Source organism: Membranihabitans maritimus, assembly GCF_021729145.1.
In the GTDB taxonomy this organism is placed as follows: Bacteria; Bacteroidota; Bacteroidia; order Chitinophagales; family Saprospiraceae; genus Membranihabitans; species Membranihabitans maritimus.
In genome coordinates this window covers 1-57,671 of the sequence record NZ_JAJSLW010000006.1, presented here as the reverse complement: position 1 = coordinate 57,671, position 57,671 = coordinate 1, and the positions used below count along the sequence as shown (strand labels likewise).

General features: G+C 38.7%; 42 protein-coding genes (1 of these 42 running past the window's edge). 29 read left to right on the top strand and 13 right to left on the bottom strand.

Annotation, left to right across the window (positions count from 1 at the left end):
* Positions 1–1,855 carry the 5' portion of an AAA domain-containing protein gene (locus LVD47_RS08455; protein ID WP_236975253.1) on the bottom strand. Its footprint begins 1,475 nt before the window's first position, so the window shows 1,855 of its 3,330 coding nt (coding positions 1–1,855); the start codon lies at positions 1,853–1,855; its stop codon lies off the left edge, out of view.
* Positions 1,856–1,973: 118 nt separating this feature from the next.
* On the opposite strand from LVD47_RS08455, the gene LVD47_RS08450 reads away from it, so the two are divergent.
* The 4 genes from LVD47_RS08450 (at position 1,974) to LVD47_RS08435 (ending at position 7,138) form a co-directional block, all read left to right on the top strand.
* On the top strand, positions 1,974–2,948 hold the full coding sequence (locus LVD47_RS08450) for a bile acid:sodium symporter family protein (protein WP_236975252.1): 975 nt from the start codon (positions 1,974–1,976) through the stop codon (positions 2,946–2,948).
* A 21-nt stretch (positions 2,949–2,969) separates the two neighbouring features.
* The gene (locus tag LVD47_RS08445; RefSeq protein WP_236975250.1) at positions 2,970–4,325 is read left to right on the top strand and encodes a DUF937 domain-containing protein; all 1,356 of its coding nucleotides are present in this window, start codon (positions 2,970–2,972) and stop codon (positions 4,323–4,325) included.
* A 71-nt stretch (positions 4,326–4,396) separates the two neighbouring features.
* Positions 4,397–5,665 (top strand): PDZ domain-containing protein, encoded by a 1,269-nt coding sequence (locus LVD47_RS08440; RefSeq protein WP_236975248.1) that lies wholly within the window; start codon positions 4,397–4,399, stop codon positions 5,663–5,665.
* Between the two features lie 93 nt (positions 5,666–5,758).
* The gene (locus tag LVD47_RS08435) at positions 5,759–7,138 is read left to right on the top strand and encodes a Na+/H+ antiporter NhaC family protein (protein ID WP_236975246.1); all 1,380 of its coding nucleotides are present in this window, start codon (positions 5,759–5,761) and stop codon (positions 7,136–7,138) included.
* 243 nt (positions 7,139–7,381) lie between these two features.
* On the opposite strand, the gene LVD47_RS08430 is transcribed toward LVD47_RS08435, so the two are convergent.
* The 5 genes from LVD47_RS08430 to LVD47_RS08410 all read right to left on the bottom strand — a co-directional run bounded on the left by LVD47_RS08430 (position 7,382) and on the right by LVD47_RS08410 (position 11,928).
* The gene (locus tag LVD47_RS08430) at positions 7,382–8,062 is read right to left on the bottom strand and encodes a sulfotransferase family 2 domain-containing protein (RefSeq protein WP_236975244.1); all 681 of its coding nucleotides are present in this window, start codon (positions 8,060–8,062) and stop codon (positions 7,382–7,384) included.
* Between the two features lie 100 nt (positions 8,063–8,162).
* Positions 8,163–8,795, bottom strand: a complete 633-nt coding sequence (locus LVD47_RS08425) for an O-methyltransferase (RefSeq protein ID WP_236975242.1) — start codon at positions 8,793–8,795, stop codon at positions 8,163–8,165.
* A 190-nt stretch (positions 8,796–8,985) separates the two neighbouring features.
* Positions 8,986–10,245 (bottom strand): glycosyltransferase, encoded by a 1,260-nt coding sequence (locus LVD47_RS08420; protein ID WP_236975240.1) that lies wholly within the window; start codon positions 10,243–10,245, stop codon positions 8,986–8,988.
* Positions 10,246–10,410: 165 nt separating this feature from the next.
* Complete coding sequence (locus LVD47_RS08415; protein ID WP_236975239.1) at positions 10,411–11,574, bottom strand: DUF4934 domain-containing protein; 1,164 nt, start codon at positions 11,572–11,574, stop codon at positions 10,411–10,413.
* A 60-nt stretch (positions 11,575–11,634) separates the two neighbouring features.
* The gene (locus LVD47_RS08410; RefSeq protein ID WP_236975238.1) at positions 11,635–11,928 is read right to left on the bottom strand and encodes a hypothetical protein; all 294 of its coding nucleotides are present in this window, start codon (positions 11,926–11,928) and stop codon (positions 11,635–11,637) included.
* A gap of 264 nt (positions 11,929–12,192) precedes the next feature.
* Here LVD47_RS08410 and LVD47_RS08405 point away from each other — a divergent pair, with 264 nt between their 5' ends.
* From LVD47_RS08405 to LVD47_RS08395, 3 genes are all read left to right on the top strand, one after another.
* Entirely contained in the window at positions 12,193–15,750 is a 3,558-nt protein-coding gene (locus LVD47_RS08405; RefSeq protein WP_236975237.1) for a reprolysin-like metallopeptidase, read from the top strand.
* On the top strand, positions 15,747–17,693 hold the full coding sequence (locus LVD47_RS08400) for a DUF294 nucleotidyltransferase-like domain-containing protein (RefSeq protein ID WP_236975236.1): 1,947 nt from the start codon (positions 15,747–15,749) through the stop codon (positions 17,691–17,693). The genes LVD47_RS08405 and LVD47_RS08400 overlap by 4 nt, the downstream gene beginning before the upstream one ends.
* A 193-nt stretch (positions 17,694–17,886) precedes the next feature.
* Positions 17,887–18,576 (top strand): 3'-5' exonuclease, encoded by a 690-nt coding sequence (locus LVD47_RS08395; RefSeq protein ID WP_236975235.1) that lies wholly within the window; start codon positions 17,887–17,889, stop codon positions 18,574–18,576.
* 293 nt (positions 18,577–18,869) lie between these two features.
* Here the strand turns inward: LVD47_RS08395 and LVD47_RS08390 are convergent, their stop codons facing one another.
* The 5 genes from LVD47_RS08390 to LVD47_RS08370 all read right to left on the bottom strand — a co-directional run bounded on the left by LVD47_RS08390 (position 18,870) and on the right by LVD47_RS08370 (position 23,603).
* Entirely contained in the window at positions 18,870–20,027 is a 1,158-nt protein-coding gene (locus LVD47_RS08390; RefSeq protein ID WP_236975234.1) for a cytochrome-c peroxidase, read from the bottom strand.
* Between the two features lie 93 nt (positions 20,028–20,120).
* Positions 20,121–20,915: a hypothetical protein gene (locus tag LVD47_RS08385; protein ID WP_236975232.1), complete on the bottom strand. Its 795-nt coding sequence runs from the start codon at positions 20,913–20,915 to the stop codon at positions 20,121–20,123.
* Complete coding sequence (locus LVD47_RS08380; protein WP_236975230.1) at positions 20,887–21,711, bottom strand: 3'-5' exonuclease; 825 nt, start codon at positions 21,709–21,711, stop codon at positions 20,887–20,889. The genes LVD47_RS08385 and LVD47_RS08380 overlap by 29 nt, the downstream gene beginning before the upstream one ends.
* Before the next feature lie 9 nt (positions 21,712–21,720).
* Positions 21,721–22,749: an FAD:protein FMN transferase gene (locus tag LVD47_RS08375; RefSeq protein WP_236975228.1), complete on the bottom strand. Its 1,029-nt coding sequence runs from the start codon at positions 22,747–22,749 to the stop codon at positions 21,721–21,723.
* A gap of 8 nt (positions 22,750–22,757) precedes the next feature.
* Positions 22,758–23,603, bottom strand: a complete 846-nt coding sequence (locus LVD47_RS08370) for a TerC family protein (RefSeq protein ID WP_236975226.1) — start codon at positions 23,601–23,603, stop codon at positions 22,758–22,760.
* A 105-nt stretch (positions 23,604–23,708) separates the two neighbouring features.
* Here LVD47_RS08370 and LVD47_RS08365 point away from each other — a divergent pair, with 105 nt between their 5' ends.
* From LVD47_RS08365 to LVD47_RS08325, 9 genes are all read left to right on the top strand, one after another.
* Positions 23,709–24,194 (top strand): DUF6495 family protein, encoded by a 486-nt coding sequence (locus tag LVD47_RS08365; protein WP_236975225.1) that lies wholly within the window; start codon positions 23,709–23,711, stop codon positions 24,192–24,194.
* Between the two features lies 1 nt (position 24,195).
* A complete protein-coding gene (locus tag LVD47_RS08360; protein ID WP_236975224.1) occupies positions 24,196–25,212 on the top strand; it encodes a T9SS type A sorting domain-containing protein in 1,017 nt (338 codons plus the stop codon).
* Positions 25,213–25,313: 101 nt separating this feature from the next.
* A complete protein-coding gene (locus LVD47_RS08355) occupies positions 25,314–25,922 on the top strand; it encodes a NifU family protein (RefSeq protein WP_236975222.1) in 609 nt (202 codons plus the stop codon).
* A 536-nt stretch (positions 25,923–26,458) separates the two neighbouring features.
* Positions 26,459–27,388, top strand: coding sequence for an AraC family transcriptional regulator (locus LVD47_RS08350; RefSeq protein ID WP_236975220.1), 930 nt, complete (start codon positions 26,459–26,461; stop codon positions 27,386–27,388).
* A 69-nt stretch (positions 27,389–27,457) separates the two neighbouring features.
* Complete coding sequence (locus tag LVD47_RS08345) at positions 27,458–28,834, top strand: glycoside hydrolase family 88 protein (RefSeq protein WP_236975219.1); 1,377 nt, start codon at positions 27,458–27,460, stop codon at positions 28,832–28,834.
* A 7-nt stretch (positions 28,835–28,841) separates the two neighbouring features.
* Positions 28,842–29,672 carry a sugar phosphate isomerase/epimerase family protein gene (locus tag LVD47_RS08340; RefSeq protein ID WP_236975216.1) on the top strand — a complete coding sequence of 277 codons (831 nt, stop codon included), beginning with the start codon at positions 28,842–28,844 and terminating at the stop codon, positions 29,670–29,672.
* Between the two features lie 18 nt (positions 29,673–29,690).
* A complete protein-coding gene (locus LVD47_RS08335; protein WP_236975214.1) occupies positions 29,691–30,854 on the top strand; it encodes a Gfo/Idh/MocA family protein in 1,164 nt (387 codons plus the stop codon).
* Positions 30,855–31,056: 202 nt separating this feature from the next.
* The gene (locus LVD47_RS08330) at positions 31,057–31,827 is read left to right on the top strand and encodes a 3-ketoacyl-ACP reductase (protein ID WP_236975212.1); all 771 of its coding nucleotides are present in this window, start codon (positions 31,057–31,059) and stop codon (positions 31,825–31,827) included.
* A 75-nt stretch (positions 31,828–31,902) separates the two neighbouring features.
* A complete protein-coding gene (locus LVD47_RS08325; protein WP_369427765.1) occupies positions 31,903–33,141 on the top strand; it encodes an MFS transporter in 1,239 nt (412 codons plus the stop codon).
* Between the two features lie 65 nt (positions 33,142–33,206).
* Here the strand turns inward: LVD47_RS08325 and scpC are convergent, their stop codons facing one another.
* On the bottom strand, positions 33,207–34,724 hold the full coding sequence (scpC, locus tag LVD47_RS08320; RefSeq protein ID WP_236975209.1) for a succinyl-CoA:acetate CoA-transferase ScpC: 1,518 nt from the start codon (positions 34,722–34,724) through the stop codon (positions 33,207–33,209).
* A 499-nt stretch (positions 34,725–35,223) separates the two neighbouring features.
* On the opposite strand from scpC, the gene LVD47_RS08315 reads away from it, so the two are divergent.
* From LVD47_RS08315 to LVD47_RS08305, 3 genes are all read left to right on the top strand, one after another.
* Positions 35,224–36,081 (top strand): sugar phosphate isomerase/epimerase family protein, encoded by an 858-nt coding sequence (locus tag LVD47_RS08315; RefSeq protein WP_236975208.1) that lies wholly within the window; start codon positions 35,224–35,226, stop codon positions 36,079–36,081.
* Positions 36,082–36,467: 386 nt separating this feature from the next.
* Positions 36,468–37,340 (top strand): PIG-L deacetylase family protein, encoded by an 873-nt coding sequence (locus tag LVD47_RS08310; protein ID WP_236975207.1) that lies wholly within the window; start codon positions 36,468–36,470, stop codon positions 37,338–37,340.
* A gap of 13 nt (positions 37,341–37,353) precedes the next feature.
* A complete protein-coding gene (locus LVD47_RS08305; RefSeq protein ID WP_236975206.1) occupies positions 37,354–38,403 on the top strand; it encodes a quinone-dependent dihydroorotate dehydrogenase in 1,050 nt (349 codons plus the stop codon).
* An 82-nt stretch (positions 38,404–38,485) separates the two neighbouring features.
* Here LVD47_RS08305 and LVD47_RS08300 read toward each other — a convergent pair whose 3' ends face one another.
* Positions 38,486–39,028 (bottom strand): hypothetical protein, encoded by a 543-nt coding sequence (locus LVD47_RS08300; protein WP_236975205.1) that lies wholly within the window; start codon positions 39,026–39,028, stop codon positions 38,486–38,488.
* 709 nt (positions 39,029–39,737) lie between these two features.
* On the opposite strand from LVD47_RS08300, the gene LVD47_RS08295 reads away from it, so the two are divergent.
* From LVD47_RS08295 to LVD47_RS08250, 10 genes are all read left to right on the top strand, one after another.
* Positions 39,738–40,943: a tetratricopeptide repeat protein gene (locus LVD47_RS08295; RefSeq protein WP_236975204.1), complete on the top strand. Its 1,206-nt coding sequence runs from the start codon at positions 39,738–39,740 to the stop codon at positions 40,941–40,943.
* Positions 40,944–41,010: 67 nt separating this feature from the next.
* Complete coding sequence (locus tag LVD47_RS08290; protein ID WP_236975203.1) at positions 41,011–41,373, top strand: BlaI/MecI/CopY family transcriptional regulator; 363 nt, start codon at positions 41,011–41,013, stop codon at positions 41,371–41,373.
* Positions 41,370–44,654 (top strand): TonB family protein, encoded by a 3,285-nt coding sequence (locus tag LVD47_RS08285; RefSeq protein WP_236975202.1) that lies wholly within the window; start codon positions 41,370–41,372, stop codon positions 44,652–44,654. Before LVD47_RS08290 ends, LVD47_RS08285 begins: the two co-directional genes overlap by 4 nt.
* Positions 44,655–45,160: 506 nt before the next feature.
* Positions 45,161–45,757 (top strand): RNA polymerase sigma factor, encoded by a 597-nt coding sequence (locus LVD47_RS08280; protein WP_236975201.1) that lies wholly within the window; start codon positions 45,161–45,163, stop codon positions 45,755–45,757.
* A 244-nt stretch (positions 45,758–46,001) separates the two neighbouring features.
* On the top strand, positions 46,002–47,213 hold the full coding sequence (locus LVD47_RS08275) for a FecR family protein (protein WP_236975200.1): 1,212 nt from the start codon (positions 46,002–46,004) through the stop codon (positions 47,211–47,213).
* Between the two features lie 244 nt (positions 47,214–47,457).
* Positions 47,458–50,688: a TonB-dependent receptor gene (locus LVD47_RS08270; RefSeq protein WP_236975199.1), complete on the top strand. Its 3,231-nt coding sequence runs from the start codon at positions 47,458–47,460 to the stop codon at positions 50,686–50,688.
* A 13-nt stretch (positions 50,689–50,701) separates the two neighbouring features.
* Positions 50,702–52,162: a RagB/SusD family nutrient uptake outer membrane protein gene (locus tag LVD47_RS08265; protein WP_236975197.1), complete on the top strand. Its 1,461-nt coding sequence runs from the start codon at positions 50,702–50,704 to the stop codon at positions 52,160–52,162.
* Between the two features lie 59 nt (positions 52,163–52,221).
* Entirely contained in the window at positions 52,222–55,362 is a 3,141-nt protein-coding gene (locus tag LVD47_RS08260) for a PVC-type heme-binding CxxCH protein (protein ID WP_236975195.1), read from the top strand.
* Positions 55,363–55,511: 149 nt separating this feature from the next.
* The gene (locus tag LVD47_RS08255; RefSeq protein ID WP_236975193.1) at positions 55,512–56,042 is read left to right on the top strand and encodes a hypothetical protein; all 531 of its coding nucleotides are present in this window, start codon (positions 55,512–55,514) and stop codon (positions 56,040–56,042) included.
* A gap of 369 nt (positions 56,043–56,411) precedes the next feature.
* On the top strand, positions 56,412–57,650 hold the full coding sequence (locus tag LVD47_RS08250; protein WP_236975192.1) for an amidohydrolase: 1,239 nt from the start codon (positions 56,412–56,414) through the stop codon (positions 57,648–57,650).
* The last annotated feature ends 21 nt before the right edge of the window (positions 57,651–57,671 follow it).

Below are 57,671 nucleotides of genomic sequence, written 5' to 3'. Positions count from 1 at the left end.
ATTGGTATTGTTTGGCCCTTAACCGTATAACCACTTTTTCAGCAGAATTTTCAACCAGAGTACACCTGTATACCCTTCCATGGAGAGGATGGTCTTTCCTGATTTCAGGATAGGTTAAAATTATATCGCCTTTTCGGAAATTAGCCAGAGGATTGGTGTGATCAGTTTTAATAAAGTGGACCAATGGGTTTTCGTCACCACTATAATCATGTATGACTTCCAGTCCATCCAGAAGATTGTAGTTTATATTCTTTGCCATCCATGAGGTATTCCATAGGCTTGACTGTCCACTTCGTTCACTTGATATTTTTCCCAGTTTGGATAGAAACTGTTCTCTGGTAATAAATTGAATGAATGCATCAAAATATTCTTTTTTGAGAGAAGAGCTGTTTTCATAATCTTTATAGAAATCATTTCTATCCCTTTCTGCAAAACCCACTAGATGTTCCTTTAAATCGGATAGTATTTGATATAAATTTTTATGGTTTTTTGTCCAATTTGCCATTTGCCATTCAAGACATAAGATAAGATTCCTTACACCCAGGGCTTCGTATTTCCACTCTTTAATAGCAGGAGCATGGCGTAAATTTTTACTGGGTTCGGCTGAATATAAAATATAATTGACTGGAGCTCCGCCATGCGGGTAAGATGATTGTATAAGGAGGTCGTAGAGGAGGGTTTGTATATAATGTGAATGGTTAAGTCCATAAGAATTTGGCCGGAATGTTTTACCGCTCTTTAATTCTATAATTATTTTTTGATCAGGGGCATTCCGATTTTCATACAATAAATCTAGTCTACCCTGAATACCATATAAAGGAGAAAAGAAGCTCGGTTCTACTATACAGTCTTCATGTGAAATACCGTACTGGGGGAATTCTTCATTGACGGTTCTTTTCAAATTATTGAAATGTGTTTCTATTGTTTTTAAATGTTCCCTTGCTTCTTGATTATTGTAACAAGTCCAGGATAATTCATTTACATTGAATATTTTACTGGTTATGTCCTGTAATGAAAGGGATGGATTGAAAATTAATTCATCAAGAATCATATTGACGGAATTTCCAATGAGTAAATGGGAGCTGAGTTCATACTTTTGAATTTTCCCCAATAGGTACATGGATAGTTGTACGCCGAAAGGTGTAAAACATTTAGCTATGGAAGTAATATCGATTAAGTAATCAGGGGAAAGTACGATAGCTCCGGGATATAGCTCATTTCCTGAAATTTCAATGTCAATAAGTTGCAAAAAAACAGGAAGATAGATTTCCTGTTCTATGGTTTGTAATGCTTTTATCTGTAGGTCTGAATTCATTAATTTACCCGGCCTGATAATAACTTCTTTACCATATTGTTCAACCCAATACCCATGAAAGCTAAGATCAGAGCCCCTTTTCCTTTTTGTTATAATAATTTTGGCATCGGGAACTTTTGATGAATAGGAGGGAGAAGACCAGAAATGATCTGACGGAAATACATTGTTTAGACCTATTTCCTGAGGTAATTCATCATCGTCAAGATGCTTAAAAATTTCAGTAGAAGTCCAAAAGGCATTGAGGAATCGCTCTTCCATTTGTTCTTTATTCAAAAGATGGATGGATGTATTCAAACCCAGGATTTTAAACCAGGCAAATCGCAGGTGGTCAGGAATATTTTTAGTCTGGCAAAGAATGCTAAACTGAGAGAATTCGTTGAATTTACTGTCAATAGAAGGATGGTCCAACTCCTCTATTATTTGACTATGCAGCAGCACTGACGCATCGTAAAGGTGAAAATATTTTTCACTGTAATTGGTGTTTGTTTTTAGAATGGAATGTATCGAATCAATGTATATATTCTTGATGTAAGACTTCATAATTTCCCAAAGTTAACATATATAATACTATTTAAATATAATTAGTGAATTACCAGTTTGTAAGTAGGATTAATTATGCTCAGTAATCGCCTGTTCTATAAATGATTTTACTCTTTTGATGTTTAACTTTGCTGTCGTTGGTATATTTGCTGTAAATCTTAATGAGCGTTTTGATATGGATGTAGATAATATGGTTATTCACTTTGATGAAGGGCAATTGCGGATGTTAAATTATTGCCTGGGTTTTATGATGTTTGGGGTGGCATTAGAATTAAAAGTCAAAGATTTTATTCGTGTATTTTTGAATCCAAAGTCAACTTTGATTGGCCTTACATCACAATTGGTCTTACTTCCTTTGTTTACTTTTTTGTTGGTAATACTATGGGATGCTCCGGATAGCATGAAGTTAGGTTTGTTGATGGTGGCGGCATGTCCTGGGGGTAATGTTTCTAATTATTTGGTCCACAGGTCCGGGGGGAATACTGCACTGAGCATCACCCTGACATCTGTAGTTACTATGACCTCAATAGTACTTACTCCTTTATTGTTTTATATATACTCCACTTATTTTTTTAAAATTGATGCCGGAAAGGATTTGGCTGTAGACCCCGGGAAAATGATTTGGATTTTGGTGCAATTGATATTAATACCATTAATATTAGGAATGACTTTGAACCACTATCTACCCAATTTGGTTAAGAAGGTAAAAAGCATTATAAAGTCACTTTCTATTTTTTTGTTGTTGACGATTATTGCTGTAGCGCTTTATAAAAATATATCCAATCTTGAAGAATATTTATTTTTAGTATTCTGGTTGGTGTTGATTCACAACGGGGTGTCTTATGTCATTGGATATTATTGGAGTAAATGGTGTAAAGAACCAGAAGAAAATGCGAGAGCGGTTTGTTTTGAAACAGGAATTCAAAATGCAGGATTAGGATTAATCCTCATTTTTAATTTTTTTGACGGTTTGGGAGGCATGGCTCTAGTAGCCGGATGGTGGGGTGTATGGGACCTTGTTTCCGGGTTTTTACTATCTGAGTATTGGTCCAAAGGTCTGGTCAAACGCGTTTTAAATACTAAGAAATTATAAAACTATTTTATTTTTGAAGATATGGAGAATAATTTATTGGAAATCTTTCGGAATGAGGTAGTAGAAAAACTGGCAAAACGACTAGTGGATTGTGAATTTGTCACCTTAACAGATACTTTAAAAAAAGATCTAAATAATGTATGTGAGTTATTGCATGCATCAGCTATTGGCGGATTGATAAAAAAATCAGAAAAGGAGAATGGAACAAGTGCAATAAGAAACCTTTTAATAAAAGGAAATCACAACGGTAGTAAGATCCATGAAATGGAGACAATCTTTTCTTCGGAAGAAACTATCGAAGATCATCGGAAATTGGGAAATAGCTTGCTAGCCTTTATTTATGATGATGAAGAAGGAAAAGGATTTGAAAAAATTCAGCACTTTTTAGCTGGCAAATATGCCTTAAAAGAAGAACCTTTAATTAATTTAAATCGGTTTGTTATTCCTTTTTCTATGGGTATTATCGGTAGGGACGTGATGGATGAAGATATGGAAGAAAATGAAGTGAAGGCGTTGCTAAAGTCACAAGCCGGTTACATTTATTCCCAATTTCCAGGATTGAGCAAAGTGATGAACCTTCCTTACTCATCAGATGAAGAATTAGAGAGAAATGAAAAAGAAGAGAGTACATCGGATGTCGTAAATGACAAAGAGACTAAAAATGACAGTGAAGACAAACCGTCCGAACCTGAAGGCGAAAAAGTTATCACACTGCCTACTTTTATTAAAAATACAATCCCTTGGGTTGTGGTCCTATTAATTTCCGGTTTTAGTTTATTTGGCCTTCAATATTTTGAGAATAAGGAAGTTCCCAAAAATAAATCATCAGAGGATACAAACAATCCTTTTGATTTTATCCAAAATGATAGCCTTACAGTCAAGGGGTTAAATAGTCGTGGTGTAATTAATCAGAATATGGCCCGGGAGCTGAAAGAAAATCCGTATTTGGATGAATTAATGCCCTGGATAGGAGATAATGAATTGAAGGATACGGTTTATTTTTCAGATTCTCAAATTGATTTTGTCGATAGTACATCCAATTTTACATTGACGAGCCAGAAAGAGTTGGGGGCTATATTACAGATATTAAATACATATGATTTTTTACATCTTGAGATGAACCTTGTAAGCGACTCTTCGTATGTTAATGCAAATAAGGAGTTAATCGAGGATAGATTGTCTCATATATCAAATTATTTTAGTGTTTTTGGGATCGATTCTTCGAGAATAAGTTCTGATTTGGTATTCCAGGGGCCTGAAAAATTAGAGAAACCTGCTAACATTTCGTTGCCTGATTCAATAAAAAGCGGTAAATTGGAAAAACCTGGCGACAGGGCTGGGACCCAAATTTATCTTTCGTTTAGAAATCAGGACTAAAGAAGTTTCTATTGTTGAAAAATGGGTCGATAAGATCATTAATATGATCTCTATGTGTTATATTAATTACAATGCGATCAATTTTTTTTATAATAATTTTGATGGTACTTTCGGTTCTTATGCCTTCCAAGGCACAAGAATTAAGACAATTCTCTTTTGGGGATATTTATAAGAAATCAATCCGGTTTGATTTTCAGAACGTCCAAAATTTTATCATTCTGGATATTAAACTGGAAAATATATTACCCAGTAAGTTTATATTTGATACGGGGAGTGAATACACAATTATTATTAAGAAGGAGCTGGCATTCCTTTTGAATATGGACTATTTCCGAAGTATCCCATTATACGGTTCGGATTTATCTACGAAAGTATATGCATTTATTTCCAGGAATGCTACGATGAATATTGACGAAAAGTTAATGGTTCGATCCAATGTATTGGTGTTAGAATCTGATTTTTTGCACCTTGATGAGATGCTGGGAATGCAAATTGATGGGATTCTTGGGGCAAATGTTTTTAATCGATATGTCTTGCATATAAACAATCGGAAAAACTATATAGAATTTATAAAAAAAGAACACTTTGCAACCAAGAAGAATTATGTCGAATTACCTATTGAAGTAGACAAAGGAAAGCCTTATATAATTTCAAATATAAGTTTGGATGGTGAGCAAGTGAGGGCCCTTAAATTCTTGATTGATTCGGGGTCTGCTATTCCCATGTTACTTTATAATAATACTAGTGAGTTTATAGAAATGCCTGAGAATGTTATTCCCGGAAACCTGGGAATGGGACTTGGAGGGATGCTCGAGGGATATCTGGGGAAGATACATGAATTTAATTTTGGTCCTTATGACTTTACGAATCTTGTGACTAGCTTTCAGGAATTTGAGGTTGACAGTATGAATCAATTATTTCTCAATCGAAATGGGTTGATAGGAAATTCTTTATTAAGTCGATTTGATGTATATATTGATTATCCCGGTGAAAAGTTGTATTTAAAACCTAATAAAAATTACAACGATAGGTTTAGAGTTGATAGAAGCGGGTTAATCCTTATAGCTACCGGGCCTGATTTTAATAATATCCTGGTACAAAAGGTAATTGAGGGGAGTCCAGCAGATGAAGCTGGAATCAAAGCCGGAGACGTCCTTCACCGATTTAAATTTTGGCCTGTGTATTTTTTTGATTTAAATTCGATTACGTATAAATTATCTGGAAAAGAGGGAAAGAAAATAAGAGTTGTCCTAAAGAGAAATGGTGAAAAAATCAAAACTTCTTTTCGCCTTAGGTCATTATTTAAAGATTCACCACGTAAAAATAATTCAGATGATTAATTTAGCACTATGGATTATGGAATCTTAAGTTTAATACCACCATTGTTAGCAATTATATTGGCAATAGGGACCAGACAAGTTTATTTATCGTTAATGTCAGGAATATTTCTCGGATGGGTCATTTTGAATAATGGCAATATATGGGCCGGATTTTTGGATAGCCTAGAGGGGCTGGTTTTAGTTTTTAGCGAACCCGGTAATACCCGGACGATTATGTTTAGTGCATTGGTGGGAGCACTTATACTTTTGGTACAAAGGTCAGGCGGTGTAGATGGTTTTATTAATTGGGTTGGGAATCGTCTTGAGCGGAAGTCTGGAAGCGGATCGATCAAATTACAGTTGATATCGTGGGTGATCAGTGTATTGATATTCGTGGAAACCAGTATTTCTGTTCTTACAGTGGGTACCATTTTTAGACCTTTATTTGACCGGTATAGAATTTCCAGGGAGAAGCTTGCATACATAATAGATTCCGGATCGGCACCCGCTTGTATATTATTCCCCCTGAACGGTTGGGGGGCATTTATCATGGGGCTTCTGGCTACACAAGCTGTTGACAGGCCTTTTATAAGCCTACTCTCCGCTATTCCTTACAATTTTTATGCGTTATCCGCATTGTTGGCGGTACCGCTTATCATACGATTTAACTGGAATTTGAAGGATATGAAGAAGGCAGAGGAAAGAACTAAAAGTGGAGAATTTTTATGGCCGGATTCAACCCCTATGATCACGGATGAGGTTTTGAATATCGAGCGGAAATTCGGGGCTCTTCCGAAAGCATCTAATATGATTATACCTATCGTAGTTATGATCATTGCCATGCCGGTCATATTATTGTACACAGGGTGGTATGATCTTGATGCCTCCGAAGGAGTACTGTTGAATATCCTCCATGCCATGGGACAGGGATCGGGATCAAAAGCAGTTTTAATAGCTGTTACTTTGGCTATATTGACAGCTATTTCAATGTATAAAATACAAGGGATTCTAGGAGTGCGGGAAAATATTGATTGGGTCCTGAAGGGTATTTCTGCACTTATTCCACTAGCATTGTTAATGTTAATGGCTTTTGCCATAGGCAATGTATGTAAGGAATTGGGTACGGGTATTTATGTGAGCCATATTATAGGTTCTTACCTTCATCCCGCTTTAGTGCCAGCATTGCTTTTTGTCACCAGCGGCTTCATAGCTTTTTCTACAGGGACTTCCTGGGGCACTTTTGCTATTATGGTTGGCATTGCAATACCACTGATTCGGGAAATCGGGGTCGATTTTTCACTTTGTTTAGCAGCAGTGTTGGGAGGAGGTGTTTTTGGCGATCATTGCTCACCGATTTCTGATACTACCATGATCGCTTCGATGTCAGCAGCTACGGATCACATGGATCATGTAAAGACGCAATTGCCATATGCCTTGATCCTTGGGGGAATAAGTACCGTAGTATATTTGGTGTTTGGCTTTTTGGGGAGTTAGGTTTGCAGGATACTCCGTTATTTGTGATACTTTCGACTTTTCAGGTCGTTGTTACGCAAAGTTTCGCGGAGGACCCTAAAGTTGCATAGAAAGAATAATATTTCAAATCTAAACTAATATGATTAGTGTTTCGAAATTTGATATTTGTGTTGTTAGAAGCTCACAGCCTGAGGTCTGCTTGAGGCTTGTAGCTGATAGCTTGCAACTTTGGTGAGCCAGGATCTATAAAGTATGAGAAGTTATCTAGGGTTGCTGTCCATTTCTCCAATTGACCTTTAATTTGTAATCATCGTAATACAAATACTTAATTTGCCATTTATATAATTTGGGTTTTAGTTTGAAATGAGTATTAGTTCTATTTGAATATTCTCTTTCAAAAGGAATTTGACGGGCCTCTAAAAATGAAAACAGGTCATTCATATGAATGATATAGTCTACATCATTAAGTTGATAATGATCGGATTGTCTGCGTATATGGGGATCCTGTTTCTGTGGGTCATTTTTCGCTATTTCAAATTTTACAAATTTCATAAACCAATCAAATGATGGATTATCGTACAATCCGACCGCGTGAAAATAAGGACGATATGTTTTTTCCAGGCAAAAATATTTGTATCCTGATATTAAACGTTCCACGGGATCCCGCCAGACGGCAAATTTTAATAGTTTGCCGTGTTTTTTTTCGTAATTCGAAATTTTATGGATCGGAATAAAAAATTCCGATGATTCCGTAAATCCAACTTGAGTATGGGTTTCATTAGAAGATTGTATCCACTTCCCGGTTTTTGAATAAATTGCAACTTTTTTAAGGAAGGTTGCGCCAGTCTTGCTTATAACTACAAATGCCGTATTGTAACCAGGGATCAGGCAGAAATAATTGCCCCGAAAAGTATATTCTATAAAAGAGTTGGATGGCTTTTTCATGATGGATGGTATTGAGTATATGATTAAAATTATGTCAGATATATAGTTTTTGAGAAGTAAGACTTGACAGCTCTTAGAGAACTTTCAATTCTGCTATCCGTTATCGCGGATCGTATTTATATTTATCATATTCCGTTTTCAACTGTTCAATGTCTATATGTTCGCGGATCCGGAATACACCTATTCGATCGACCCTTTCTATCTCGATGAGGTATTTGAGTATTCCGTGGTAGTACGATCGGCTCCAGATATCGTGGATCGTCATATGTAGATTTGGATTCCGGTGACAATGCAAAATCGTTTGCAGTGCACAGGCCACACGGAACCGACCGTCGATCAGCACACAGTCCACTCCGGATAGATCGTTTTCGTGAAAGATCCGGGAGGAATAGTCTGGAAACTTATCCCGTTCACCCTCGTTTGCAGGAAACCCTATATGTCCTGTTTTACCAATATCGATAAAATCAATTTCCAGTCGTTTTGTTTGCTCTGCGTGTTTCACAATCCGGTATTCCCGCATTTTTGCCAGCCATTCCGGATTGGATTCGACACTGGAAATCCGGGCTTTGGATTTTAATAAAGCCCGGATTGTACTACCACCTATTCCGAATTCCAGGTAATGTTGTGCATTTTTGATATAGCGGTCAAAAAACCTTTTTTCGGATCCAGACATCCAGAATGGGTAGAAGAGGGGGTAGGGTGAGATGCGGTTGAAAAGGGATTGGGCATTCATAGGTTTAAAATTTGTCTTTTATTGTTCATGAATATATTACCTACTTGGATATTAGATTATATCTGGTTATTTTAATGAATATTTCTGTCACGATTTTTGCTTTTGGGCAAAAATACAAGCCAGAAATATCTTCTAATTGACCCGGGCTACGGATGTTAAACGTCTACAGCGTTTTTTTACCGGACCGGAATTACCAATGCTTTACCGCCCACCGCTCATCGTTAATCAGTGTATCAAAGACTTCCTGTAATTTTTCGGGTGGATTTTCCAGTTTGTCCTGGCGGACAAAATCCGTAATGACCTCTCTTTTACCAGATCGCAGTAAAGATTCTATTTTTTGTCGTATGCTATCCGTATCATCTTGCATTAGATTCCATACTTCGGCCATTCCAAGCTTCTCAAACAGCAGTGCATTGTGGACCTGGTCAGATTTTAGGTTCATGGGACAGATGAGCATCGGTAGACCATGACTGAGCGAATCCTTGATCGAATTGATCCCGCCGAGTGTAATGTGGATATGGGCCCGGGGTAAAGCTTGGTTGTACGTATTCCAGTCATAATATTCGACATTGGAACCGATTACTTTGGCTTCGAAACTCCGGGGTGCGAAAAATGTAAGATTCTTAAACGTGCGGGCCAAGTCCCGGATGGTCTCTACATATTTATTTGTATAAGCAAAGGTGAAACTGAGCGAACCAAAGGAGACCAATACGTTTTTTGTTTTGGAAACCTTTAACGGTTTGATATTATGAGGTATGCCCAGTCCCATATAATATTGATTAGGAGCCGAATAAGTACTTAATGCTATCGGAGAGATCACCATTTCCGGGAGGTAAGATAATGTGGGGATGCCGTAGCGTTTTTGGTTCCAGGTCACGTTTTGGAAATGGAATTTTTTGAACAGATTGGGTATTTGGTATCCAATGCTGAAGCCGGGCATCATCCAGCGTTCGCGCCGTCTTAGTCGATTTTGTATTTTGAGAATTTTCTTTGATTTCATCATCCGGAATTCTTTTCCATAGGGTACTCCGTATGCATTGGAGTTATTGAGTGCGGTGGAGAGCCGGGTTTGGTAAAGCAGGACTTTAAGGCCCGGGTAACGATTCAGGTCCCGGACGATCAGTGCATCGGTATAGTTAAAATTGTCTAAAATGAGGACTTCCGGCTTGACTTTATCCAGGAGTTGGGATAGATCTCGCATTCGCCTTTGATAAAACACATCCTCTATTTTGAGGTTTAGTTTCTCCATAAGGGGGATTTTAAGTAAAAATTCATGGTTGACATACGCTGGGTGACTGTTTATATGCCAATATTTAGGAATGGTCTTACTCGCCTTGGGGTCATTGGAAGCATAAATGATTTCGTTGCGAATATCATTAGCCTTGACAAATTTATCAAAGCCCTTATAGTGGCCCAGGGAACCGGAAAAAATGCAAAGGATTCGGGTCATTGAACAGAGATTGATAATTAAAGATTTGATAGACTTAATCTACTAATGCTTAAATTTATAAGATATGTAATTGTGGTATAAATCTGATTAATTGGTAAGGCTTGCTATAGGTCCTTGCAAAAATTATGCACATATTCCTATTTTTCTGCTCCGGTCATCGGCTCTTTATTCTTTTAGTTTCATCAGCATTAAGACCTCTGAATTATTGTCCAGTAGGTCCAGGACCCGCTCACCGGATGGGGTGCGAAGGTCAATTTGTTCATCGATAATGCGGTTCACATCCTGTTGGGATAAATAATGGATCAGTACATTGTCATAAGCGCCCCGGAGGCGCCAATAAAAGAAATGTCCTTTATCATCTTGTAGATTGTGAGATGAAAAAGTACCGTAATTAGATGAATACAAAATGTATTCGATAGGACGAACATTAGTTGGTTTATGCCAATATCCACTATTTTGATTATTAAATTGTGTGAAAACAATAAATGACTTAGTGGAGAAAATTCTTCCTAAGCTGAAAATTCCAGGTTTATTTTCATCGCGATAAGTATCAACTGGATGGTCTATTTTGTGATTGCCATTCAAGTGACTTTTTTCTCCGTAATTAACCACATATTCTTTGTGTAGTTCCTGATTATGTATTGAATAAATGATATCGGAGTGTGGCATATTAAAAATGATTTTTTCTGATAAAGGAATTTGTGAGAATCTTTGTTTGGTATATGCTGCTGAACCATAGATTTTATGGGAGCCTAAATCTACGCAATTTAAAGTATTGTTTTGACCGATTTTCCATAAAACACAATGATCTCCAGGTTTCGGTGCTGAATGAAACACTGTTTCCCCAATGCTATCAACAATAATATTTGCCGCTAACTCTGGCAACTTTGTTTTGGAAATTCCTTCTCCTTCAAGACTATATTTCAATAAAAAATGAGCACGGTCCAACAATTGAATGGTGCTATCCTTATTGCTGTAACATACATCCCCAATCTCTACATATTCTCTCGGACCTGCTCCGATTGCATGGATGTGGCGAATATACTTTCCGTCGTTATCATAAAAATACAGAACGTGCCTGTGGTCATCCCATCCGATAAAGCCATTTTCAAATTTTAAAATTTTTTGAAAATGAAGAACCCCTTCCCCATCGGGAAGGCCGTGTAGTACTACATAATTAACTTCCTCTATAATATCGGAATAAGAAGCGTTGACACGAATGGAATCCATACTGATTTCGGTAAAGTACTTATCCTCCAATACTTCGTCATAACAAGCCAATGACAAACAAGGAATCACATAAAGAATGAACTTTATAAATCTATTCATTAAAGTAATTAGAATTGCAAAAAGTTATTGTTGTCTATTAAAGGAAATAGAATATAAATTTTAGTTACAAATTTGATAACAGGTTTCTTGTGCAGATACATTACATCCCTGTCGAGGTTGCCAATACCAATCGCACAAATATTGATCAGTCCAACATCCCGGATAATAATCATCGCAATAATTTTCATTTACATACCACGTTTCCACACACTCTCCAGTCGGACCGTATATACACCCAAAAGCCGTATTTTCACTTATGATCCCCGAGCTATTCACACTTATTCTACTTAGACCGATCACCCCGAGAACAAAATTGATTATAAAAAACGAAAAGAACAGAATAAATTTTTTCATAGTTGTGGTTTTTTTTTCAAAAAAATGTATTTAATTTTTGTTTCTAAATTTTATTATTCATAATAATAAAAAAAAACACAAACGATACATTTTTTAACAAAAATTTAACAATTTGAAGGCTTTAATCCGTTGGTGGCCAAAAAGATTGTCTATTTTATATGAGTTTCTTGAAAACTTTAGGAAATGAATATAAGCATACCTCAACATAATAAGTCTTTCATCCGGATATTTTTTACCTTTAGAAAAATTAGCAAAAGTTACTTTATGAAGGTATCGACATGTATTATTTTGTCCCTTATTTTCGGTTCTTTGCTACCGGTTTCTGCACAGGAATGGCAGCACTATAGTACTGGAGAAGAGTTCTATCGACCGATTATCAAAGAACGAAACTTTCCCATTAGCGCAAAGATTTTTAAACTTGGCAAATGGCCGGATGTTCATTCAGAGACAAAGGTTACATTGCCACTCCCAGGGAATGAAGAACCCATGTCGTTCGAAATGGAAGTCGCTCCGGTTTTGTCAAAGGACCTTCAGGAAAAGTATCCCTTTATCCGCTCTTATACTATAAAAAATGAACAAACCAGTGGTATCCTGACCCTTGGTCGGGAAGCGCTGGATGCTGTGTTTTTTGTAAGAGGAAAAAAAGTTGTGGTCGAACAATTAAATGAAAGAGATTATATTGTCTTTTATGATCGTAAAGTGTCGAAAGAGTCGGATAGACAGGAAATATCATTGGGGCATTGTCTTACGCATCAGGGGGTTGATAAAAGTGAGGACTCTCCTATATCTTCAGTTAATATTCGGAGGGCAGAACAAACATCTCTGAAGGTATATGATTTGGCTATAAGTACTACAGATACGTATGCCCAAAGAAATGGGGGGACAGTTGCTTCGGTGTTGGAGCAGGTCAATAGGGTTTTTGGAAGAGTGAATTTGGTGTTTCAAAGGGAAATAGGAGTGAAATTCGAGATAATGGCCGAGTCAGAGGAATTAATATACCTGGAAGACGATCCTTACCGGGAAGGGAATAACAGTTCTATGCTTAGTTCTGTGGGTGATTTGTTTAATGATGTTATTGGATTCGAAAATTATGATCTTGGACACTTATTGGCTACAGATTGTGGGTCAGGGACTGCAGGTGTATCCTCGGGAATAGGTACGGTGTGCAATACTAATAAAGGTCGGGCGCTTTCATGTGACTTAACGAGGAATTTGTCAGAATATGTAAGAGTGCTTACCCATGAATTAGGACATCAACTCGGAGCACAACACACCTGGTCTAATTGCCCCTCTGTCAATACGACCCAACGAAGTAATTCAACGGCTTTTGAACCAGGTAGCGGATCTACTATTATGAGCTATATAGGTGCCTGTGGACCTGAAAACTTAACTACCGTTTCGGGACCACTTTATTTTCACGGGGGGTCATTGGATGAAATGAATAATTATATATTAAGTGGGCAGGGGAATAGTTGTGTTGCCTTGGTCGAGAAGGGAAATTCAGTGCCCGAAATATCGTTTGTGCCCGTAGATAATCTCAGTATCCCTATTAAGACACCGTTCTTTTTGACCGCAGAGGCATTTGATGAAGACGGGGATCAATTATATTATACCTGGGAGCAATACAATTTGGGTCCCATTTCACCACTTGGGGAACCTATTCAGTCCGCACCTTCATTTCGATCATTTCCCCCCGATACGAGTGCTATTCGTTATTTCCCACAATGGAATACTCTTTTATCAAATGATGAAAGCGATGAAGAAGTTTTACCTACTTATTCAAGAAACTTGGACTTTGGTATTACGGTACGGGACAATAATGAAGAGTCTGGAGGGACAGCCCGAGAGGATATTTCTATACATGCTACTTCCAATGCCGGGCCTTTTTTTCTAGATTTTCCTAATAGTACTGCTGATGAACTGTACGCAGGAGATTTTGTTACTGTTCAGTGGGAAGTGGCCAATACAAATATCGCACCCGTGTCGGCCTCGCACGTCCTGATAAAAATGTCTACAGACGGTGGATATACTTATCCGTATATATTAAATGAAAAGACGGAGAATGACGGGGAAGAAAATGTTCAGGTACCCAATATTGTCTCAGATAGTGTCCGATTTATGATTCAGGGATTTGAACATATTTTTTATGACGTATCGGATGAAAATATATCTGTTCAAAATCCTTCTAGTCCTACCTTTGGTATTAATATTTCGCCGGGTACTCAGATTGTTTGTTTACCCGATGAGCCCCAGGTGAAATTAAATCCATTTCCTGTCCTGGGATTTTCTGATTCCGTAACTTTTTCCATAACTAATCAATATGACGATATTGGAATTGACCTTTCTAAAAAAACAATTCTGGTCGGACAGGAAATGGTAATAGATTTTGATATTGATCCCGGCTTCCAATCAGATACTGTTGAGTTTACAGTAAAGGCGAAGGCCCCCTCGCTTGATACATTGTATAGGACTGTCAGGATGATTGTGATTAATAACCAGTATGATGACCTGGAATTGGAAGTACCTATGGATGGAGCGCAACAAGTAAATGTACTGCCGTCTTTTGAATGGGATGGATCGGTAAATGCAGATTATTATACGATACAAGTTAGCCCTTCTCCTGAATTTCCCGAAAATAATTTAGCAATTTCCGAAACCTCTATTTCGGCAGATTCCTTTCCATCTACCTCGCAACTGGATCAGGGAACGGTTTATTTCTGGAGAATTCTACCTCATAATTCTTGTGGTGTGGATTCGTCTTTGGCAGTTCAGGCGTTTCAGACGGCCCTCTATGATTGCCGGGAATTTACCCCGGAAGGTTTGCCTTCGGGAGTGGGAGGGAGCGATACGGGGAGTATTATTTCCCAAATTGAAGTCTCAGAGAATTTCCAAATAGATGATATTAATGTGCGAAATATAATGGGATTCCATGAATCAGTCAACCAAATCCAAATGACCCTGGAAAAAGATAGTATGAGCGTATTTCTTTATAAAGGTGAATGCGGCGTAAGGAATTTGAACCTGGATATTAGCTTTGACGATGAGGCCGTAAGCAAGACGGATTGCCGGTTGTCTTCAGGGACTTTGGTGAAACCGTATAGGCCTTTGGCTCCTTTGTATACGCTGGAATCCGAGGGGATATGGACGTTTCGTATCCGAGATAGTATTGTGGGAGCAGGAGGGGTTTTGCAGTCGTGGCAATTGCAACTATGTGGTATCAATGAAGCCGAAGAATTAGCCTATAAGGTTGATACGATACGGGTGTCCCCCGGAGGCATGGAGATATTGTCAGAAAATGAGTTGGTATTCGAGAATTTGGAAGAATTGGAATTTCAGCTTGTTAGCCAGCCAGGTAAAGGGGTACTTTCTTTAGGAGGGCAGGTTATAACTACGGGCCAAACCTGGACGGGAATGGAAGTCCTGTCAGGAAGTGTTTTATATGATAATACGGAAGGTGCTGCAGCATTGGATTCTTTTTCTGTATCAGTAGTCAGTGAGGACAATTCCTGGTCCGGCATTGTTAACATTCCTATTCTTGTGGATCCTATGGTAAGTACAGAATTACAAGTTGAAAAGCGCCCCTTATTAAAGTTATTTCCCAATCCCGTTACTAATATTTTGAATATTGAAAAGGCCAGTGAGTTTAATTGGAAGAAATTCAGAGTATACAACAATACGGGACAGTTGATATATGCGGAAGATTTGCAACCTTATTCGATGAGTTTTTCTATTTTGACAGGCAGCTGGATACCAGGAGTATACTTTACTGTAGTGGAAATAGAGAATGGACAATTAATTTCAAAAATGATTAATGTACAATGACCAAAGATTCAAACGTATTAAGTGACCGGATTAAGGATTTTTTAGTCCGTTTTCCTCCTTTTTCGATGATGACAGATCCCAATTTGAATTTGCTCCTAAATAATATAAAAATAAAATATGTAGAGAAAGGGGAGGTAGTATTCCACCAGGGGGCTGCTCCGAATCAGTACTTTTATGTTATCCGGAAAGGGGCTGTGAAGTTAGAGAGAATGGAGGGAGGAAATAATATTTTAATTGATGTGTGTGATGAGGGTGATGTATTTGGGATCCGGCCTTTGATAGCTGAGCAGCCATATTTATCCACAGGGACAGCTCAGGAGGAGTCGATTTTATATGCGATTCATACGGCGGATATCAGAGATATTATGATTAACAACCCCAAAGTAGGATATTTCTTGGCTTCCAGTTTTGCTGCCGGAACTAGAAATAAAAAAGAAGGTCATAATACGGATGGATTAGTTTTTATTAGCCACAATGAGCAGTTGCTTCAGGAAGACCGATTAGTGGAGATCCAAAAATTATCGATTGGAAGGGTTCCAATAGTATGTAAGCCTGGAACTACGGTTTCGGAAGCTGCCAAGATTATGACGGATGAAAATGTAGGGTCCATTGTCGTAGTCAATGATAATTTTTTCCCCAGGGGAATTGTTACTGATTCTGATATGCGTCGGATGGTAGGAAGAGGGGAGTTTGACCCGGATAAACCTATCCAGGGGGTGATGAATACACCGGTTATTTGTCTTCCAGTAGGGACTTCCTATGCAGATGCCCAAATCGTTATGTTACACAATGGGATCAACCATATAGTCATGACTGAAGATGGGTCTGACGAAACACCGGTAAAAGGTGTTTTTTCAGAAAGTGAGTTACTGGCTTACCAGGGAAATAGTCCGGGGATTATCATTAAACAAATGAAGAAAACCAGGAATCCCGAAACATTAAAGAAAATAAGGGATAAAGCTGATTTACTATTGGAGAAGTACTTATATCAGGAAGTATCAATCACCTTTGTTTCTGATGTGATGACGGCCATAAATGATTCTCTGTTGGTACGAGCCATTGAGATTTCCTTGCGAAAAATTAAAAGTGAAACCGGGGAGTCACCCCCTGTCAAGTTTTCATGGGTCGCCATCGGATCCCTGGGAAGGAGGGAGCAGATTTTGAGAACAGATCAGGATCATGCACTAATTTTCGAAGAAGTGGATCATGAAAATTATTCTATGGTCAAATCTTTTTTCCTCGAACTGGCTACAAAGGTAGTCGAGATTCTCAAAATATGTGGTTTTAAGGAATGTCCTGCCAAGATGATGGCCAATAATCCCAAGTGGTGTATGTCGATCAGGGAATGGAAAGGACAATTTCGCCAATGGATCCATTCACCCGATAATGAATCGATTTTACACGCCAATATATTTATGGATTACCGTTCGGTTTATGGGGATGTTGAGTTGACAAAGCAGTTGACAGGATATATAATGAATATGGTTCATGATCACCGTATTTTTCTCACGTACCTGGCGAAATATGCCGTAGAAACACCCCCTCCCCTGAGTTTCTTTAGAAATTTTATTCTTGAGAAGAATGGTGCTCATAAAGACCAATTTGATATTAAACAAAGGGCTATGTTGCCGTTGGTGGATGCTGCAAGAGTTTTGGTTCTTGAGCAAAAGGTAGAGAGAATGAATAATACTATTCAGCGATATGAAAAACTGGCTGAAATTGATAATAAAAATGAAGAAATGTACCGGGACGCTATTACTGCCTATGAGATTCTTCTTAGGCTAAGGGCTTTAAATGGTATTAAAAATTCGGATAACGGCAGGTATATTACACCAAATCAGCTAAACAAAATACAGAGAATGCTATTGAGGAATAGCTTTAAACCAATAGGCCAGCTTCAAGACGTACTTAATGTTAGGTTTCAACTGAATTTTTTCTTATAAAGCCGTTTAAAAACAAATTTTTAAGTTACTGATATGTCATTGATCACTTTCCCGAAAGCTATCGATCACCTATTTTTCGTCCCAGCCCTATGGGGATAAAATTCAAAATGAGGTTCGTCTTGCCCCATCGATATCCCCTGGGATGATTCAACCACATAGTATTAATTTTAACATGCATTATTAAACAACTTAAATGTTTTTATTTAATAGAAAGAAAAAATCTTCTAATAATCACGCTCCTCATTTACCTGAGTGGTGGAAAGATTACATGAAGAAAACAGAGAAAATTAACTTAAATCAGCATGCAGAAAGTTTTGAATTTAAGGTTTTGGATCTAGAAACTACCGGCCTGGATGTAGATGAAGACAGGATAATTTCTGTGGGGTTAATCCCTATACTAAATTATGAAATGTTCCCCGGTAGGGCATATCATACATTGGTATATCAGGACCATTTTAAAAAGGATAGTGTGAGTATCCACGGTCTTACTATGGATGATCTGAAATCAGGAATAACAGAAGAGTCCTTTTTAGAAACGATCATTCCGGAATTAGCCGGTACAGTGATTGTTGGACATCATATTGGATTTGATATAGCTATGATCAATAAATCCTTGAACAGGCACTGGGGGTGTAAATTGGTTAACCCCGTCTTAGATACGGCTATGATGTATAAGAGGTGTTTCCCTATTAAATTTGTTTATGATAAATTTATTAATCAAGTACCTACACTGGATGAGATTGCCTCTGAATTTGAATTAGCATTTCACGACAGACATTCTGCCATGGGTGATGCTGCGATTACAGGCGTAATTTTTATGAAATTATTGAGGAAGTTAAAGCACTTGAAAGTTCAAACTTTGAAAGAATTGCTGGAAAAATAAAAAAGCGAGTCACACTATGATTTATGACTCGCTTCTGCAAATTATAATCCCATGAACATATCCAAAACTATTATATATTTTTGATCGAATAAGTCTTTCCTTTTCTTCGATATTGTAAATATGGATAATATTAATCAAAATCAATAAGACAAAAATTGTATAATGTTACTTTTGTTTTTATGGTTTTTAAAACTAATTTATTGATTTATAGATATTTAATAATCAATTATGGTGTATTTGTTACGAAAATAATTGTGAGAAGAGTGTGTTTTGTGGCAGTAAACCAAGATTTTTTACGGTTTCGAATAATCTGGATTCTTTAAAAATGATGAATCTGTAAGTGTTTTGATAAAGGCAAGAACTTGCTCTACTTCGCGATTACTCAGACCAAGTGGACGGATAAGAGGGTCTGTATTTAATTGCCGATGACCACCTGAGTTGTAGTGCTCCATAACTTCTTCCATTGTACTAAACCTCCCATCGTGCATGTATGGAGCTGTTTCAAATACATTAATCAGCGTAGGAATTTTAAATTTACCGTTATCTAATACTTCCCCGGTTACCTCACCTCTGCCTTTATCAATAAAATCAGTTAAATTTTCTACAGCCTCTATGCCGTTATTTTTAAATTCGAAGGTAGTAAAAAAGGGTTCTGTATGACAATGACCGCATTCTGCATCGGGAAGGTCCGGTACAACGTCAAAAAACATCAAATAGCCCTGTAATTCATCGTCTGTGAAAGTAGCTTCTCCTCTTAATATACGATCGTACCTGGAATTTCCACTACTGACTAAAGTGCGTTCAAATTGTGCAATTGCTTTTGATACTAGGGCTTCATTGATGTCTGTGGATTTTATTATACCAAATGCCTTTCTGAATTTGACGGGGTATTCATGGTGATTTTGGAGTTTATCTAACAATGCTGGCCAATTATGCCCCAATTCATTGGGATCTTCAACAGGGGCTGTAATTTGTGACTCCAGATCGGGTTGCCTTCCATCCCAGAATAGGTTGGATCGATTGTATCCAACATTTAATAAGCTCATGCTGCTCCTTCTTCCTACCCGGCCATCAATTCCTGTAGAAAGAGCGGAATTATCTTTGAAGCCCCGTTCATGGATGTGACAACTGGAACACGATATGGTACTATCTATGGACATAATAGGATCGTAGAATAATGACCGTCCCAGGCTGATACCCTCGACCGTCAATGTATTGTCACTGGGTATGTTCATCTCTGGGTAGTTTGACGATGTTTCCAGCTTGTACTCTTGCGGTGAAAAGGGTATTTCAGATAAGTCCTGATTATCAATGTCTGGTGTTTTTTCCTTTTGGCAAGAAAAAGTGATTATAATAATGACAAGAGAGAAGAACAAAAGATAACTGTTTTTCTTCCTGACGAAACCTACCGGTGAAAAAGAGTAATATGATTTACCGTTTCGTATAGCCACTTTTTTGAATTTCTTATTTCTTTTCTGGTATCGGGGCGCTATTGTATATAAATAACTATGCAATAGGTAATACGGTTCAATAAAGTAACAGGTTTATTCCGGTGGTTCAAATACGCCGGACATATTATCCATGATAATGGAACGTTTAGTTTCGTTGGAGAGGTCTAAAGTTATTCCTCTCATAAGGTGATTAGCATTTACCAGGAAGTTTATCGTTAGATTTTTTCCTTTTATTTTCCCCCATTTTCCCTGCATTGAAACAGGTAAATTAATTTCTTCCCCCGAAAATTCAAAGTTTAAGGGCTGTTCACCGGGAAAATCTAATCTGATCTTTAAATAATTCCATCTTTTTTCTGTAAAGTTGTATAGTACACTATCTCTGAAAGGGTGATCTATCGGGAAGTCTTCGGGGACGAAAGATGCTATCCCGGGTATATTTCGAATTTGAAAGGATGTATTTCTAAAACTGTCATTTTGAATAAAGGAAGCCCCGGTACTGTTGACTTGACTCACACGTACCGGTAAAATGTCTGGTGAGATTATATAGCCAATTAAGCTATCCGTGGGGCCCATCCGGATTCCGGACTGATTTTCTACCAAAACTTCAGAAGCAATAAAAGATATTTCATTTACCAGGAATGGGGTGCTATCCTCCAGGTAAAAGGTGTCTGTAAAGGCCTTGCGACCTTCATTGTCTTTCAGTGTTGTCTGGAATTGAATTCTGGGATACTCACAACAACAGGGTAGTTCATTCTGATAGTCGTAATTGATAGCATTGGAGTCCATGCAACCCTCCTGATATTCTTCACAAGAACAAAAGATGGATACAATCCAAAAAGACAATACAATTAGAAAAAAATTAATTTTCCCTGGTGAGTTTATCAGCATAGGCCTTTACTTCTTTTTGAATAATATCCTTTACCTGATAAGAAAAATCCTTGTTTAACATCCATCCGAGATATTGGCGGTCTTTGTACAATAGTTCTCCAACAGGTTGGCCATTGTATTTCCCAAAGTTGAAAACCACAATTCCATTCACATCATATTTTAATTTTTGGGTTACATCTGCAAATCGGAGATCTGTGGTGAAATCATGAAGTGCTGACATATCATTTTTTATAGGAATGGATATATTACCGTCTTCATCTTCATACTTTGTGGCCTCATATCTACTCAATTGCCCTTTAAGAACATCTACTGTTGCCCTTACATCTTCCAGGGCATCGTGAGCGTTTTCCATTTCCTCTCCTGTGTAGAATTTTACTGCAGCTGATAATGTCCTTGGTTCCATTTTTGTAAAAATTCGCATTACATCTATGGTTTTTCTGGAACTCATATCTAAGGGGAAGCCTGCGCGATCCAATTCTTCCATTAACATTGGTATGTCAAATCTATTGGAGTTGTAACCGGATAAATCGGCATCTCCAATAAAAGATAAGACTTCTTCCGCTATATCTTTAAAATACGGTTTGTCCTTGACCATTTGCTCAGAGATTCCGTGGACATTAAAGGCTTCTTCAGATATCGGTCTTCCCGGATTCACCAAGGCTACGTATTCAGTAGGATCGGATCCATCTTTGGGATATTTTATAAGAGCTAATTGTACAATTCTATCATGAATAACATGTAATCCGGTAGCTTCTATATCTAGGAAACAAAGATCCTTTGTAAGATTGAAATGCATAGTTTTATTTTATTTAAATTGGTCCATTCCTTTCGTCTGATAAATTAACAAACTATCAGAACCATTATTGTATAATAAGTATCCTTCAATTTCTGCGGGCAAATTTGCTAAAATATCTTTAGAAAACTGCAATCCGGAAGCAATCATTGCGGTGGCAAGCGCGTCAGCTGTCGCACAATCATCTGCGACAATAGTTGCAGATATAACATCTCTTTGTTCGAAATATCCCGTTTTGGGGTTGACGGTATGTGCATATTTTTGTCCATTTACCTCATAGAAATTGCGATAATTGCCGCTCGTAGCGATGGCTTTTTCTGAAATTAAAATCTTATCGAATATATCATTGGAAGCTGCACGTTCCACCGGAGTATTGATGCCGATCACCCAACCTTCTCCATTTCTTCCCGGTCCCCGTGTATAGGTTTCACCTCCTATTTCTACCAGGAAGTTATTTATATTTTTATTAATAAGAAATTGGCTGATTTCGTCAACTGCGGCTCCTTTGGCTATGGCGCTAAAATCTATTTCTGTTTCATCAGGTAAATGCCAAATTGGCCTGGAAAACAAGGGGTAAATCTTTTGGAAGCCTATACCGGACATTAAACTGTCGATATGCGCAGAATCTATATTTTCAACCGGGTTCCGCTTTGTATACCCGAAGCCCCAGTAATTTACCAAGGGCATTACCGTAGGGTCAAAATAACCATTTGTCCAATCAAAAACCTTTTTGGCGATTTTGATATTTTTCATGAAAAAGTCTGTCTCAAATGAATTCTCTTGAGCAACAATTACAGTATCTCCTTCATTCAATCGGCTAATTATAGATGAGGGTATATATGTAGATACGGATTGGTTAATGGCTTCCAGTAAGCTATCCACCTGTAAATTTGAAATTTTACTCTCCTTTACATCTTCGAATATAATGTGATAGCTTGTACCCATGGTTTGTCCTTCCAAGGGATGGAAATGTTTTTCTTGTTCGGCAGAATCAGAGCAAGAAATTAAACAAATTAAGATGGCTAAAAAAAATAATTTCATTAAATCCTTTATGGTTTTAAAATACCCTCACTTTTAGCCTCCTCTTGCGCCCCATGAAGCTGAACCGGCTTGGATTTTTTCCGTACATTCATATTAAGAAACTCAACTAAAAGTGAAAATGCTATGGCAAAATATAAATATCCTTTTGGAATGGCTCCAATGGTTTGGCCAAATACTTCCAGGTGCGCCAGATGAGCAGCTTCAGCCAGTAACATAAAGCCAATTAGAATCAAAAAAGAAAGCCCCAGCATTTGAATCGTCGGGTGATTATTGACAAAATTTCCTACAGGAACTGCAAAAGCCATCATAATCAATACACTTATAACGACCGCTACTATCATAATTAATAGTGCTCCCTGAATTCCACTGGTCATGCCCACTGCTGTCAAAATGCTGTCGATGGAAAAAACGACATTTATTAATGTGATTTGTATTATTGCTGATGAGAATGAGGTAACTTTTTTGTCAGATGAATGCTCGTCATCACCTTCCAGTTTGTGATGGATTTCCGAGGTAGCCTTGTACAACAAAAACAATCCCCCGACAAAAAGTATAACGCTTTGCCCCGAAATACCTCCCGATATCCAAGTGGTATGAATTTCAAACCAGGGCTCTTTCATGGCAATGAGCATTGAAATACCAAATAATAACAAAATCCTCATAATCATTGCGAGGAGCAGGCCGATATTGATGGCTCTTTTTTGGAGACTTTTGGGGAGCTTGCCACTTATGATAGAGATAAAAATGATATTATCGACTCCCAGGACAATTTCCAGAAAAGTAAGAGTGAGAAGACTCATCCACACCTCCGGATGTGAAAAATCCGGCAAGGTAAGATAAATAAGCATGTTCATTGTCATATTGTCAAGTGTATTGCTGTCAAAAAATTAAAGATAATATAATTAGAAAGGTAGATTTCTATTCTTGCATTGTAAATTTGCGAAAAAGTTGGAAAATGTATGAAATATAGGCGATTAAGGAAAGATGAATTGGAAGAATTGAAGCCGGAATTTGTCGAGTTTTTAGCTTCTAATCAAATAGAAGCAAAGGATTGGGAGAGAATTAAAAAGGAAGAAATCGAAAAGGCTGAAAGGTTAATTGATATTTTCAGTGATATTGTTTTTGAAAAAATACTTTCATCGGTTCATTATTTGGAGCAGCGAAGCCCTGGTACGATTCGGATATTTAAGTTCGACGATGAGCAAATAACGATGAATGGCATAATGATTGAAGATAATACTAAAATTGATTTTACTGAAAATCAAACACCTGAAGAGTTGATACAATTGTTTAAATTAGCTCCGGGAAAATTAAAGATATTTACAGCCCAGAAATCATATTCCAAAGATAAATTAACCGAAATATATGATCTGATGCAAAAAGGTTGTTTAATAGTAAAGAATGATCAATTATTTCAAGTCATAGAAAAACTTAAAAATCAATAAGATGAAAAATCTATCGGTATTTACAACTTTACTTCTCGTTTTATTAGTGGTTTGTGCAGAAGGACAGAGCACAAAGATACCTTTAGTTGAGCACTTTAGTAATACCCCCTGTCCGATATGCCAGGGAAGTAGAGCTGGAATTTATGAGGATCTTGCAAAAGTAGAAGGGAAAGTGAACCATATAACTTTTCACAGAGGGTCACCATACCCTGATTGTGAATTGTATTTATATAATAAAAGTGAACAGGATAATAGAGAAGGAGTTTATAATAATTCAATAAGAGGTATAACGGGGAGTCCCCGTTTAGCTGTTAATGGAGTACCGAGACATTCTTCAGCTTTGGCATCAGATATCGAAAATGCACTTGAGGAAAATGAAGTAAATGTAGGTCTAAATATGAAAGAAGAAGGCAGCACCTCAAGAAAAGTAACATTAGAGGTAAGTAATTTAACGGGGACTTCCATGGAGAACCTATATGTTTATGCTGCAATGGTAGAAGAAGAAGTCAATGTCAACGTAGATGGTACAAATTATGAAATTCACGATGTTTTCCGCAAATTTCTGGGTGATCAGGGAGGTAGTGGCAATGCAGTGGGAGCATTGGAAGGCGGTGCAACAACGGAAATAGTACTGGATGGGAGTGTCCCTAATGATCTAAGTGCAAATAACATTTACGTAGTGGCATGGGTGGAAAATAGGGTCCCGGATGGAGATAAGTATGAAATCGTTACCGAGAATAGCGTTTCGGAAAAATCGAGTTTGTTAACTTCAAACAATCTTGAAATAAGCAAAACCGAATTGACGATAAGTCCCAATCCGGCATCTGAGTACTTAAATATTACCAATGTTAGCTCATTCACTCCCGGGAGGCTTAAAATTTACAATATTTCCGGTAAGGAAGTCAAATCCATTGTTTTTACTTCACAGCTATCGATTAGTGATTTGAGGCCGGGTAGTTATTTGTTGGTTTTAGAGAATGAGGAGCACAGGGTAGTACGAAAATTTATTAAGCAATAGAGTCCTGGCCAGTTACCAGGATTATAATATAAAATAGCCGTCTTTATTCAACTTTTGTTGGTGTTATTCGTTGACGGTATAAATCGAAAGGGTAAATAATTATGGAATCAACAACAAAAAATCCGGTTTTATTATATACGGAGAGAACTCCCAACCCAGAATCTCTGAAATTTGTCACCAATAAGATGCTGTTTCGAGGAACGGCGGATTTCCAGGAACAAGAGTTGGCGGAAGAATATTCACCTCTAGCCAAAGCTTTGTTTGAATTCCCCTATGTAAAGGGAGTATATGTTAGTAATAATTTTGTGACTGTCTCCAAGGAATTGAATTATGAGTGGGAAGATATTATGCTTAAAATAAAGTCTTTTATAAAGGACTATGTAGAAAAGGATGGTGTAATAGTAACGGAGGATTACGAAGTCTACCTCGAATCAATGGAGGAAGAGAAGCATGATAAAGTATATTCGGGAGATGAAGGAGAACTCGTGCAAAAAATTAAAGACCTTTTGGAAACGTATGTAAAACCCGCTGTTGCCGGAGATGGAGGAAATATAGAGTTTCAATCTTATGATGACGGTGTGGTTTCAGTCCTTTTACAAGGTGCTTGTAGCGGATGTCCCTCTTCTACATTAACGTTGAAGTCAGGAATTGAAGGTATGTTAAAAAGAATGATCCCGGAAGTGAAAGCGGTTGAGGCGTATATGGGATAGGAGATGGCAGCACTTTTAAAAAGTTGTAAAGAGCTGATATTTAGTGATCATTGTTTTTTTCAAATTTTTCTACGGTAGATTACAATTGCGGATATTTATTTCAGGTATATCTTGGAGATAGAACAAACTTGATTGAGAAGATATAGAGGATTAAAAGAATTATAATAATTTTAAACCTATCCATTCAACTTATAGCGTGTTTAAAATTGGTTTTTGAGTCGATGAAGAGTAAATTGTGTTCTGGATGAGGTCGAAGGAGATGACGAATAAAGTGCCTGGCGAAGCGGCAAATGTGCGATCGATGAGGAACCGGAAAATACTTTTTCCGGGTGGGTTCCAGCCTTAGCTACGTGATCGACGCACAACGAAGCGCAGGATAAAATTTGCCGGAAGTAGGTCCTAGTGTTAAATTTAAACATGCTTTTAACTCAGTTTTGTAGCCGATTCTCTGAATAAATGAATTTTCGAGCTTATCAAAATTTAATATCTTAGGATATTTTCTTTAAGATTATAGTTGTACAATTTTCATGTAGGAAATGAATAAGTTACATAAAAACAAGAAAAATATTCCCATTCATGATCTTCCCCAAAAACCAACTCAGGATTTTGACTTTAAACTCTATCATCTAAAAGGAGAATACGCACGTAATAAGAATTTATCATCTATGCCGGGGGAGACAAACGTTCCGCACCGGCATAATTTTTATGAAGTTTGTTTCTTTACAAAAGGAGGAGGTCATCACGAAATAGACTTCAGGAAATTTGATATTCGTGAATTTAGCATCCATTTTATTTCACCGGGACAAATTCACCATTTGGCTGGTACAGAAGAAAACCAGGGATACGTTCTTGCTTTTTCAACTACTTTTTTGTTAGGGGAAAATGAAGAAAATGCTGCCTGGTTGGCCAAGTTGCCATTTTTTAATCCTCTCCAGGGACCTCAAACCTTGAAGCTGGATGAATCAGATTATTTCGACCTTTTGAATTTGATAGAGCACATCAAAGGAGATGAAACCAGGATGGGCAAATCTGCTCGTGGTATTATTCGGTACTATATCAAAATTGTACTGGGAAAATGTCATTATTTTTTTTCCCTGGATAAAGAAAGTGGTAAGTTGGTTGAAGACCCTACTTTGAAATTGGTAGGTAAATTCAAGCACTTGGTAGAAATGCATTTTGCTGATTTACACCAGGTTCAGGAGTATAGTGAAAAGCTAGCCATTACGCCGGGGCATCTCAATCGCTGTTGCAAGCAAATAACAGGGAAAAATGCCAGTGATGTAATACTGCAGCGAATTGTTCTGGAAGCAAAAAGATTGCTTCTGTTTACAGGAAAAACCAGTAAAGAGATAGCTTATAGCCTTCACTTTGAAGACCCGTCATACTTCAGTAGAATCTTTAAGAAGAAGACAGGTTATTCTCCTACCACCTTTAGAAATAGTATGCGTGAAAAGTACCATCAATAACCCGATTTGTACCCAATAGTTGTTTTTTAATACAATATTTTTGGATATTGTAAAAAAACAATATTAATAATGTTAATAAACAAGTCTTTGCTAATTAAAGACCTTGAATCAAAGGTCGATCGAGTTTTTGAATTATCTGGAAAAAAAATAGATTTAATCCGTAAGGAATATGACCATTCCCAGGGTTCTCCTGTATTTACTATTGAAGGGAAATATACTACCCGTGGTTGGACAGAATGGACACAGGGTTTTGAATTTGGCTCTTCAATTCTTCAATTTGATGCCACTGGGGAAACATCATACCTGGATTATGGAAGAAAATCTACTGTAGATAAGATGGCAGACCATGTGGGGCATTTTGGAGTACATGACCACGGTTTTAATAATGTAAGTACTTATGGGAATTTGCTGCGATTAATGAAAGAAGGAAAGATAGAAGAAAAGGAATGGGAGAAGAACTTCTATGAACTTGCCCTTAAACTTTCCGGTGCTGTCCAGGCACGCCGGTGGACGAATATAAAAGATGGGGGATTTATGTGTTCTTTTAATGGTCCGCATTCGCTTTTTGTAGATACTATACGCACGGTTAGGGCCCTGGTAGTGGGACATGAGCTGGATTTTGAATTACTTGGAGAACACGACACCCGAACCAGTTTGTTGGAACGAGCGATACTGCATTCCAGAGCAACTGCAAAATACTCTGTTTTTTACGGCGAAGGACGTGACAGTTATGATGTCTGGGGAAGAACAGCACACGAAAGTGTTTTCAATATAAACGATGGAAATTTTCGTTGTCCAAATTCCCAACAGGGGTATACGGGGTTCTCAACCTGGACTCGTGGATTGGCTTGGGCTGTAGCTGGGTTTCCGGAACAATTGGAATATTTGGCCGCAATTGACGATTCGGAATTAGAGCCGTATGGTGGCAGAGATGAAATAACACAAATATATTTGAAGGCAGCGAAAGCGACATGCGATTTTTATATAGATAATACTCCAACCGATGGTATACCTTATTGGGACACAGGTGCTCCTGATTTATATAAACTGGGAGATTATTTGTCCCGTCCTTCTGATCCTTACAATGACTACGAACCAATAGATAGTTCGGCAGCAGCCATTTCTGCACAAGGTTTGCTTCGCTTGGGAAAATATCTTCAGGAGTCTGAGCCGGAGGCAGCAAAAAAATATTGGCAGGCTGGATTAACTGTTCTAGATACTTTATTCGATGAACCATATCTCAGCACTGATGACCGGCATCAGGGATTAATTCTGCATTCAATTTATCACCGTCCCAATGGGTGGGACCATGTTCAGAAAGGTGCAAAAATACCTTATGGTGAATCAAGTATGTGGGGTGACTACCATGCACGGGAAGTTGCACTTTATGCAAAGAGGTTAATTGAAGAGGGAGATTATTATACTTTTTTTAGTTGCGTAAAATAGAATGGAAATGGCAAAACCTATTGAAGATAATTCCAAATTGTGCATCCATACCATTACTACCAAGCCCTGGAACCTGGAAGAGGCTTCTGACGCATATGCTAAAAATGGAGTGGGGGGAATTACCGTTTGGAGAAATGTTCTCGATGGACGGGATATCTACCAAACGGGAGAAATGTTGCGTTCAAAAGATTTGGATATAGTTTCCTTATGCCGGGGTGGTTTTTTTCCTGCAGACAGCGAATCAAAACGAAAAGTCGCGATTGATGATAATATCAAAATGGTAGAAGAAGCAGCTGAATTGGGTGCTCCTATGATTGTCCTCGTATGCGGTGCAGAACCTTCCCAATCACTTGAGAAATCAAGGGGGCAAATACAAAAGGGAATCGAAGCTGTGTTGCCCCATGCAGAAGAACACAACATTAAATTAGCTATTGAACCGTTGCATCCCGCATACGCGGATACAAGGTCAGCTATTAATACAATGGAACAAGCTAATGATATGGCTGAAAAAATTGATTCAGAATTTGTTGGTGTGGCTGTGGATGTATACCATTTATGGTGGGATTCGAATTTGAAGCGAGAAATTCATCGATGTGGGGAAAACAATAATTTGTTTGCTTTCCATATCTGTGATTGGAAATTTCCCCTGGATGATATACTCAATGACCGGGGATTGATGGGGGAAGGGTGTATTGATGTCCCCCAAATCAGAGAATGGGTAGAAGATACCGGATTCGATGGCTTTAATGAGGTTGAGATATTTTCAAATCGATATTGGGCCATGGATCAAAATGATTTTCTGGAAAAAATAATTCATGCGTATAAACATAAATCTTAATATTTCAAATATTACTAAATGAGCGAAAATATAAAAGTACATAAAGTAGGCGTCATAATGAATGGGGTCACAGGTAGAATGGGAACGAACCAACATTTAATGCGTTCCATAGTGGAGATTATCAAGCAAGGTGGTGTAAAGGTAAGTTCTAAAGAATTTATTATGCCGGACCCGGTTTTGGTGGGAAGAAATCCTGTGAAACTAAAAAAGTTGTGTGAAAAATTCAATATTGAAAAATATACTACGAACCTGGATGAAGTAATCAGTGACAAATATTATCAGATTTATTTTGACTCACAGACGACGGGGAGAAGGGCAGATGCTGTTAAAAAGGCTGCATCTGCTGGAAAACACGTTTATTGTGAGAAGCCTACGGCCACGGATACTGAAACAGCCCTTGAATTATATCATTTTTGCGAAGAAAAAGGCGTAAAAAATGGTGTAGTACAGGATAAATTATTTTTACCTGGTTTGATGAAAGTCCAACGGTTAATACAAAATGGATTTTTTGGAGATATTTTGTCTGTGAGAGGTGAATTTGGTTATTGGGTATTTGAAGGTCATAGTATTCCTGCCCAACGTCCTTCCTGGAACTATAGAAAAGAAGACGATGGTGGAATTATAGTGGATATGTTGTGCCACTGGCGATATGTTTTGGATAATATTTTTGGCAAAGTGAAAGCTGTGTCGTGCTTGGGTGCTACCCATATTCCGGAACGCATAGATGAAAATGGTAATAGCTATAAAGCTACAGCAGATGATGCAGCCTATGCTACATTCGAGCTGGAAAATGGTGTGATTGCCCATTTTAATTCTTCGTGGACGGTTCGTGTGCGTAGAGATGATTTATTGACTTTGCAGATCGACGGAACAAAGGGGTCTGCGGTAGCGGGCCTGCGTGAGTGTTGGACACAACACTATGGAAATACACCAAAACCAGTTTGGAACCCGGATATTGCCCAACCGATCAATTTCTACGAAGGTTGGTCCAAGGTGCCGGAACAAGAAGAATATGACAATGCCTTTAAAATACAATGGGAAATGTTTTTAAAACACGTTGTAAAAGACGACCCTTTTCCATATTCATTGCTGGAGGGAGCGAAGGGTGTTCAATTGGCTGAGAAAGGGCTGGAAAGTTGGGAGAAGCGATCGTGGGTGGAAATAGAGGATTTGGAAGAATAGAGCAATAGCCAGGAGTCGGAAAGTCCGGAGCTAAAAGAAAGTTTATGAATTCCAGATGTATTAGAAATCTTGCTATGATGTTTGTCGGGAACTTCTGTCGAATGTAAAAAGAATAAGTGTAGCGGAGTTGGTATACTAAAAATAGATTTTGAAAACTTGTACATTGTACAACTGAAGGATTAAATGATTGAAAATTAGATATATGAAACAAGTAGCTTTTATAACAGGGGGAAGCCGCGGAATTGGATTGGGAATAGCAAAATCTTTGGCGGAGAATGGATTCGATATTGCTATCAATGGCATGCGTCCGGAAAAAGCGGTAATTGACGTACTTGAAAAGTTGAAAGAATATGGAGTGGATGCCATTTACTGCCAGGGTAATGTTGGCAGTACAGATGACCACCATAAAATGATTGATAAAATTAGAGACCATTTTGGTAGACTGGATGTATTGGTCAATAATGCTGGTGTGGCTCCCAAAGAACGAAATGATTTGTTGGAAGCCACTGAAGGAAGTTTTGAATATGTGGTAAAGACTAATCTACAGGGGCCATATTTCCTGACACAGAAAGTGGCTAATTGGATGGTAGAGCAAGAAAATGAGTCTGGTGAATTCAAGGGTTGTATAATCAATGTTGGTTCAATATCAGCGGATGTCGCTTCAATAAACCGTGGGGAATATTGTATATCAAAAGCCGGTATGGCAATGATGACTCGGTTATTTGCTACCAGGCTTGGCCAATATGATATTCCTGTATATGAGATTAGACCAGGGGTTATTAAGACGGACATGACTTCCGGTGTACAAGAAAAATATGATAAATTAATTGAAGGTGGGCTTTTCGTGCAATCCAGATGGGGAATGCCTGAAGACGTAGGAAAAGCTGCAACGGCACTAGCACTTAGATATTTTCCTTATTCTACCGGCCAGACAATAATGGTTGATGGCGGAATGACTATTCAAAGGCTTTAAAATATAACTTTTATCAAATAATAAAATATAATAAATATGAATTCATCCGATACTTCAAGTGGAGATCCTGCAAATATGGGAAATGATGATAAAATTCCCGTAATGAAACATTTGCTCAGCCTGCCGGTATTAGTGGCAGCCCTGGGATATCTGGTAGATATGTACGATTTGTTTCTTTTCAGTATTGTAAGGATTTCGAGTTTATCCGATTTGGGACTTTCCGGTGACCAATTGTTGGAAGATGGCGTGTTATTGTTAAATCTCCAGATGGCAGGATTGTTGATCGGTGGTGTTTTTTGGGGTATTCTGGGAGACAAAAAAGGCAGGTTGTCTGTTTTGTTTGGTTCCATATTAATTTATTCGATTGCCAATATTGCCAATGGTTTTGTCGAAAGTTTTACGCAGTACGCTATTTTGCGTTTTATTGCCGGAATTGGATTGGCTGGAGAGTTAGGCGCAGGTATTACCCTGGTTAGTGAGATATTACCTAAGAAAATACGTGGATACGGTACTACTTTGGTAGCTACACTTGGGGTAGTAGGTGCAATATTAGCGTATGTAGTGGCAGAGTTGTTTGAATGGAGGGCATCTTATTTTATTGGTGGCGGCCTTGGATTATTATTATTGATAATGAGAATACGGGTGTTTGAGTCCGGTATATTCCTCGAAGCCAAATCTAAAAATGTCGTCAGGGGGAATGTGCTCATGCTATTTAATAACCGGGAACGGTTTTTCAGGTATCTAAAAAGTATTATTGTCGGGTTCCCAATATGGTTTGTTGTAGGTGTATTGATTACTTTTTCTCCTGAATTAGGTGCAGCTGTTGGAGTAAATGAACCTATTGAGGCTGGCATAGCTGTGATGCTTTCATTTGCCGCGCAGGCAGTGGGAAATGTAGTGAGTGGAATACTAAGTCAATACTTCAAGAGCCGAAAGAAAATTATGGGGTTGTTTATCCTTTTATCTTTTGGTTTTACACTATTGTACTTGTTATTACCCACGGATTCCGTAACGGGATTTTATTTTTTATGTGCTTTATTGGGTTTCTCCAATGGATATTGGACACTTTTTATAACTGTGGCTGCAGAGCTATTCGGAACAAACCTCAGGGCTACTGTAGCAACTACGGTCCCCAACTTTGTCCGGGGAGCAGTGATTCCAATAACCACATTATTTTTGTTCTTGAGATCGGGAATGGGAATTATAAATAGTGCAATATTGGTAGGTGCTATTACTGTAGCCATTGCCCTATGGGCTTTGTATTCCCTGCAGGAAACTTTCCATAAGGACATGAATTATATTGAGGAAGATTGATGTAGTTTTATATAGATGTTTGCAAATACCTCTTGTCAAAGATAGAGGTCAATCTATTTGAGATCCTATGCTGAATAATTGGTAAATAGCATTGTTCCTTTTTCATTGTAGTGGATATGCCAGGAAAATGCTTTGGACAACAGATGAGGGGTATGACCTCCATGTTGCAATGCTTCCTGATAATATTGCAACATTTGCTTTTTATATAATGGGTGTATGCAATTGTTGATTATACTGGTAGCCCTTTCACGAGGGGCTAGTCCCCGGAGGTCTGCCAATCCGACTTCAGTAACTATTATATCAACATCATGTTCGGTATTGTCGACGTGAGTCACCATAGGAACTATATGGGATAACGTATGATTTTTTGAAGTTGATGGGCAGACAAAAATGCTGAGTAGGGCATTTCTTGCGAAGTCTCCTGAACCACCGATACCATTCATGATTTTGTTCCCGCCGATATGAGAAGAATTGACATTCCCATATATGTCAATTTCAATAGCGGTATTAATGGATATAATTTCCAATCTTCGAATTACTTCAGGGGAATTGCTGATATTTTGAGGACGAAGAATTATTTTGTCCTTGTATTGATCAAAATTTTTAAAGAATTTGGTGCGACAATCTTTTGAAAGAGTTATTGAAGTTGCTGAGGCGTATGATAATTTTCCAGCATCCATTAATTCAAAAGTACTGTCTTGAAGAACTTCGGAATACATTGTCAGGTCGGCAAATGAACTTTCCATAAATCGCGATAATACGGCATTGGCAATTTTACCTATACCTACCTGGATGGGTTTGAGTTGAATAGGTAGCCGGTCTTTTTTTACTTCTGATTTCAAAAAATTTAATAAATGGTCGGCAATTCTAAACGGTTTTTGATCAGGTTCCTTCACATTCGCTGGTTCATCGGGATGATTCGTAAATACGATCGCCATTACTTTTTGTGGGTCTAATGGAATGAAATTATTTCCAATTTTGCTTTCTGGAGTCGTAATATCAATCGGTCGTGGTTCATTCGTTTCAGGAGGTGAATAAATATCAAAGATAGACTCCAGGTTGTCGGGAAAAAAAGTATTGATCTCAATGATTATTTTATTTGCCATTTTTGCCAGGGTTGTTGAATTTCCAACGGAAGTGGTGGGAACGATATATCCGTTTTTATCAATTTTCGATGCTTCAATAATTGCTATATCAACGGGAGGGAGTTGTTTTTTAGCGAGAAATTCTGCTGTCTGACTGAGATGCTGATCTATATAAAGGACCTTACCGGAATTGATACTATCCCTTAATTCTTTATCCATTTGAAAGGGCATTCTTTTGATGAGAGCTTTGTTTTTTGCCAACAAACCATCAATATTGTAACCTAGGGAGGCGCCACTAATCAGTGTGATTTGCAGGTTTTCTTTTGCAGCCCTTGCAGCAAATGCGGGTAATACTGCTTTACTATCTCCGGCCTTGGTGAAACCACTAACACCTACAACATTTTTATTATCAATAAGCAAAGCTGCTTTTTCTGCTGAACAAATTTTATCAAAATAAGCTGGATAGTGAAGACGATTATTGTATTGGTTTTGTCTCATAACGAGTATATGGAAATTAAAAATTTTGACAAAATATTATTTATATATCTCTGAGGATATGATATTTATCAAATCATCAAGTGATATGAATCAACTCCAGGTAATTATGTGCCCAAATTTTAAAATAATTGGAGTAAGATAAGGAAAAGGCCAGGAAAACTGTTCCGACATAAAATTCCCGCGTTCAAATCGTTACCGAGTTTATTTCTTCAGTCGAATCCTACTTTGTTGAATGACTTGGTAATATTAGATGTATTCTATACTTTCCTGATTCTATGTTGGTCCTGGCAGGGTGTTGTATTTCTTGCTGTATTCTACAGGTGTAGTGAATAACCAAATAATCCTGTTAATACAATTTTTAAATAGCATCAGTAAGGGGGCTTATATATAGATGATTTTCAATTTATCGGTTGGTCCCGCTTGTTTCAGCGTTTTTTATTTTAATTTTTTTCATACATTGGGAAAGTAAAACTATTTAAAAATTAATGTTTGATACACAATGAAAAAAGTTATTTTTTATTTGGCAATTATGCTGATAACTGTCTTTTTACAACCCGCGATTGGCCAAAATACTATGGGGGCGGAAAAATTAGGTTGGAAAATTGGTTCCCAGGCATACACTTTCAGGGTTTTTACGCTAGAGGAAGCATTGGATAAAATGAATAGTTTGGGGTTGAAATATGTAGAGTTATATGGAAATCAAAAAATCGGAGCGGGAATAGAGGGAACGACCGATTTTAAGATGAGTGACGAAAAGCGTCAACAGGTAAAGGCTTTGTTGAAATCCAAAGGGATAACACCGGTTTGCTTTGGAGTTTCTTCTCCTGATAATCCGGAAGATTGGCGGAAGTTATTTGAATTTGCAAAGGACATGGGAATTGGGATCTTGACATCAGAGCCTCAGTACAATCAATTGGACCTGGTTGAAGAATTATGTGAAGAGTACCAAATAAAAGTAGCTATCCACGATCATCCGATTCCTTCCAAATATTGGCATCCTGAAATTCCGATGCGGTTGTTGGAAGGGAGAAGTCCTTTGATTGGGGTATGTGCAGATATCGGTCATTGGGTGCGGTCCGGATTGGATCCGGTTGAATGCCTCAAAAAAGTGCAGGATCGATTGATTAGTTTCCATTTTAAAGACTTGAAAGATTTTGGAATACGGAATACCCACGATGTTCCCTGGGGGAGTGGAGTTAGCAATATACCCGGAGTCTTGAATACGATGAAAGATATTGGATTTGAAGGTCCTATATCTATTGAATATGAGCATAATTGGGAAAATAGTGTTCCGGAAATAAAAGAGAGTCTTGATTATTTTCATCGCGTGGCAAACGCATTGGCTGAACGGGAATAGATTGGGAGTGTGAATCAGGAAGACCGGAGCAAGGAGCAATATATACATCTAAGATGGAAGACGAGAGGTTCAGGCTGAATAATTAAGCCTTGCCACTAAATGTCCGGATACGACTATATGTAGATTGCTGTATGAATTGGGGAGGTCGGTCTCCTTTATGGTAAGCCCAGGGAGGGAGTATTTCTTGTAATCATTATTCGAGGCTAGTGACTTATAGCTCCCAGAGGAAGGCTAAAGTGGTAGCTAATAAACCTAGGTAAATGTTGTATGGATTTTTGGGGAAGCAAGCCCTATAAATACAAATGGTGAGAATTGCCAAAGTGTTCTACTAACAAACAAATTTCTATATTTGCAATTGAATTTCAGATAGAAAATTTATTGCCATTATGAAAAGTATTATTTCTTTCATTTGTTTTGTATTTCTGTGTATTGAGGTGAGTGCACAAAATGAATCTCTACGAGTTTTATTTATTGGTGCTCATCCGGATGATTGTGATATAAAAGGAGGAGGTACGGCAGCGCTTTTTACAGAAATGGGGCATGAGGTTAAATTTATTTCGGTCACCAATGGAGATGCGGGTCATATGGACATGGGTGGAGGAATGTTAGCCAAGCGAAGAACTGCGGAGGCGCAAGAAGTAGCAAAAAGACTGGGTATTGTATATGAAGTAATGGATAATCACGATGGAGAACTTATGCCTACCTTGGAAAACCGACTTGACCTTATCCGTCGAATCAGGGAGTGGAAAGCGGATATAGTAGTATCTCATCGGACAAATGATTATCATCCAGATCATCGCTATACTGGAGTTTTGGTGCAAGATGCTGCTTTTATGGTCGGTGTTCCTAATATTGCAGCGGATACGCCTCCCCTGGATAAGAACCCTGTTTTTTTGTATTTTCAGGATCGATTTGAGAAGCCTAATTCGTTTTCAGCGGATATAACTGTGGATATTACGCCGGTAATTGACAGTAAAATTGAAGCTTTGGATGCTCATGAATCCCAATTTTATGAATGGTTGCCCTGGATCAATGGGTATGTCGGGGATATACCGACGGGTGCAGAAGAGCGAAAAAGATGGCTGTTGGAAACGCGTTGGCCTGAATTGCCAGCGAAATCCAAAAAGGGGTTGGCCAAATGGTATTCTGCAGATAGGGTTGACAAGGCTAAGTATGCAGAATCCTTTGAGATTTGTGAATATGGGTCGCAGCCGGATACGGATGAAATACTAAAGTTATTCCCGATGTTGGGAAAGTAAAAAAGTAAAATTAATGTTTTTATATAAAGCGTTTTTAAAACCGTATTTATTTAGTTTGGATGCGGAAGATGCCCATCACAAAACAATGGCGTTGTTTCGCTTATCTATGGGGTTACCAGGAATGAAGGCAATTTACAAAAGTAAATTTGTGCTAAATGATCCGGAATTGGAAACGGAAAAGATGGGTTTAAAATTTAAAAACCCCATTGGTTTAGCCGCCGGATTTGATAAAGATGGCAAATATGTTGAACTATTGCAGTATCTGGGGTTTGGATTTGTTGAAGTCGGCACCGTTACTCCCTTGCCTCAGCTTGGCAATCCGAGGCCCAGGCTATTCAGATTACCTAAAGACAAAGCACTTATCAATCGAATGGGTTTTAACAATGAAGGTGTTGATGAGCTGGTTAACAGGCTGAAGAAATTGGATAAAAAAGATTTGATTATTGGTGGAAATATTGGCAAAAATAAAGTGACCAGTAATCAAAATGCCTGGAAGGATTATTCTATTTGTTTTAAAAAGTTGAAAGACTATGTAGATTATTTTGTAGTGAATGTAAGTTCTCCAAATACTCCGGGATTGAGGGAACTGCAAAATAAAGATGCATTAACAGAAATATTGGAGCGTATTCAAGAAATGAATAATGAAGGTCATCCTATTTTATTAAAAATCGCCCCGGATATTTCAATAGGTGAATTAGACGATATTTTAGAAGTGGTTGAAAATACTAATTTAAATGGAATTGTAACTAATAATACTACTATTGCCAGGTCACCATTAATGATAAGTGAGGAGCGAATTGCAAAATTAGGAAAAGGGGGTTTGAGTGGTAAACCTCTGGCTGATCGTTCGATGGAACTCCTCAAAGAAGTCCGGAGTAAAATTTCAGAAGATAAAGTAGTAATTAGTTCCGGTGGGGTATATAATCCCAACGAAGTATCGAACAGATTGGTGGCAGGGGCTGACCTTGTACAAATATATACCGGTCTTATATACCAGGGGCCACAATTTGTCAAAAATTCACTGCGATTGATTAGGAATACCTACCGAAACGGAATGGGCTAATAAAAAATTTGTTCATTTCTCCTTGGTTATTCAGAAATGAACAAATTTCATATTGTAATAATAATTGAAAATTGAGAAAAACCTACCTCAATCTTCTCAACATTAATTCTTTATTTTCAACTGCTCTACGAACAATTTCATCTCCAAATTCAGTGAATTCAAGTTTTTTCTCCAACCTTTTACCTTTTTTCGCCCCTTTAATATATTGAATTAATTCTTTTTTTATTAATTGTTGTACAGCAAGGGTAATATTCGGTACTGATTCTCCAATCTCCTTTAACGTATTGCTAATATCTCGAGCTTTGAATTGCTCCATATTTCTATTGGATTTCATGAACGCAGCAGTAAGGAGTGTTTTGTCCGATGAAGATTTGATATTTATATCATCGAGTAAGTTCCGAAGATTTTTGTATTGGCCTATACCTCCTTCTTGAATGGCATCATACCCTGTATGGATAGCATAATCAATGCCTTCAATACCTTCTTCGCCTTGATTTTCTCCGGGTTTAGTCTCTTCAATCTTGCTTTCAAGCCAATTTAATACTCTCTTTTGCTGGGGATGGGATAACCTTGATATTATTTCATAGGTTTTCCCAATAGCTTCTAATTCGTGATTAATGGTCATAAAAAAATAAGTTTCATTGTGTTATATAAAAATATTATTTGATTTTACAGATTAAATAATCGAATATCAATGATATTTAATTATGGGATTGTGTATACATCAAATATACCAATTTCTTACGTACCTAAAATAGGTAACGTACACGGTTTTGTTGTGTTTAAAATAATTTGAAAATAAAATTATCTAACTAATTAATGTGTATCCTCTTAAAATATTGTTTATAAGGTTAATATATATATTATTTATTATAATGAAATTGATTTATCGCTATTTGTTAAATTATTTATATTGTATTTAATATTTTGTTAAAATAATAATTCTTTATTAGTGGTCTGGATGGGTGGTTTTAATAATTTTTAGAAATAATTCATCATGTTATTTTAAATTTTTGTAAAAAATGTCTTTCGGTTGTTTTTAAATAGATGTTTAGTAATTGAATGATTCTATGTTCCTTTTAGTGCATATATATCTATGGGATTGAGTATGATAGGTATTCTGAATTTTAGGTGTCATACAGGTGAAATTTTATTGAAATAGGACTTGTTACATTAGTACGAGGAGCGGGTTTTTCGAAAAATAGGCCTGGTTTTTACAGGTTTTTGTATTGCTTTATATGGAGCCGTTTTTACATATTATCTGAAATTTTAGTTTTATAACGTAAAAATACGTTTTAAATTTGTATATTGCGTTAAATCAGTTTCTGAAGACGATGGAAAGATTGATAAATACTGAATTTCTTGGGCCCCTTGCTATATTCTTATTGGTGCAGTTTTTGGCTGATAAAAGCAATGGACAAAGCATAGGGCGTCCTATTGATTCTGTATTTGAAATTGGGTTGCAATACCTTGAAACGTACGATTATAAGAAGGCTGTTGAATCCTTTTACTATTGTCAGCGGGAAGTAAATCACGAACCAACGTATCACTATTACCTTGCTAATGCATATGAACAACTCGGAAATATTCAGGACGCCCGTATCTTTTATCACAAGGCCTGGACCCTGGATTCTTTGAATGTGAAATATATTATGGCGCTGGGGAAAATTGAATTTAAGAGACATGATTATGTTGAGGCCCGGTCGTATTTTGCCCGTTTGATAGAGATTGATTCTACCAATAGTTTTTATTATAAACAATTGGGAAAGGCGTGTTATTATGACAATGATATGATTTGCGCTATAGCTTCGCTTGGAAGAACACTCCAATATAACGACCGGGACCTGGAAGCCCTCCGTCTGCTGGCAGATATTTATTATAATCTTGAAGAATATGACTTTGCATTGGAGTATTTGGAACGCGGACTCTTTATTGATCCGAAAAATCCACTCTTCTTGCGATTTAAATTAAAAATTGAAGTCAAACAGGAGTATTACGATGAAGCATTGGTTACAACTGATCGATTGTTCTCGATCCCTGATAGCAGTAATTCCGTGATGAAATATTACGGGATAGCATTGACTAAAACGGGGCGTCATCATGAAGCCATCCCGATTTTGAGGAAATTGGCAAATGGAAACGGTGTGGATGAAGGAATTCACTATTTCTTATCCGAGGCTTACGGTGCGGAGGATAGTATTGATCAATGCATAATGCATCTGGAAATGGCCATGTATCGTTTCGGTATCGGCCCTATGGTATGGCGGTATTGTCAAAAATTGAGTAGCCATTTTGAAAAAAAAGGGGACTTACGCCTAGCCCTGGACTATATGGAAAAATCCTCGGAGCTCAAATCCAGCCCCATTTTGCTATTCCACTTTGCCCGCTTAAGTGATGAATACTACCGGGATAAGCGGATTGCACTCAACCGGTATGAAAACTACCTGGCTTCTGAGGATTCGCTGTACCGGAATTATGCGGAAAGCCGGGTTATGCGGATCAAGGAGTATTTACATCAATCAAAAGGTAAAGCGCCATGAAGCAAATAACAGAGAGATTGTAATTGATATAAAGAAGGAATTTTAAAATTGACCAAAAAAGAAAAAAATGAAATTGACAAAAGCAGAAGAAGAAATCATGAAGATTATATGGGAGATCGAACCGTGTTTGGTATCCGATATAATTGAGAAAATGGGGAAACCGGATACCCCGCATTCCACCATTTCATCGATTGTACGCATCCTGGAAAAGAAGGGTTTTGTAAATCACAAGGCGTATGGACGAACCCACGAATATTATTCGTTGGTCAAGCGGGACCAATACAGTAAAAACCGGCTGAAAAAGTTTGTACACGACTATTTCGATGGTTCGGCCAATCAACTGGTCTCCTTTCTGGTTCGCGAGCGGGAATTGAATCCCGAGGAGTTGAACCAACTATTGAGCGAACTGGATAAAAACACCGAAAAATGATAACTTACCTTACTCAACTGACGATAAGCTGGATGATCTTGTTTTTGGGATATTACATATTCCTGAAACGGGAGACCTTTTTCAAATACAACCGGTGGTATTTGCTGACGGGATTGTTATTGGGCCTGGTGATCCCTTTGGTAGACTGGACGTCTTTATTTGTGCACGAAGCGGAGAGCCTGGGGCATTTGTACGTAGCGCCGGTAAATACCCAGGTGCAGCAATGGGATATCTATGTATCGGCTTCACCGGATACACCAATCTGGTATCGTCTGTTGGTAGGAGTGTATATTGCGGGCGGATTATTTGCAGCCTTGAAATTGGCAAAAGGGGTACGGGAGATCCTGTCCCTTCGCCGGGATGCGGAGATTACCCGTCAGGAAGGGTATGACCTGGTATTGACGAACCACTTGCACATGCCGTTTTCGTTTATGAATTCGATCTACTGGTCGGCGGAATTGTACGACCAATCAAGCGAGAAAGAACGGATTTTGGCACACGAAGGCAAGCATGTGTCGGCGCTGCATAGCCTGGATATACTTTTTATAGAGTTGCTCTGTGTGTTGTTCTGGTTCCATCCTATGGTGTATATCTACCGTAAGGAAATCAAAGAAGTTCACGAATACGAAGCTGATGCGGCGGCCTGTGTGTTGGGGAATAAGCGGGAATACGGGAAGTTGTTGTTGAACCAGGCACAGTCGGGCTTGCAATTGGCATTGGCCAATCACTTTATTTATTCACAATTAAAAAACAGATTCAAAATGATGACACGTAAACCATCCACCAAACGAGCGATGCTGAAGTATCTGATCGCCATACCGATCATAGGCTTTGCAGCATTGCTCTTTTCTTTTACCAGTAATGAGAACGGGGCATTAGGGACCGAAATAATTTCGCAAACGGATTCTATTCCAACAAATCAGAAAGCTAGTAATGTTCCACCGCCGCCAATACCTAATATTGGAGATATTGTAAGTATGGGGCCTGAAAAATTTATGATCGAACCTTCTGACATATTCTATGTCAATGGGGAAAAGGTTGGGGTTGTGACCGAGGAATTAATAGAGAAATATTCCAAGGAAGGGCCCTGGAATGTCACTATTTATAAAGGAGATGAAGCCAAACGGAAATTTGGTGGTGAAGTAACTTCAGGGGTTTATAGTATTCGCAAATTACCTCCACCGCCTCCGATGAGTGAAGAAATGAAGGAGGATATTCGCAAAAACGGGGAGATTTTCAAAGTAGTAGAACAAATGCCGCGTTTCCCCGGATGTGAAGATGTTGAAGGAACGGCAAGAGAGATTAAGACTTGTGCGGATAAAAAGATGTTGGAGTTTTTATACGACAACATTCAGTATCCTAAAGCGGCGAAAGAGTATGGAATAGAGGGAAATGTAGTAGTCTCTTTTGTTGTGGAGAAAGATGGTTCTTTGACGAATAATAAAATTTTGAGAGACGTAGGTGGTGGACTTGGTGAAGAGTCGCTTAGGGTCGTTGAATTGATGAATTCTATGGATCAAAAATGGACACCGGGGGTGCAACGAGGAAAAAAAGTCCGGGTACAGTTTATCCTCCCGATAAAGTTTGAATTAAGCAAGGAGGATAAGGAAATCAGCAATGATGAAAAAGGAATTGCATCCAACGCGTATACTGGAGAGGTCTTTAAAGTAGTGGAGGAGATGCCTCGTTTCCCGGGATGTGAAGATATAGAAGGAACGGCACGGGACAAAAAAGGATGTGCGGATAAAAAGATGCTTGAGTTTATTTATAAAAACATCAAATATCCTGCATTAGCTAAGGAGAATGGCGTGGAAGGAAATATTGTAGCATCTTTTATAGTGGAGAAAGATGGATCGATTACCGATCCAAAAATAATGCGTGACGTGGGAGCAGGTCTCGGTGAAGAATCTATAAGGGTGATAAAAATGATGAATAAGCTGGATAAGCGTTGGACACCGGGCAAACAAAGGGGACAGAATGTGAGAGTGCAGTTTATTTTGCCTGTGAGATTTGAGTTGAAAGATAATATCAGTCAGGATCAGGATAAATCTATTGTTACCCGGGAATTAAAAGGCGATAGGAAAATTGCGGGACAAGTAGTGGATGAAAAAGGCAATCCGCTGATCGGTGTGAATGTGATGGTTAAAGGAACAAACAGTGGAACGGCTACGGATTTCAATGGTAATTTCCTTATGAATGGTGTCAATGAAAGCTCTGTCCTTGTTTTTTCCTCCAACGGGTATGAAACCGAGGAAAGGTCAGTTTCCGGTAAGGATGCTATGAAAACGGTCCTCAGACTTCGAGCGATAAAGGTTGAAGAAGTATATAAAGGAAATGCAGTTGATGCTATGCCGCGCTTTCCGGGATGTGAGAATATCCGGGGAACCGAGGCAGAAAAAGCGAAGTGTGCTGAAGTAAAGATGTTGGAGTATATCTATGAAAATATAAAATATCCGGCCGTTGCCCGAAATAATAATATTACCGGACAGGTGATCATATCATTTGTGGTGAAAAAGGACGGTACTATCGGATGGGCCCGTGCTATCAAAGATGTAGGTGCCGGTCTGGGCGAAGAGGTTGAAAGGATAGCCGAGTCAATGGATAGTCAGGGCAAATGGAAGCCGGCGATGAAAAACGGAGAACCTGTCAATTTCAGAATGACTTTGCCCGTTTCGTTTCATTTGAAAAATGATAAAATATCTGAAACCATTGAAAAAGCAGATCGATCTAAAATGGTCAATCCTTTGCCCGACGTGGTAGTAGTAGGTTTCGGAGGAGCTGAGGATTTATCAGAAGTAGAATTGAAGAAAAGAGATGGAAGTGAAGCCAATCCGCTTATCGTATTAGACGGCACCAAGATCGGGCGGGCAGACGGTCAGAAGACATTAAATACAATCGATCCGTCTACCATAGAATCAATTAATGTGCTGAAAGGGGAATCTGCAACCAAAAAATACGGTAATGAAGGAAGCGATGGCGTGATAGAGATTACTTCGAAAATACCAGAGATGACTCGGGGAAGTGCCAAATTGGATTTGGCTGGATTCAACCTGTATCCCAATCCTGCAAGTAATCAACTGAATGTGGAATTCGAAGGACCTACGGGACAATATTCATTGGAGGTAGTAGATGTGAAAGGGGCTACGTTACTGGATCGAGATGTCAGTATAAATGGGCGTGCAAATGAGGTATTGAATATTAGCCTGTTGAATTCAGGTCCATACTATTTATTGGTAAAAACCAGCGGTAAGGTAGCGTCGAAGATTTTTGTGAAGAAGTAAAATAAATTGAAAATGATTAAAAGAGACAAGGTTTATTAAAAAACCAAAAGGGGAATCTCATTAGATTTCCCCTTTTGAAAACAATATACTTAAAAACAGATTCACTTCAAATATATAAATTTTATCTGACTTTATTTCATCAATAAAGGCAAGATTTTTTTGTCCTGACAAAAAGTCTTCTCATTGAAAGGGTAAACATACAAGTATTTGGCTAACTTTTTTACGGGCAAAAAGCCTGCTGTCAAAGATGGAAAATCGTTCATTTATTACGTCGCCTGGAATTATTTCAGGCGATTTTTATTTAATCATAGAGATTCAAGACCTTATCCGAAAAAGATTATGTAATTGCAATTATTTTGTAAATAAATTATTAATATTGTTGGATTAGGGGTATTCGAGGAATGCATTTTTAAGATCTTCAAAAGATTTGAAAACTATATTTTGTCGTAATTTTTAAGGAATCTAAATCATCATTTCTAAAGGTTGAATTAGGTAATTAATTGATCATGTCTCAGAATGATTTAAATAGAGAGCGGTTTCTGGTGCGTGAGGTCAGAGATAATAATGAAGAAGCTTTCAGGCAATTATTTGACCTATACAGGGACGATATTTATACGTATGGTCTGAGTTTATTGAAAAGAAAAGAGTATGCGGAAGAAATTCTTCAGGACACCTTTTTGAAAGTCTGGATGCATAGGACCCAATTGGATCCCGGGCAATCTTTCCGATCCTATGTTTTTACCATTTCACGTAATCTTACCTTGAATTTTCTTCGAAAGGCGGCTAATGACCGGAAATTGCGTAATGAACTCTTTTCAATGAAAGTAAAGGTGTTTAATCCTATCGAAGAAATTATGCAAGAGAAGGAACTGGAGCGCATAAAAACGGAGGCTATTAATTTATTACCTCCGAGAAGGAGGCGTATTTTTGAGATGTCCCGGTTCGAAGGAAAAAGTTATGAAGACATCAGTCGGGAACTTGATATTTCCTTGAGTACAGTGAAGAATCAAATGAGTAAGGCACTGGAAACCATCCGGGATTTTTTGCAGGTTCATGGGGATATTTCCTGGAGCGTTTTGCTTTTGGCATGGGAAATTCTATAAATTTTGAATATTCATTCATTGACTATGTAAAGTTATGTCTCCACGCATTTTAATCCCAGAGAGTACTCGGTTTATGGATTTTTGACCTTTTATATGCCTGGGGTTTAAGGCAGATATATCAAAGATAGATAGCAAGAAAATATAAAAAAGATAGTACGGAATAGTACTTTCCATTTCTTCAAGTGTATTATAAGTAGTATTAATCGTGGGACAAGCCAACCAAAGAGCCTGCTAAATACATTATATGAAGGAGGATAAGGATATACGGAATTTACTTGAAAAATATGTGGAAAATAAATGTTCAGAGGAAGAAATCGAGTGGATTGTTGATTACTTCAGGAACCAAAATCCGTCAGAAGATTTTCCTTTGGTGGAGGAGGTTTTGGCAATGGTACGAGACCGGAAAAGAGTAAATGAGGAAACGGCTGACCGGATTTTCCGCGAGATAACCCAATATAAAGGCAGGTTTGATGTAAAAGAAGAGGTGTCTAAGGTTACATTTGGTCGTATGATAAGGAAATATGCGGCGGTGATAGGTATTATCTTTTTCCTCGGGGCAGGCTATTTACTTTATCAGGAGATCTTTTCTCCATACGGTGAAAACATGGTTTTGGAGTCTGGACAGTATGATATAGGTACAACAAAAGACGATGCCATAACACTTGAACTGGGAGACGGTCGTATTGAAGTAATTAATCCGGACGGGAGCCGTATGGTGAAAGATGAACAAGGGAATGTCATCGGTATTCAGAATCAGGAAGTGTTAACGTATGAAAACGGAGCCATTGAAAAATTACAATACAATACCCTTAGGGTCCCTTATGGCCGGCGTTTTCAGGTCCGGTTGTCAGATGGAACTTTGGTATATTTAAATGCCGGATCCTCGCTTAAATTCCCAGTGAAATTTTTGAATTCAGAGCAATATAGAGAAGTTATTGTAAGCGGAGAAGCGTATTTCGACGTATCGGAAAACAAGGACAAGCCGTTTATTGTCAATACCGGGGGAATGGATATCCGGGTATTGGGTACACAGTTTAATGTATCCACTTATCCCGAAGACGAGTCGATTGAAGTAGTCCTGGTGGAAGGATTGGTCCGGTTGGATATGGAGGCAAACGAGACCGGATCCGACAGGGAGAATTTATTGAAGCCGGGATACAAAGCCAGTTTCAGTAAAGAAGAAAATACGGTTTCAAAACAAGAAGTTGCCACTTCCATCTATACATCCTGGACCAGGGGTGAGCTGGTATTTCGAAATATGACTTTCGAAGACATTCTAAAAAAGATGGAAAGAAAGTACGATGTAAAGATTAGTAACCAAAATGACAAGTTGGCCAAGGAGCGATTTAACGCCAGTTTTGGAGATGTGTCTATTGAAAAGGTCTTAAGTTACTTGCATACCATATATGGAATTGATTTTACGATACAAGAGAACAACAGTGTGATTATTCAGTAAAAAACAGTTTATGAAAAACAAAAATTAATGCAAAAATCTGCCTCGGACGCATTCATGGAAGAAGATTGCTTCCGAATGAGAGGTGCATAGCAGCGTAAAAAAATCGGGAAAATGGTGACGCATTTCCCGATTTAGAAAACAATGATTAAACCAATTATTTAACCATCTTAACCACTTTAAAGATATGGAAAAACTTCTTTACAAATTAAGAAGCGGGCATCTTAATAAAAAAATTAGTTTAAAGATGAAGCTTAGTATTCTGGCTTTCTTTTCTACATTTTTCGTAATACAGGCGAATACGGGATATTCTCAAAAAATGAAGATATCATTGAACCTGAATGATGCTACAGTTGAAAGATTACTGGAGCAGATTGAAAGCCATTCCGAATTCAGGTTTGTATATAAAATTAAGGATGTGGATTTGACCCGGACGGTTTCTGTCCGTGTTGAAAATGAGTTTATCGATGAAATTTTAAACCAGGTCTTTGCGGATACACACACTGGATACGAAATAATAGACCGGCAGATTTTCCTGGTGGCAAAAAAAAGAGTGCACCGGGAGAAAAAGATTGATTTTCTGAATAGAGGGGATCGATTTCAACGTTTTGCGAAAATAGTACCGGATACCTTATCAGGTATTATCAAAGACGTATCTGGAGAACCCCTGATCGGGGTAAATATTCGTGTAAAAGGAACGAATAAGGGATCTGCTACCGATTTTGAGGGGAGATTCGGTATGGTGGATGTAGAGGACGATGCCATTTTAGTGGTATCGTATATCGGATACCGTACTCTTGAAGTGCCTGTTGGTGGACAAAAATTTATAACAGTGTTCTTGCAAAGTGATGTTGAAACCCTGGATGAACTGGTTGTAGTAGGATACAGTGCCAAAAAACAATCTGAACTATCTAGTGCCGTAAATGTAATTTCCAATAAGGATCTTATGGATGTTACGAGCAACAGTGTTTCAAGTATGCTTCAGGGTAAGGCGCCCGGATTGGTAGTTTCCAATGGATCAGGTGACCCAACGGCGACTTCGAGTATTAATATAAGAGGGTCCAGTTCGATTTCTGCTAATTCCAATCCTTTAATAGTCGTGGATGGGATCATAGGGGGGAGTGTGAACCCCAGCGATGTAGAATCGGTTACGGTACTAAAAGATGCGGCTGCGACGGGTTTGTATGGTTCAAGGGCTGCCAACGGGGTTATCATAATTACAACAAAAAGTGGTCAGGCGGGTAAAACAACTATTCGTGTGAATTCAAGTGTAGGGTTTAATCATGCGACCGGTGGGAATTTTGAAGTGATGAATACAGCCCAATTGTATGCTTATGAACAAAGTTTTTATCCGGCGGATCGATTTGCTGAAGAAATCCCATCCTCGGTTTTGTCTCAGCATACGGATTGGTTGGATCTGGCTTTTAGAAAGGGGTTGACGCAAAATTATGTTGCTACAGTTTCGGGTGGTTCGGAAAAAACACAATTTTATGTATCGGGTAATTTTTACAGTGAAGAAGGGACATTGCAAAAGAACTTCAATGATAAATACAATTTGAGATCGAATATTACCCATCAAATGAATGAAAAGATGTCGCTTGACCTGAGAATCAATGCAGCATATATAGAACAGGAGAGAGAACCTTCCGGGTTGAACGGAGCATTGTACGGTGCTTATTTAAATATTCCGTGGGATAATCCCTATAGTGAGGATGGTCAATTGAGGAGAGGAACAGAAGGTAATTGGTTTGGACGTGAACAGGAGAATTTTTTACATGGATGGCAATATAATTTCAACTCTTCGAATGGGCTGAACTTAAACGGGGATCTGAATTACAGATATAGCATACTGCAAAATTTGGAATTTTCCAGTTACAATCGGGTGTCATTTTCCGATTTATCAACGCAGATATACGAAGACATTCGTTCAAAAGCAGGTAAAGGAAATGGAAGGTTGAGAGAAGAATCAGGTTTTAGCAGGGGACTTATCACATCCAACCGGCTGCGGTATTTCCGATCCGTCGGGCAAAATGATTTTACGGTTCTCGGAGTACTGGAAGGGGAGAAGAACTATTCGGAGAACGGTTCGATTCAGGTCGATGGACTGGCACCGGGTCTTCACGTTCTGGATGCGGCTTCCACGGTACTGAATTCAGGAGGGAATGTATATGAAAATGCCTTTAGGAAAGCCTTGACACAGGTGGATTATAGCTTTAGTAGTAAGTATTTTTTAGTAGGTGCTTTTATTAATGAATCCTCCTCGCGTTTTGGAAGCAATAACAGATCGGCCAATTTCTTTACTTTGGGTACATCCTGGATCCTTTCCAATGAGTCATTTATGAGTAATCAATCTTTGTTTGATTTTCTCAAATTGAGAGTTAGTTATGGCATAACAGGAAATGCAAATATAGGTAACTATCAGTCTTTGGGCCTTTACAGTTATTCTACGCAGTATGCCGGTAATTCGGGCTCGATCCCTTCGCAAATCCCTAATCAGGATCTGACCTGGGAAAAAGTCAAGACATTTAACGTGGGTGTGGATATGGATATTATCAAGCGTATATCCGTCAATTTGGATTTTTACCGTAAAGAATCGGATGGACTATTGTTGAATGTGGAATTACCGTTTACCAGTGGGTTTAGTTCGGTAACACGGAATATAGGATCAATTCTTAACAAGGGTATAGAACTTAATATCCTGAGCAAGAATATTGATCGGGAAATTAAATGGACTACTAATTTTAATATTGCTTTCAATAAGAGTGAAGTATTGGAACTTAACGAAGACAACAATATTATCCAAGGAAATCAGATAGTGGAAGAAGGAGAAGAATTGTATACCTGGTACATGCGAAAATGGGCCGGGGTGGATCCCCAAAACGGAGATCCTTTGTGGGAAGTAGTGAATGAGAACGGAAGTACTTCTACAACAAATGTGTATAGTGAAGGGACTTTGCAAAAAGCCGGAGATGCTAATCCCGATTTCACAGGGGGAATTATAAATACTTTTACGTATAAAAATGTATCTCTTTCAGGTTTTTTTAATTTTACTTACGGTAATCTCGTCTATCATTCTTCAAGAGCATTATTTGATTCGGACGGTGCGTATTATACTTTTAATAATATGGTCCTGGCTGACGGATGGTCTCGATGGGAACAAGCCGGAGATAATGCCACTCATCCCAAACCTGTTTTTGGAGGAAATAAAAACTCCAATCAAACTTCATCGCGCTATTTGGAAGACGGAAGTTATATCAGATTAAGGAACATAACGCTTACATATCGTTTGCCGCAGGAAATCACACGGAGAGCGGGCCTGGCCGATTTGAATTTCTTTGTCAGTGGAGATAATTTGGTCACCCTCACAGATTTTTCAGGTATGGATCCTGAAGTAGCACTGGGTGCGGGAGGAAGCAGTTCCAGCCTTAAATACCCAATCAGTAAAAAAATACTTTTTGGAATTAATATCACATTATAAATTGTAAGAGGATATGAAAACGATTAATAAATTTTTAATATATATTTTAATATTATTCAACAGTCATTTGTTCCTTGGTTGTGATTTGGATCTTGAGCCTTACGACAGTAAATCATCGGACCTGGCATTTAAATCGGAAGATGATATTCAAATCGCAACATATGGTAATTACGCGGCAATCGTAGCGGAAGCATATACCCGGCATTTCATGACATTGAATGAATGGCCGGGCGATAATGTGATACAAAGTGGTGCAGATGGAGATCAGGCATCTCTGGCTGCTTCTTACAAACATATTCCCAATATGTATCCTACAAGAGATTTTTGGGCGCAATCGTACAAACTTATTTACGGGGCCAATCAAATTCTTGGGAAGATCGAAGAAGGCCAATCTCCAAGCCTGGATCAGCTCAAAGGAGAGAATTATTTTTTAAGAGCATTTGCCCATTTCAACCTTGTCAGATTGTTTGGACGCCCTTACCCTCAGAACGGAGGAGGCAGTCTGGGAGTGCCCATTGTGACAGAAAATTCCGATATGGAATTACCGGTAAGGAATACCGTGAAGGAAGTTTATGACTTCGTGATATCGGATTTATTAAAGGCTGCTGAATTGATGACTGAAACGAAGAATTCAAATTTCGCTTCAAAGGAAGTGGCAAAGGCTCTTCTCTCCAGGGTTTATCTTTACATGGAAGATAATGAGAATTCGATAAAATATGCCAATGAGGTTATTAATTCCGGACGATATACTCTGGCCGGTACAGATGTTTACATTAAATCTCCGACATTAGTGCCGGAGAGTAATCCCGAGACCATATTTTGTTTTAGGCATACTTTAGCTGATAACAAGGACAAAAATGCCGTAGGGTCATTGTATTATAATGATCCTGAAACTTTATCCACCGGGTGGGGGGAATATTACGCTCCTCAGCAACTTTTTGATTTGCTGAATAAATTTCCAACCGATGCGCGGTTACATTTTATTACCCCTCATTATGTCGACGGGGAATTACAATACCGGGGAACGTCACCGAGATATTTTATTAATAAATTTAACTGGCAGGAGGGGGTAGCCAACTTAAGCTCCCCTATTTACCTGAGACTCGCCGAGATGTATTTGAACAGGGCTGAGGCCAATGCCAAAATGGGAGAAGACCAGTTGGCACTGGATGATATAAATCTGATTAGAAAAAGGGCTGATATACCGGATACGGGATTATATACTTTGGATAATTTAAGATGGAATGAGACAGTATTGGATGTTGTCCTGGAGGAAAGGAGACTGGAATTGGCTTACGAAGGCCACAGACCTCATGATTTGTACAGGAACAGTAGGCCTTTGGTCCTGGCTTCTCCGGGATTACACGGAGAGGATAATTTTCATTTCACAGTGGAACCTTCGGATGACAGGGTAATTTTTTATATTCCGGAAAGAGAAATTAATGTAAATTCCAATTTGGTTCAAAATCCGTAAAAACCACACCGGATATAGAATGTGTAATTAATCATTTCAAAGTTCAATAAAACAGGAGAATGTCGAAACTTAATTTTTTATCTGCGATTGTTTATTTTTTGTTGTTGAGTATAACCTTATGGAGTTGCCATAGCGAGGAAGGAGGAGTTCGGGAGATCGGCGGTCTGGAAGTCCCGGAAGGATTTGAGATTGAGGAAGCGGTGTCGGGAGATTTGATTTCGTATCCTTTTTTTGGAAGTTATGATGAAGAGGGAAATTTGTTCCTTTTTGAATCAACGGAGACAAATGATATGGGGACAGAGGTGATGTTGGCAGAACCTTCCTATCAGATAAGGCGATTGTATGATAAAGACGGAGACGGTGTTTTTGACGAGAGTGTAATCTATGCCGATCAATTGCCATTCCCAATGGGTGGTACCTATCATGACGGGAGTCTGTATGTAGCTGCATCTCCGGATTTGTTGAAATTGACGGATACGGACGGAGACGGTGTGGCCGATCAACGGGAAGTATTGCTTACTGGATGGAAACTGAACCAGAACGGAGCAATATTGAGTGGTCCTTTTATGGGGCGGGACGGTTGGTTGTATCTGGCGGATGCCCGGCGGGGTTTTGATATTACGACGCAGGAAGGCGAGAGGCTGTCGGGATCGGGAACCCGTATCTGGCGTTGTAAACCAGATGGCAGCAAGTTGGAATGGATGAGCGGAGGTGGCTTTGACAATTCAATCGAATTGATATTTATGCCCACGGGAGAGAGTATCGGGACGATGACGTACTTTACAGATCCGCAGGATGGTCAGCGGGATGCGTTGATGCACTGGGTCGAGGGAGGGGTATATCCGAAATATCATCCGAGCATAGATGAGGACGGATTACCGAGGACGGGACCCTTGATGCCGGTGATGACGAAAATGGCCCGTGTGGCTCCTTCCGGGTTGATGCGTTATGAGAGTGGAGAATGGGGCGATGAATATGCGGGGAACCTGTTTTCGGCCGAATTCAATACAGGCCGGATTATGAGGTATCAGTTGACTCCGGAAGGGGCTACATATAAGACCAATAGTGATGAACCGTTTATAACATCCACGGCAAAGGATATTCATCCTACGGATGTATTGGAAGATGCGGACGGTAGCCTGTTGGTGGTGGTGACAGGAGGATGGTTCATAGAGGGATGTCCGCTGTCGCGGGTGGCAAAACCGGAGGTAAAAGGAGGAATATATAGAATTCGTAAAGAAGGATCAAAAAAAGTCAATCGTAAGGAGTTGTGGGGTGATGCGATTCATTTTGCAGAATCGGATTCGGAGGAATTAGGGACCTTACTATCCGATAACCGTTATAAAGTAGCCGAACGAGCCATGAATGAGTTGGTCCGAAGAGGTGCGTCATCGGTTTCTCTGTTGGAATCGAAGCTGGAGGGTAGTGAAGAAGCGTTGCAAACTTCGATCATCTTTGGGTTGTATAGAATCGGAGGTGAAATGGCATTTTCGGTGATTCGGGAAGCATTGAATAGCGAAATGAAAAGCGTACGGGTGGCTGCAGCAAGGTGTGTGGGACTGTATGGAGACGAGAAAAGCATTGGCACATTGGGCAAATGGGTCGTAGATGGGGATCTTCCTCTGCGTCGACAGGCTGCGACAGCCCTGGGCCAAATAGGCAGTGAAGAAGGGGTGTTTGCTTTATTGGAAGCGCTGGATCAACCAATGGACAGGATGACTGAACATGCAATTCGTTTTGCTTTATATCGGATCGGCTCAGAGAAACTGCTAAGAAAAGCATTGACATCGGGATCTGGTGCAAAAAGGAGAGGTGCATTGATTGCGTTGGACCAGATGACTGGCTATAAATTGACGGAAGAGGAAATAATTCCTTTCTTATCCGGGAAGGATCCTGAGGATCGGGAATTGGGCATCTGGATAGCCTCGCGACATGAAGAATGGGCAGGGATTATTGAAAGGTATCTAAAGAAAGTATATGCTGATAAGAATGAAGCACCGGGATTGGATTTGCGATCTTTGTTACTATCTTTTTCCTCAAATAAAGGTGTTCAGTCTTTGATCGCTAAAGAATTGGTGAAAAGTGAGACAACTGTTGAACAGGACTTTTTGTTAGAGATTATGAGGAGTGCGGAAGTGTCTGAATTTCCGATGGATTGGAAAAAAGCCCTGAACAGCATTCTTGATAAGGGGGAAGAGGAAATGACATTTGGGGTATTAGGACTGATTGAGTCGAGAAGTTTAAAAGGATTTGAAAGTAAATTAGAGAAAATTGCCTCGGATATACAAAATAGCGACGAATTGCGCATGAAGGCATTAAGTGCCCGCCTGATGACTTCCGGCTCCCTTCTGAATGAAGAATGGAAATATTTGAAGGGATTTTTGGAAGGTGAACATTCATCAACATTGCGTCAGAGTGCAGTGGATTTGATGTCTAGATCTGATCTGAACAGTGAAGAACTGCAGGAATTGGCTAATGATGAATTGCCGTCAGCGGATTTATTGTTACTACCGAAGTTGTTGAGCGTATTTGAAGGAAATACGGATGAAAAAGTAGGTATGTCTTTGGTCGAAGGCCTGGAAGGGGTGAATGAAGGTCTGGACAATATATCATTGAGTGACCTGGAAAAGGTGTTGTCCGGATATCCGGAAAGGGTGAGAACCCGGGCTATTCCATTACTGGAAAAGATCAAGGCAAGACAGTCTGAGCGTTTGTCAAAATTGCACACCCTGGCAGAGAGTCTGGGCAAAGGAGACGTAAGCGAAGGAAGAAAGTTGTTTTACGGGAAGGGGATTTGTTATACCTGTCATGCAGTAGGAGGAGAAGGATCGGATTTTGGACCGGATTTGTCTAATATTGGAGAGATTCGTTCCGGGCATGATATTCTCGAAGCAATTGTGTATCCCAGTGCGAGTTTTGCACGGGAATACGACAGTTATGTAGTGAAGACGGGGGAAAAGACATACACAGGAGTTATTGCCGAACAGACTGGAGAAATGATTAAATTGAAATTGGGACCCGGCTCAGAAGTACGCATACCACAAAGTGATGTAAAGTCGGTAGAAGAACACACGGTATCGATGATGCCTCCGGGACTGGACCAGCAATTAACTAAAGATGAATTATCAGATTTGTTGGCCTTTTTGGAGGCCCTCCCTTACCGAATCGATCGATTGATTCAAATGGAGAAAGGGAAGTAGTTCATTACGAAGAAATAATAAAATGTATTTGGATTTTTTAAATGAAAATTACCCATTGAGATTATAAAAAGTATAATATAACGTGACTTTTTACTTGAGATTTGGTTTTTATGAACCCTTCAGTCTATACGGATTTAAATTTTAAACAAATGAAATATATTACTTACCTGGCCTCTACTTTATGTATCTATTTTATCTTAGTAAATCCGGTTATGGCTGGAGAAAACTTTACAATGGAAAATGTGAATTATGCAGATACTTTGCCTAATTGTTTTGAGCTAATAGAACCGGTAAATGGAATCATTAGGTTATCTGCTATTAAAGGAAAGGGTATAGGGCCGAAAATCCAGTATATGGAAGAATGGAAAGCGTTTGGATGGTTCAATGAATCGGACCGGATAGAGTGGATTATTGAGGTTCAGAAGCCCGGGAAGTACGATATTTATCTGGAATGGTCTGCAGAAGGTGGCGTGATAGGTAATCCATATCAATTGATTATCGGGAAAAAAATGATCCAAAGAAATGTAAAGGATACTGGCTCGTGGGAAGTCTTTGATAAAGAATCAATAGGCTCCCTGCGACTGAAAGAAGGGCTTTATCGTGTTATAATACGACCGGACCCGGAAATTGAGAAAGGTGGATATTTTGATGTTCGATCTCTTGAATTGAAAAATAGATGATCTTTTTTCGAGAAGATTGTTAAGGTTGAAAAAGGAAGATATAAATCGATCAGGGAATTATATTTCAAATAAGTTTTTGTGGTATTGGAGATTACATGAGTAAAAGGCATGTTTTTGACATTTGTAAATGACTCTGGTGAGGTCGTACTATTGGTAAACTTTAAGGATTTAATAAAATGCTTTTAAATTCTCTGGATAGTGCGGTGAGGGCTCAGAGTTTCGTGAAACCGTAAAGCCCTGAAGACGCAGCACCGAGTTTAGCTATCTTTCATGGGCGACTGTACTCTTGTAGGAGACGTATAAAAAAAAGAAAACGGATGAATTGAAAAGCAGTGGAATATTATTATTTTACGGTAAAGTACTGTGAAGATGAAAATATATATTCTGTGTTTATTGGTGTTTTTAGGAAACCTTATGGTTGCTCAGGAATCGGAAAATGAGAAAAAGCAATTTGTAATTAAAGGCATTAATGATCAGTTCCCGGAACTACGAGAATTAAGTGATAAAATCTGGTCGTATGAGGAGGAAGCATTTCAAGAAATCCGGTCCTCTGAAGCGCTTGTTGACTATGCCCGGAAAAATGGTTTTAAAATTACCGAAAATATAGGAGGTATGCCTACTGCATTTACGGCAGAATATGGCTCGGGACATCCTGTAATCGGCATCTTAGGAGAATTTGATGCCCTTCCGGGTTTATCTCAAAAGACGGTTCCTTATAAAGATCCATTGAATACGGGAAATCCTGGACATGGGTGTGGACATAATTTATTCGGGACGGCATCCCTGGGTGCTGCAGTAGCATTGAAAAAGCTATTAGAAAGGGGTGAATTACAAGGAACGATACGGTTTTATGGAACCCCGGCTGAAGAAAAATACTTTGGTAAGCTTTGGATGATTCGAGCCGGAGCATTTGAAGACGTTGATGTAGTGCTTGATTGGCATCCTTCAGGAGAGACGAAAGTGGCTGTACAGAAAGGACTGGCATTGGTAGATTTTATTGTTGAGTTCTACGGTCAGGCGGCGCATGCCTCAGGGGATCCCTGGAATGGGCGATCTGCTTCGGATGCAATGGAATTGTATGCTGCTGGAATTAATACCTTCAGAGAGCATATCCGTCCTACGGTGCGGATTCACTATCACATGCAACAGGCGGGAGACGTAGTGAATGTTGTGCCCGATTACGCAAGAATTTGGACTCGGGTACGAGACACCCGCCGGGCCGGAATGGAGGAAGTATGGAAACACGTGGAAGAAATGGCCCGCGGGGCTTCTATTATGACCAAAACGGATTATAAAATTTCGTTGGTATCCGGTGTTCATGAAATATTGGTGAATCGTACAGGATCGGAAGCGATGCAAAAGAACCTGGAGTTTCTGGGGCCGATCATTTATACCGAAGAAGAACAAAATTTTGCAAAGAAGATTCAGAAAGCTACGGCAAAAGAAGAATTGGGCATGGAATCAGTTATTACTCCTTTGGAAGAAACTCTTGAACACCCCATGGGAGGAAGTACTGACGTGGGTGATGTGAGTTGGGTTGTCCCGGTCGTCAGCATACGGACGAAGAAGAAATTAACATATAAGTTGATTAACAATATAGATAGTTGAGATTGAAGTGTTGTGAAGTTA

Excerpts from the sequence above, each read along its gene's own strand:
- LVD47_RS08450 (WP_236975252.1), top strand. The coding sequence starts at position 1,974 with ATGTTTAACTTTGCTGTCGTTGGTATATTTGCTGTAAATCTTAATGAG.
- LVD47_RS08445 (WP_236975250.1), top strand. The coding sequence starts at position 2,970 with ATGGAGAATAATTTATTGGAAATCTTTCGGAATGAGGTAGTAGAAAAA.
- LVD47_RS08440 (WP_236975248.1), top strand. The coding sequence starts at position 4,397 with ATGCGATCAATTTTTTTTATAATAATTTTGATGGTACTTTCGGTTCTT.
- LVD47_RS08435 (WP_236975246.1), top strand. The coding sequence starts at position 5,759 with ATGTCAGGAATATTTCTCGGATGGGTCATTTTGAATAATGGCAATATA.
- LVD47_RS08430 (WP_236975244.1), bottom strand. The coding sequence starts at position 8,062 with ATGAAAAAGCCATCCAACTCTTTTATAGAATATACTTTTCGGGGCAAT.
- LVD47_RS08425 (WP_236975242.1), bottom strand. The coding sequence starts at position 8,795 with ATGAATGCCCAATCCCTTTTCAACCGCATCTCACCCTACCCCCTCTTC.
- LVD47_RS08420 (WP_236975240.1), bottom strand. The coding sequence starts at position 10,245 with ATGACCCGAATCCTTTGCATTTTTTCCGGTTCCCTGGGCCACTATAAG.
- LVD47_RS08415 (WP_236975239.1), bottom strand. The coding sequence starts at position 11,574 with ATGAATAGATTTATAAAGTTCATTCTTTATGTGATTCCTTGTTTGTCA.
- LVD47_RS08410 (WP_236975238.1), bottom strand. The coding sequence starts at position 11,928 with ATGAAAAAATTTATTCTGTTCTTTTCGTTTTTTATAATCAATTTTGTT.
- LVD47_RS08405 (WP_236975237.1), top strand. The coding sequence starts at position 12,193 with ATGAAGGTATCGACATGTATTATTTTGTCCCTTATTTTCGGTTCTTTG.
- LVD47_RS08400 (WP_236975236.1), top strand. The coding sequence starts at position 15,747 with ATGACCAAAGATTCAAACGTATTAAGTGACCGGATTAAGGATTTTTTA.
- LVD47_RS08395 (WP_236975235.1), top strand. The coding sequence starts at position 17,887 with ATGTTTTTATTTAATAGAAAGAAAAAATCTTCTAATAATCACGCTCCT.
- LVD47_RS08385 (WP_236975232.1), bottom strand. The coding sequence starts at position 20,915 with ATGCTGATAAACTCACCAGGGAAAATTAATTTTTTTCTAATTGTATTG.
- LVD47_RS08380 (WP_236975230.1), bottom strand. The coding sequence starts at position 21,711 with ATGCATTTCAATCTTACAAAGGATCTTTGTTTCCTAGATATAGAAGCT.
- LVD47_RS08375 (WP_236975228.1), bottom strand. The coding sequence starts at position 22,749 with ATGAAATTATTTTTTTTAGCCATCTTAATTTGTTTAATTTCTTGCTCT.
- LVD47_RS08370 (WP_236975226.1), bottom strand. The coding sequence starts at position 23,603 with ATGAACATGCTTATTTATCTTACCTTGCCGGATTTTTCACATCCGGAG.
- LVD47_RS08365 (WP_236975225.1), top strand. The coding sequence starts at position 23,709 with ATGAAATATAGGCGATTAAGGAAAGATGAATTGGAAGAATTGAAGCCG.
- LVD47_RS08360 (WP_236975224.1), top strand. The coding sequence starts at position 24,196 with ATGAAAAATCTATCGGTATTTACAACTTTACTTCTCGTTTTATTAGTG.
- LVD47_RS08355 (WP_236975222.1), top strand. The coding sequence starts at position 25,314 with ATGGAATCAACAACAAAAAATCCGGTTTTATTATATACGGAGAGAACT.
- LVD47_RS08350 (WP_236975220.1), top strand. The coding sequence starts at position 26,459 with ATGAATAAGTTACATAAAAACAAGAAAAATATTCCCATTCATGATCTT.
- LVD47_RS08345 (WP_236975219.1), top strand. The coding sequence starts at position 27,458 with ATGTTAATAAACAAGTCTTTGCTAATTAAAGACCTTGAATCAAAGGTC.
- LVD47_RS08340 (WP_236975216.1), top strand. The coding sequence starts at position 28,842 with ATGGCAAAACCTATTGAAGATAATTCCAAATTGTGCATCCATACCATT.
- LVD47_RS08335 (WP_236975214.1), top strand. The coding sequence starts at position 29,691 with ATGAGCGAAAATATAAAAGTACATAAAGTAGGCGTCATAATGAATGGG.
- LVD47_RS08330 (WP_236975212.1), top strand. The coding sequence starts at position 31,057 with ATGAAACAAGTAGCTTTTATAACAGGGGGAAGCCGCGGAATTGGATTG.
- LVD47_RS08325 (WP_369427765.1), top strand. The coding sequence starts at position 31,903 with ATGGGAAATGATGATAAAATTCCCGTAATGAAACATTTGCTCAGCCTG.
- scpC (WP_236975209.1), bottom strand. The coding sequence starts at position 34,724 with ATGAGACAAAACCAATACAATAATCGTCTTCACTATCCAGCTTATTTT.
- LVD47_RS08315 (WP_236975208.1), top strand. The coding sequence starts at position 35,224 with ATGAAAAAAGTTATTTTTTATTTGGCAATTATGCTGATAACTGTCTTT.
- LVD47_RS08310 (WP_236975207.1), top strand. The coding sequence starts at position 36,468 with ATGAAAAGTATTATTTCTTTCATTTGTTTTGTATTTCTGTGTATTGAG.
- LVD47_RS08305 (WP_236975206.1), top strand. The coding sequence starts at position 37,354 with ATGTTTTTATATAAAGCGTTTTTAAAACCGTATTTATTTAGTTTGGAT.
- LVD47_RS08300 (WP_236975205.1), bottom strand. The coding sequence starts at position 39,028 with ATGACCATTAATCACGAATTAGAAGCTATTGGGAAAACCTATGAAATA.
- LVD47_RS08295 (WP_236975204.1), top strand. The coding sequence starts at position 39,738 with ATGGAAAGATTGATAAATACTGAATTTCTTGGGCCCCTTGCTATATTC.
- LVD47_RS08290 (WP_236975203.1), top strand. The coding sequence starts at position 41,011 with ATGAAATTGACAAAAGCAGAAGAAGAAATCATGAAGATTATATGGGAG.
- LVD47_RS08285 (WP_236975202.1), top strand. The coding sequence starts at position 41,370 with ATGATAACTTACCTTACTCAACTGACGATAAGCTGGATGATCTTGTTT.
- LVD47_RS08280 (WP_236975201.1), top strand. The coding sequence starts at position 45,161 with ATGTCTCAGAATGATTTAAATAGAGAGCGGTTTCTGGTGCGTGAGGTC.
- LVD47_RS08275 (WP_236975200.1), top strand. The coding sequence starts at position 46,002 with ATGAAGGAGGATAAGGATATACGGAATTTACTTGAAAAATATGTGGAA.
- LVD47_RS08270 (WP_236975199.1), top strand. The coding sequence starts at position 47,458 with ATGAAGCTTAGTATTCTGGCTTTCTTTTCTACATTTTTCGTAATACAG.
- LVD47_RS08265 (WP_236975197.1), top strand. The coding sequence starts at position 50,702 with ATGAAAACGATTAATAAATTTTTAATATATATTTTAATATTATTCAAC.
- LVD47_RS08260 (WP_236975195.1), top strand. The coding sequence starts at position 52,222 with ATGTCGAAACTTAATTTTTTATCTGCGATTGTTTATTTTTTGTTGTTG.
- LVD47_RS08255 (WP_236975193.1), top strand. The coding sequence starts at position 55,512 with ATGAAATATATTACTTACCTGGCCTCTACTTTATGTATCTATTTTATC.
- LVD47_RS08250 (WP_236975192.1), top strand. The coding sequence starts at position 56,412 with ATGAAAATATATATTCTGTGTTTATTGGTGTTTTTAGGAAACCTTATG.